This window comes from Aquilutibacter rugosus, from assembly GCF_036541335.1.
In the GTDB taxonomy this organism is placed as follows: domain Bacteria; phylum Pseudomonadota; class Gammaproteobacteria; order Xanthomonadales; family Xanthomonadaceae; genus Aquilutibacter; species Aquilutibacter rugosus.
The window spans coordinates 586015-642599 of record NZ_JAZHBO010000001.1 but is presented as its reverse complement, the minus strand read 5'-3'; the positions used below and the strand labels follow the sequence as shown (position 1 = coordinate 642599).

At 61.3% G+C, this 56585-nt stretch carries 57 protein-coding genes and 1 pseudogene (1 of these 58 running past the window's edge); 26 read left to right on the top strand and 32 right to left on the bottom strand.

The window, feature by feature from the left end:
* The 10 genes and pseudogenes from V3390_RS03070 to V3390_RS03025 form a co-directional block, all read left to right on the top strand.
* Positions 1-830, top strand: partial view of a type II toxin-antitoxin system HipA family toxin gene (locus tag V3390_RS03070; RefSeq protein WP_331703304.1) — the 3' portion only. 406 nt of this gene lie to the left of the window's left edge; only the last 830 of its 1236 coding nucleotides appear in the window; the start codon falls outside the window, past its left edge; the stop codon is at positions 828-830.
* A 411-nt stretch (positions 831-1241) separates the two neighbouring features.
* A complete protein-coding gene (locus tag V3390_RS03065; protein WP_331703303.1) occupies positions 1242-1874 on the top strand; it encodes an HD domain-containing protein in 633 nt (210 codons plus the stop codon).
* Between the two features lie 42 nt (positions 1875-1916).
* Positions 1917-2237, top strand: a complete 321-nt coding sequence (locus tag V3390_RS03060) for a hypothetical protein (protein ID WP_331703302.1) — start codon at positions 1917-1919, stop codon at positions 2235-2237.
* Positions 2238-2400: 163 nt separating this feature from the next.
* Positions 2401-3303: pseudogene (locus V3390_RS03055) on the top strand (PQQ-dependent sugar dehydrogenase); the annotation flags it as partial.
* A gap of 232 nt (positions 3304-3535) precedes the next feature.
* Positions 3536-3817: a DoxX family protein gene (locus V3390_RS03050; protein WP_331703631.1), complete on the top strand. Its 282-nt coding sequence runs from the start codon at positions 3536-3538 to the stop codon at positions 3815-3817.
* 78 nt (positions 3818-3895) lie between these two features.
* Positions 3896-4675 (top strand): dioxygenase family protein, encoded by a 780-nt coding sequence (locus tag V3390_RS03045; protein ID WP_331703301.1) that lies wholly within the window; start codon positions 3896-3898, stop codon positions 4673-4675.
* Between the two features lie 66 nt (positions 4676-4741).
* A complete protein-coding gene (locus V3390_RS03040; RefSeq protein WP_331703300.1) occupies positions 4742-5041 on the top strand; it encodes a hypothetical protein in 300 nt (99 codons plus the stop codon).
* 16 nt (positions 5042-5057) lie between these two features.
* Entirely contained in the window at positions 5058-5360 is a 303-nt protein-coding gene (locus V3390_RS03035) for a helix-turn-helix transcriptional regulator (RefSeq protein WP_331703299.1), read from the top strand.
* A gap of 58 nt (positions 5361-5418) precedes the next feature.
* The gene (locus V3390_RS03030; RefSeq protein WP_331703298.1) at positions 5419-7203 is read left to right on the top strand and encodes an autotransporter assembly complex protein TamA; all 1785 of its coding nucleotides are present in this window, start codon (positions 5419-5421) and stop codon (positions 7201-7203) included.
* A 3-nt stretch (positions 7204-7206) separates the two neighbouring features.
* Entirely contained in the window at positions 7207-11058 is a 3852-nt protein-coding gene (locus V3390_RS03025) for a translocation/assembly module TamB domain-containing protein (protein ID WP_331703297.1), read from the top strand.
* Here the strand turns inward: V3390_RS03025 and mnmG are convergent.
* The 7 genes from mnmG to bioB form a co-directional block, all read right to left on the bottom strand.
* On the bottom strand, positions 11055-12965 hold the full coding sequence (mnmG, locus tag V3390_RS03020; RefSeq protein ID WP_331703296.1) for a tRNA uridine-5-carboxymethylaminomethyl(34) synthesis enzyme MnmG: 1911 nt from the start codon (positions 12963-12965) through the stop codon (positions 11055-11057). The two genes, V3390_RS03025 and mnmG, sit on opposite strands and share 4 nt — an antisense overlap.
* 83 nt (positions 12966-13048) lie before the next feature.
* A complete protein-coding gene (locus tag V3390_RS03015; protein WP_331703295.1) occupies positions 13049-13552 on the bottom strand; it encodes a hypothetical protein in 504 nt (167 codons plus the stop codon).
* A gap of 175 nt (positions 13553-13727) precedes the next feature.
* Positions 13728-14126: an HU family DNA-binding protein gene (locus V3390_RS03010; protein WP_331689355.1), complete on the bottom strand. Its 399-nt coding sequence runs from the start codon at positions 14124-14126 to the stop codon at positions 13728-13730.
* Between the two features lie 124 nt (positions 14127-14250).
* Positions 14251-15192: a malonyl-ACP O-methyltransferase BioC gene (gene bioC, locus V3390_RS03005; protein WP_331703294.1), complete on the bottom strand. Its 942-nt coding sequence runs from the start codon at positions 15190-15192 to the stop codon at positions 14251-14253.
* Positions 15173-15964, bottom strand: coding sequence for a pimeloyl-ACP methyl ester esterase BioH (bioH, locus tag V3390_RS03000; protein ID WP_331689353.1), 792 nt, complete (start codon positions 15962-15964; stop codon positions 15173-15175). Before bioH ends, bioC begins: the two co-directional genes overlap by 20 nt.
* Positions 15961-17082 carry an aminotransferase class I/II-fold pyridoxal phosphate-dependent enzyme gene (locus tag V3390_RS02995; protein WP_331703293.1) on the bottom strand — a complete coding sequence of 374 codons (1122 nt, stop codon included), beginning with the start codon at positions 17080-17082 and terminating at the stop codon, positions 15961-15963. Before V3390_RS02995 ends, bioH begins: the two co-directional genes overlap by 4 nt.
* A complete protein-coding gene (gene bioB, locus V3390_RS02990; protein WP_425492989.1) occupies positions 17082-18110 on the bottom strand; it encodes a biotin synthase BioB in 1029 nt (342 codons plus the stop codon). Before bioB ends, V3390_RS02995 begins: the two co-directional genes overlap by 1 nt.
* 257 nt (positions 18111-18367) lie before the next feature.
* Between bioB and V3390_RS02985 the strand changes: the two genes are divergently transcribed.
* Both V3390_RS02985 and V3390_RS02980 read left to right on the top strand, forming a co-directional pair.
* Entirely contained in the window at positions 18368-18964 is a 597-nt protein-coding gene (locus V3390_RS02985; protein WP_331703292.1) for a ComF family protein, read from the top strand.
* A 44-nt stretch (positions 18965-19008) separates the two neighbouring features.
* Positions 19009-19974, top strand: coding sequence for an energy transducer TonB (locus V3390_RS02980; protein WP_331703291.1), 966 nt, complete (start codon positions 19009-19011; stop codon positions 19972-19974).
* A gap of 59 nt (positions 19975-20033) precedes the next feature.
* Here the strand turns inward: V3390_RS02980 and V3390_RS02975 are convergent, their stop codons facing one another.
* From V3390_RS02975 to V3390_RS02960, 4 genes are all read right to left on the bottom strand, one after another.
* Positions 20034-21221, bottom strand: a complete 1188-nt coding sequence (locus V3390_RS02975; RefSeq protein WP_331689349.1) for an ABC transporter permease — start codon at positions 21219-21221, stop codon at positions 20034-20036.
* The gene (locus V3390_RS02970) at positions 21218-21964 is read right to left on the bottom strand and encodes an ABC transporter ATP-binding protein (RefSeq protein WP_331689348.1); all 747 of its coding nucleotides are present in this window, start codon (positions 21962-21964) and stop codon (positions 21218-21220) included. Before V3390_RS02970 ends, V3390_RS02975 begins: the two co-directional genes overlap by 4 nt.
* Positions 21965-21975: 11 nt before the next feature.
* The gene (locus tag V3390_RS02965) at positions 21976-23496 is read right to left on the bottom strand and encodes an alpha/beta hydrolase (RefSeq protein WP_331689347.1); all 1521 of its coding nucleotides are present in this window, start codon (positions 23494-23496) and stop codon (positions 21976-21978) included.
* A 158-nt stretch (positions 23497-23654) separates the two neighbouring features.
* On the bottom strand, positions 23655-24410 hold the full coding sequence (locus tag V3390_RS02960) for an FAD-binding oxidoreductase (RefSeq protein WP_331703290.1): 756 nt from the start codon (positions 24408-24410) through the stop codon (positions 23655-23657).
* Positions 24411-24453: 43 nt separating this feature from the next.
* On the opposite strand from V3390_RS02960, the gene V3390_RS02955 reads away from it, so the two are divergent.
* The 3 genes from V3390_RS02955 (at position 24454) to V3390_RS02945 (ending at position 27002) form a co-directional block, all read left to right on the top strand.
* Positions 24454-25410: an ABC transporter ATP-binding protein gene (locus V3390_RS02955; protein ID WP_331703289.1), complete on the top strand. Its 957-nt coding sequence runs from the start codon at positions 24454-24456 to the stop codon at positions 25408-25410.
* A complete protein-coding gene (locus tag V3390_RS02950; protein ID WP_331689344.1) occupies positions 25407-26210 on the top strand; it encodes an ABC transporter permease in 804 nt (267 codons plus the stop codon). The genes V3390_RS02955 and V3390_RS02950 overlap by 4 nt, the downstream gene beginning before the upstream one ends.
* A 135-nt stretch (positions 26211-26345) precedes the next feature.
* On the top strand, positions 26346-27002 hold the full coding sequence (locus V3390_RS02945; protein WP_331703288.1) for an NADPH-dependent FMN reductase: 657 nt from the start codon (positions 26346-26348) through the stop codon (positions 27000-27002).
* Positions 27003-27088: 86 nt separating this feature from the next.
* On the opposite strand, the gene V3390_RS02940 is transcribed toward V3390_RS02945, so the two are convergent.
* Both V3390_RS02940 and V3390_RS02935 read right to left on the bottom strand, forming a co-directional pair.
* The gene (locus tag V3390_RS02940; RefSeq protein WP_331703287.1) at positions 27089-27667 is read right to left on the bottom strand and encodes a DUF2239 family protein; all 579 of its coding nucleotides are present in this window, start codon (positions 27665-27667) and stop codon (positions 27089-27091) included.
* A gap of 52 nt (positions 27668-27719) precedes the next feature.
* Positions 27720-28505: a TatD family hydrolase gene (locus V3390_RS02935; RefSeq protein WP_331703286.1), complete on the bottom strand. Its 786-nt coding sequence runs from the start codon at positions 28503-28505 to the stop codon at positions 27720-27722.
* A 30-nt stretch (positions 28506-28535) separates the two neighbouring features.
* Between V3390_RS02935 and hrpB the strand changes: the two genes are divergently transcribed.
* Together hrpB and V3390_RS02925 are read left to right on the top strand one after the other, a co-directional pair.
* On the top strand, positions 28536-31013 hold the full coding sequence (gene hrpB / locus V3390_RS02930; protein WP_331703285.1) for an ATP-dependent helicase HrpB: 2478 nt from the start codon (positions 28536-28538) through the stop codon (positions 31011-31013).
* Positions 31014-31133: 120 nt separating this feature from the next.
* On the top strand, positions 31134-31496 hold the full coding sequence (locus V3390_RS02925; protein ID WP_331703284.1) for a hypothetical protein: 363 nt from the start codon (positions 31134-31136) through the stop codon (positions 31494-31496).
* An 81-nt stretch (positions 31497-31577) separates the two neighbouring features.
* Here the strand turns inward: V3390_RS02925 and V3390_RS02920 are convergent, their stop codons facing one another.
* The 8 genes from V3390_RS02920 to queF all read right to left on the bottom strand — a co-directional run bounded on the left by V3390_RS02920 (position 31578) and on the right by queF (position 36978).
* Positions 31578-32681: a hybrid sensor histidine kinase/response regulator gene (locus tag V3390_RS02920; protein ID WP_331703283.1), complete on the bottom strand. Its 1104-nt coding sequence runs from the start codon at positions 32679-32681 to the stop codon at positions 31578-31580.
* Between the two features lie 100 nt (positions 32682-32781).
* On the bottom strand, positions 32782-33153 hold the full coding sequence (crcB, locus tag V3390_RS02915; protein ID WP_331703282.1) for a fluoride efflux transporter CrcB: 372 nt from the start codon (positions 33151-33153) through the stop codon (positions 32782-32784).
* Between the two features lie 7 nt (positions 33154-33160).
* Positions 33161-33700 (bottom strand): pseudouridine synthase, encoded by a 540-nt coding sequence (locus tag V3390_RS02910; protein WP_331703281.1) that lies wholly within the window; start codon positions 33698-33700, stop codon positions 33161-33163.
* 9 nt (positions 33701-33709) lie between these two features.
* The gene (locus tag V3390_RS02905; protein WP_331703280.1) at positions 33710-34471 is read right to left on the bottom strand and encodes a glycosyltransferase family protein; all 762 of its coding nucleotides are present in this window, start codon (positions 34469-34471) and stop codon (positions 33710-33712) included.
* The gene (locus V3390_RS02900) at positions 34468-35106 is read right to left on the bottom strand and encodes a UPF0149 family protein (protein ID WP_331703279.1); all 639 of its coding nucleotides are present in this window, start codon (positions 35104-35106) and stop codon (positions 34468-34470) included. Before V3390_RS02900 ends, V3390_RS02905 begins: the two co-directional genes overlap by 4 nt.
* Before the next feature lie 138 nt (positions 35107-35244).
* Positions 35245-35706, bottom strand: a complete 462-nt coding sequence (locus V3390_RS02895; protein ID WP_331703278.1) for a hypothetical protein — start codon at positions 35704-35706, stop codon at positions 35245-35247.
* 44 nt (positions 35707-35750) lie between these two features.
* Complete coding sequence (locus V3390_RS02890; protein ID WP_331703277.1) at positions 35751-36020, bottom strand: LysM peptidoglycan-binding domain-containing protein; 270 nt, start codon at positions 36018-36020, stop codon at positions 35751-35753.
* Positions 36021-36117: 97 nt separating this feature from the next.
* Positions 36118-36978 carry an NADPH-dependent 7-cyano-7-deazaguanine reductase QueF gene (gene queF, locus V3390_RS02885; protein ID WP_331703276.1) on the bottom strand — a complete coding sequence of 287 codons (861 nt, stop codon included), beginning with the start codon at positions 36976-36978 and terminating at the stop codon, positions 36118-36120.
* Between the two features lie 16 nt (positions 36979-36994).
* Between queF and V3390_RS02880 the strand changes: the two genes are divergently transcribed.
* Positions 36995-38320 carry an APC family permease gene (locus V3390_RS02880; RefSeq protein WP_331703275.1) on the top strand — a complete coding sequence of 442 codons (1326 nt, stop codon included), beginning with the start codon at positions 36995-36997 and terminating at the stop codon, positions 38318-38320.
* Positions 38321-38337: 17 nt separating this feature from the next.
* Here V3390_RS02880 and zapE read toward each other — a convergent pair whose 3' ends face one another.
* The 6 genes from zapE to tatA form a co-directional block, all read right to left on the bottom strand.
* The gene (gene zapE, locus V3390_RS02875) at positions 38338-39432 is read right to left on the bottom strand and encodes a cell division protein ZapE (protein ID WP_331703274.1); all 1095 of its coding nucleotides are present in this window, start codon (positions 39430-39432) and stop codon (positions 38338-38340) included.
* Positions 39429-40082 (bottom strand): alpha/beta hydrolase, encoded by a 654-nt coding sequence (locus V3390_RS02870; protein WP_331703273.1) that lies wholly within the window; start codon positions 40080-40082, stop codon positions 39429-39431. The genes zapE and V3390_RS02870 overlap by 4 nt, the downstream gene beginning before the upstream one ends.
* Positions 40083-40094: 12 nt before the next feature.
* Complete coding sequence (locus V3390_RS02865) at positions 40095-40604, bottom strand: c-type cytochrome (RefSeq protein WP_331703272.1); 510 nt, start codon at positions 40602-40604, stop codon at positions 40095-40097.
* A 116-nt stretch (positions 40605-40720) separates the two neighbouring features.
* On the bottom strand, positions 40721-41473 hold the full coding sequence (gene tatC, locus V3390_RS02860; protein ID WP_331703271.1) for a twin-arginine translocase subunit TatC: 753 nt from the start codon (positions 41471-41473) through the stop codon (positions 40721-40723).
* Positions 41463-41750, bottom strand: a complete 288-nt coding sequence (tatB, locus tag V3390_RS02855) for a Sec-independent protein translocase protein TatB (protein ID WP_331689325.1) — start codon at positions 41748-41750, stop codon at positions 41463-41465. Before tatB ends, tatC begins: the two co-directional genes overlap by 11 nt.
* 62 nt (positions 41751-41812) lie before the next feature.
* Positions 41813-42064: a Sec-independent protein translocase subunit TatA gene (gene tatA, locus V3390_RS02850; RefSeq protein WP_331689324.1), complete on the bottom strand. Its 252-nt coding sequence runs from the start codon at positions 42062-42064 to the stop codon at positions 41813-41815.
* Between the two features lie 64 nt (positions 42065-42128).
* Between tatA and hemH the strand changes: the two genes are divergently transcribed.
* Together hemH and V3390_RS02840 are read left to right on the top strand one after the other, a co-directional pair.
* Complete coding sequence (gene hemH / locus V3390_RS02845; RefSeq protein WP_331703270.1) at positions 42129-43088, top strand: ferrochelatase; 960 nt, start codon at positions 42129-42131, stop codon at positions 43086-43088.
* Positions 43081-43944, top strand: a complete 864-nt coding sequence (locus V3390_RS02840; RefSeq protein ID WP_331703269.1) for an alpha/beta fold hydrolase — start codon at positions 43081-43083, stop codon at positions 43942-43944. The genes hemH and V3390_RS02840 overlap by 8 nt, the downstream gene beginning before the upstream one ends.
* Here the strand turns inward: V3390_RS02840 and V3390_RS02835 are convergent.
* From V3390_RS02835 to ttcA, 3 genes are read right to left on the bottom strand one after another with little or no spacing between them, the layout of a single operon-like run.
* On the bottom strand, positions 43941-44780 hold the full coding sequence (locus V3390_RS02835) for a M48 family metallopeptidase (protein WP_331703268.1): 840 nt from the start codon (positions 44778-44780) through the stop codon (positions 43941-43943). The two genes, V3390_RS02840 and V3390_RS02835, sit on opposite strands and share 4 nt — an antisense overlap.
* Positions 44777-45679 (bottom strand): recombination-associated protein RdgC, encoded by a 903-nt coding sequence (locus V3390_RS02830; RefSeq protein WP_331703267.1) that lies wholly within the window; start codon positions 45677-45679, stop codon positions 44777-44779. Before V3390_RS02830 ends, V3390_RS02835 begins: the two co-directional genes overlap by 4 nt.
* A gap of 58 nt (positions 45680-45737) precedes the next feature.
* Positions 45738-46652 (bottom strand): tRNA 2-thiocytidine(32) synthetase TtcA, encoded by a 915-nt coding sequence (gene ttcA, locus V3390_RS02825; RefSeq protein ID WP_425492986.1) that lies wholly within the window; start codon positions 46650-46652, stop codon positions 45738-45740.
* 25 nt (positions 46653-46677) lie between these two features.
* Here ttcA and V3390_RS02820 point away from each other — a divergent pair, with 25 nt between their 5' ends.
* Positions 46678-46884: a YdcH family protein gene (locus V3390_RS02820; protein ID WP_331689319.1), complete on the top strand. Its 207-nt coding sequence runs from the start codon at positions 46678-46680 to the stop codon at positions 46882-46884.
* On the opposite strand, the gene V3390_RS02815 is transcribed toward V3390_RS02820, so the two are convergent.
* Both V3390_RS02815 and folE read right to left on the bottom strand, forming a co-directional pair.
* The gene (locus V3390_RS02815) at positions 46881-48128 is read right to left on the bottom strand and encodes a TCR/Tet family MFS transporter (protein WP_331703266.1); all 1248 of its coding nucleotides are present in this window, start codon (positions 48126-48128) and stop codon (positions 46881-46883) included. The two genes, V3390_RS02820 and V3390_RS02815, sit on opposite strands and share 4 nt — an antisense overlap.
* A gap of 56 nt (positions 48129-48184) precedes the next feature.
* On the bottom strand, positions 48185-48781 hold the full coding sequence (gene folE, locus V3390_RS02810) for a GTP cyclohydrolase I FolE (RefSeq protein ID WP_331689317.1): 597 nt from the start codon (positions 48779-48781) through the stop codon (positions 48185-48187).
* Between the two features lie 135 nt (positions 48782-48916).
* Between folE and dnaA the strand changes: the two genes are divergently transcribed.
* The 5 genes from dnaA to V3390_RS02785 all read left to right on the top strand — a co-directional run bounded on the left by dnaA (position 48917) and on the right by V3390_RS02785 (position 56553).
* Complete coding sequence (gene dnaA / locus V3390_RS02805; protein ID WP_331689316.1) at positions 48917-50299, top strand: chromosomal replication initiator protein DnaA; 1383 nt, start codon at positions 48917-48919, stop codon at positions 50297-50299.
* 258 nt (positions 50300-50557) lie between these two features.
* The gene (dnaN, locus tag V3390_RS02800; RefSeq protein ID WP_331689315.1) at positions 50558-51658 is read left to right on the top strand and encodes a DNA polymerase III subunit beta; all 1101 of its coding nucleotides are present in this window, start codon (positions 50558-50560) and stop codon (positions 51656-51658) included.
* A 168-nt stretch (positions 51659-51826) separates the two neighbouring features.
* Positions 51827-52933 carry a DNA replication/repair protein RecF gene (recF, locus tag V3390_RS02795; protein WP_331703265.1) on the top strand — a complete coding sequence of 369 codons (1107 nt, stop codon included), beginning with the start codon at positions 51827-51829 and terminating at the stop codon, positions 52931-52933.
* Positions 52934-53061: 128 nt separating this feature from the next.
* Entirely contained in the window at positions 53062-55503 is a 2442-nt protein-coding gene (gyrB, locus tag V3390_RS02790; protein WP_331703264.1) for a DNA topoisomerase (ATP-hydrolyzing) subunit B, read from the top strand.
* 243 nt (positions 55504-55746) lie between these two features.
* Positions 55747-56553 carry a M48 family metallopeptidase gene (locus V3390_RS02785; RefSeq protein ID WP_425493010.1) on the top strand — a complete coding sequence of 269 codons (807 nt, stop codon included), beginning with the start codon at positions 55747-55749 and terminating at the stop codon, positions 56551-56553.
* Positions 56554-56585: the final 32 nt, after the last annotated feature.

The following is a 56585-nucleotide window of genomic DNA, read 5'->3' as shown; positions in this document are numbered from 1 at the left end:
CTCTCCGACCCAGCGCCCCACCGGCTCCGTCATTGCGGGAATTGGAGGAAGCGGCCCGAATGGTTGAACAAGGCACCGGAGAACTTCTCGATAAACAGATTCGGCAATTGCTGGTGCCTGGCGGCTCACTTGGTGGCGCGCGGCCCAAGGCCAGTTTCGTCGATGAGCAAGGCCAGTTCTGGCTGGCCAAGTTCCCCTCCGCCGAAGACCGGATCGATGTCGGCCTGTGGGAGTTCGTGACCCATCAGTTGTCCCTCGCAGCGGGCATCGACGTGCCTGAGGCCCGGATGCTGTCGCTGTCCGACCGAGGTCATACCTACGCGGCCAAGCGTTTCGACCGCGAGGGCATACATCGGCGGATGTACGCATCAGCCAAGACCCTACTCGATCTGGAGAGTGAAGGTGCCAGTTACTTGGATCTGGCCATGGCAGTGCAAGACAACGGGGCGGCAGAAAGCGTGCAGTCTGGACTGAAAGAGCTGTTCCGCCGAGCGGTCTTCAACGTGCTGGTCGGCAACCGAGACGACCACTTGCGTAACCACGGTTTCCTCCGTGCACCAACCGGATGGACGCTGGCTCCTGCATTCGATGTCAATCCGAACCCGGACAAGGATGTGCATGTGTTGGCATTGAACGAAGCCGATCCGACACCCGACACTTCAATCTTGATCGCGCAACACGCTTATTTCCGACTAAGCGCCGACGCGGCCCAAGCCATCGTCGAAGATATTCGCGCGGCAATACGCAACTGGCCGGACTTGGCAAAGCGGCTGGGCGCCCAACGCCACGAAGTCTCCCTCATGCATGCCGTCATCGATCCTGACCGCTGACGGAATTTGCATCCCCGCTGCCCCGCACCTAACGCATATGTGATCAGAGCAAATACTCACTCCCGGCGCACCCTGGCAACCTATCCGCGGTATAATGATTACGTCGGCCACAAAGCCCGCACCGCCGGAATCCGCAACGGTTTCCGCGCAAGGTCTGGAACGATTTAGACCGCTTTCCTCCAGCACACCCATCGCAGAGCATCACCGCGATCAGGCAGCTGCCGGAGTTGAACAAAATCCCCACCCCTAGCTTTAAAAGATGACCACCGGTCATGCGCTGCATGGCCCAACGTTTTACCGAATACCCTGGCTCGCCTGCGAGCCCGGAGACCGCCGAGTGTGGCGGTCACACGAATCGCGAACGCGATGCAGTACCACCAGCTGTCCCTCAAACTTTGAAGGAGATACAACATGACTCAAGTAACCAAGCGCTTCTCGGAAGCCGTCGAATACGCCCGCGCCGCGCATGATGGCCAAATACGCACGGGCACGAACATTCCCTACCTGTATCACCTGCTCGGTGTTGCCGGTTATGTGCTGGAATACGGCGGCACCGAGGATCAGGCCATCGCCGGACTTCTGCACGACGTGCTCGAGGACTGCGGTGAAGAACACGAGGCGATCATTCGCGAACGTTTTGGTGACACGGTAGCCGCCATCGTCAGTGACTGTACCGACGGCACCGCAGCAGCAAAGGCCAGCCACGCCAGCCCCGAAGCCAAGCGGGCCGACTGGCTGCACCGAAAACTCACCTACCTCGACCACCTCAAGATCGCACCGGAGATCTCCTTGCTGGTCAGCGGCTGCGACAAACTCCACAATGCGCGATCCATCGTGCAGGATCTGGAATCGCCATCGGTTGGCACTAAGGTGTTTCAACGCTTCACCGCCAAGCGCGATGGCACTTTGCAGTACTACGAATCCCTTGCACGCATCTTTACGGATCGGCAAATACCCATGGCGGCCGCGCTCGGTGCGACCGTGCAACGCATGCACGACCTGGCCGATGTCAGCGAACGGCGCACACTTGAACTTACTGACTGACGAGCTAAGTTGAAAGATTCGCAATTCACCGAGAAAGACGCCATGAACGCTGCGTACCGGGACCGTCCGATGCTGCATCCACTACAGGCCTACGCGTTGTCCGCGGTGGCACCGTTTTTCGCCGCTGCCACTCTGAGTGACTGGCAATACTTCACGTCGGCCCAAATCCAGTGGCTGAACTTTGCGGCCTGGTTGCTGGTGGCAGCACTCCTGTTCACCGCGGTGGCGGGCTTTTGGGCCCTGGGACAGGGCATCGTCCAAGCGAAATCCCGCAGCACGCGATTTTGGCTGTTCTTTGTGACCTTGCTGGCCACGGCGATTACCGGCACGGTCAATTCCTTTGTCCATGCACGCGACGCCTAGGGCACCATGCCCACCGGCCTCACACTGTCGCTCGTGACGCTGATTCTGGCGATCGCCGCGACGTGGCTGGGCCTGACCTCGAGCAACAAAGGAGACCACGCATGAGCACCTCATTCAGAACGCTCCGTCCTACCTTGATGGCATTGGCTGTCGCTGCGACGCTGGCGGCCACGCACCCAAACTCCGGCCCAAGGACTTCATCGCCGGCACGCTCAAGGCCAAAGGCAACACCTCGGTCAAGAGCGGCAACCGCATCACCCTGCCGCGCGATACCAAGGGCGACGGCAGCTATGCCTTCCGCATTGTCTTTGCCGACAATCTCGATGCCCCTTACGGCCTGGCGCTAATCGGCAACACGCTGTTCGTGGCCAACCAAGGTGCGCTGGTGAAATTCACGTATTCCGATGGCCAGACCAAGGCGGCCGATAAACCGGTGACGGTGACGGAGCTACCTTCGCGCATCAATCACCACTGGACCAAGGCGCTGACAGCCAGCGCCGATGGCAAACACCTCTATGTCGGGATCGGCTCCAACAGCAACATCACCGAACGCGGTCTCGACGCCGAGGAGAACCGCGCCATGGTCTGGGAAGTGGATGCGGCGACCGGCGCCCACCGTGCCTTCGCCACGGGTTTACGCAATCCGACGGCACTGGCCATTCAACCGGGCACGGGCATGCTGTGGGCGGTGGCCAACGAACGCGACGAACTCGGTCCGAACCTGGTGCCGGACTATCTGACCTCAGTACGCGAAGGGGCGTTCTACGGCTGGCCGTATAGCTACTTCGGCCAAAATGTAGATACCCGCGTGCAACCGCAGGATCCGGACAAGGTGGTGTTTGTGCAGTTTCGCGATGGCAAGCCGGTCGGTGAACCGATCGATTTTGCGTCCGGATTCCCGTATGGCAAGGGCGGTACTATGGGACGCCCGGTGGGCGTAGCCGTGGATCCGCGTGGTGCCTTGCTGATTGCCGATGACCTGGCCAACACCATTTGGCGCGTCGCGCCGAAAGCACCGACTTCGGCCGCGCCGGCAGTTACCGGGAGCGTCGCTACCCCTTGTTGATCGTTTCACTAATGCAACAATATGTAGCAATTGCGACAGTTTATTATGAACTGTTGCATGTATATAGTAGTGCTCATGGCTAGGAACAACGGCTACCCAACTGTCATAAGGACTCGAAAACATGAACAACGCATTGAACCTGGCAGGCCGTATTCTGCTCTCCCTAATCTTCATTCTCTCCGGGTGGAGCAAGATCGGCGGCTACGAAGCGACCCAAGGCTAATTGGCCTCGATGGGTGTCCCGGGGCAGCTGCTGCCGCTGGTCGTCGCGCTGGAACTGCTGGGCGGCCTCGCCATTGCCTTTGGCCTGTTCACCCGCTGGATCGCTCTTGCACTGGCCGGCTTCTCGGTGGTCGCTGCACTGATTTTCCACAACCAGTTGGGCGATCAAGCCCAGTTCATCAACTTCTTCAAGAACTTCGCGATGGCCGGTGGCTTCCTGATTCTGGCCGCTAACGGCCCGGGCGCCCTGAGCCTGGATACCTGGTTGGCCAACCGCCGCACCAAGGCCTGACCGACGGGCGGTCACTGACCGCATTCGGACCAAGGGGAGTGCGGCCACGCACTCCCCTTTTTTTAGGATTTTTTGATCATGAAGCGTCTTCCGACTCTGTTTGTTTCCCACGGCTCGCCGATGTTCGCCATCGAACCGGGCGTGTCCGGCCCTAATCTGCGAGCCCTCGGCGAGAGATTGACTCCCGACGTGCGCGCCATTGTCGTGGTCTCGCCGCACTGGCAGACCATCGGCATCAAGGTCGGCGCCACGCCGCAGCCCGAAACCATCCACGACTTTGGCGGCTTCCCGCCGGTGCTCTACACGCTGCAATACAACCCGCCGGGCGAACCCGCTCTGGCGCAACGCGTGGTGCAGATGCTGCAAGCTGCCGGCCTGGACGCCAAGGCGGATCCTTCGCGCGGGCTCGATCACGGCGCCTGGGTGCCACTGCGCTACCTGCGCCCGCAGGCCGAGTTGCCGGTGATCCAAGTCTCGATGCCGCACAATCTCAACGCCCAAACCGCCTATGAGCTGGGCCGCGCCCTGCAACCGCTCCGTGACGAAGGCATTCTGGTCGTCGGATCGGGCAGCCTGACCCACAATCTGTACGAGCTGGGCCAGGACGTTCGCGACCCCGAATACGCCCAGGCCTTCGCGGACTGGGCACGCAACGCCGTGGAAACCGGCAATGCTCAGGCCCTGATCGATTACCGCGGACTTGCACCCTACGCCGAACGCGCCCACCCGACCGATGAACACTACCTGCCGCTGGTCGTGGCGATGGGTGCCGCCGGCTCCCAAACCAACGGCACCCTGATCGAGGGCGGTATGACCTACCGCACCTTATCCATGGACTCGTTCCTGTTCGACGCCTAAGGGGTATGTTCAGGTACTGATTCAGGTCGAATTTGTACTGCGTGACGTCAGTCACAGGGAGGGGTTGTGGGGCATCCCCAGTTATCGCATCAGCTGGCTGAAACGTTTCTGTCCGCGCCGTTTGAAGAGAACGGGTGGGAGACGGCGCTTGGCGCCCTGGCTAAACCGACGCATTCGACGCAGGGTAAACTCATTACGGTTGGCGATGAATCGCTGATCAGGCTCAACCTGACCACCGACATGGATCCGCGCTTTGAGCAGGACTTTGTCGCGATCACCGGGGGTTCTGCGTCAGGCACTGCTGGCGCCCCCTGCTGCTCCCGTTTCCGCACTGCTTTGGATCCGCAGCGGCGCGCAACCGCATGAAGGCGCGGCCGTCGAAGTGTTTACGCTGCCCACACGGGAGTGGAAGCTCGGCTTTGGCCCGCGGGTGCTGGTCGCCGTGCACGCTGCGGAGCCCCTGGATGTGGAGCGTGCGCATCTGCTCGAGGCCGCGTTGCGCCTGTCACCGGCCGAGGCCACCGTCGCCATGCTCCTGGCGCAGGGCAAATCGCGTGAGCTGATTGCAGGTGAGCGCCATGCTTCGACCCAGACTGTCAATGCACAGATCAAGAGCATTTTCCGTAAGGCCGATGTAAACCGCGAGGCGGAATTGGTGTCGTTGATTAATGATCTGCTGCGATAAATCCCGGCCCTGACTTAACCGTCACACTTTTTCACGGCGCTCCCGATATCATGTCGGGATGTCTGTCCGCGCCCCTCTGACCTTGGCCATTGCGTTGGCCCTCTGCTCACCTGCTGTCGCCCACGCGGCCAAAATCACCGATGTCCGCATCGAGGGTCTCGACGTTTCCATGACGGAAAATGTGCAGCTGGCCCTCAGTGCGATGGACTCGCTCAATAAGGACGTATCCGATCGGCGCTATGCCTATCTGATCAAGCAGGCCGAGCCCGAGGCGCGCGAGGCACTGGAGCCGTTCGGTTATTACTCACCGGTTGTAACGGTCGAGCAGCAGAATTCGGCGGCCGGCACGGTGCTGGTGATTCGCGTGGACAAGGGCGAACCGACTCGAGTGCGTGAATCGCGCGTCGTCATTCAGGGCGAAGGCTCCGATGACTTTTATCTGGATCAGGAGCTCGAGGCGTTCTTTCCGCAGGTCGGCGATATCTTCGACCAGGAGATCTACGAACAGTCCAAGTCGCGGATCACACGACGCCTGGCAGAGCGTGGCTATTTTGACGCGGATTTTCTGACACGTCGGGTCGAAGTGACACGTGCCCTGCGCGCCGCCGATATTGATCTTTCATGGGAAAGCGGCAACCGTTACGACATGGGCGCCACTACGATCACGCAGGAGCCGCGCACGATTATTCGGCCGGAGATCCTGAAACAGTACATTTACTGGAACGAAGGCGACTATTACCACCAAGGTCGTCTCGATCGCCTACGCGACTCCTTGTCCAAACTCGATTATTTCAGCGGCATTGAGATCGAACCGCATCCTGAGGAAGCGGTCGATTTCCGCGTCCCGGTGACGGTGAAACTGACGCCCGCCAAACGTAGTGTCTATACCGCCGGCTTGAGCTACGGCACCTTTAGCGGACCCGGTGTCCGCGGCTCCATTGAAAAGCGATATCTCAACGATCGCGGTCACAAAGCGCTAGCCGATCTGGACTGGGCCCGCCGCCGCAAGACCTTGACCTTGCAGTACCGCATTCCCGCGTTGCGCTGGCGCGATGGCTGGTACACGTTCTCGTTGCAGGGCTTCGATGAGCAGACCGACTACATCAACAATCGCCGTCTGACCTTTGTGGCCAGCCGCAGCGGCAACATCACGCAGAACCTAAGTGCCATCGTGGCGATGAACGGTATTCGCGAACGCTGGTATTTCACGGCCGAAGACGATGGCAATCCGGACACCCCGATTCCGTTTCATTACGCCAATGCGTTTTATCCCTCGTTCTCCGTGCATTACACACGCTCCGACGATCCGATCTTTCCGCGCGATGCGTTCGGTGCCAATGCCGAATTGCGCGGTGGTGTGGCCGATGATGGCGACAACCGCACCACCTTTGCGCAACTCTCGGGCTCGGCACGCTATTACCGCGGAGTCGGCGTTAATGACCGCCTGATCACACGCGGTGAGTTCGGCTATTCGCGCACGGATATTCAGTTTCTGCCGCCGGCATTGCGTTTCTATGCCGGCGGTGACCGCAGCATTCGCGGCTACGGTTGGCGCGAAGTCGGACCGCGCATCGGCACCGGCGATGACAAGTTCCCGATCGGGGCCACCAAGATGCTGACCGGCAGTGTCGAGTACGAGCATTACTTCAACAAGTCCTGGGGCATGGCCGCATTTGTCGATTCGGGCTCGGCCTGGGACGACAAGCCCGAGTGGCAGACCGGTGTCGGTGTCGGCTTGCGCTGGCGCTCGCCGGTGGGCCCGCTGCGAGTGGATATTGCGCGTGGGCTCAATCACCCCGATAGCCCCTTCCAGCTGTACTTGAATATCGGATCGGATCTGTAAGGCATGGCAACCTGGCGACGCGGACCCAAGCACGATCCGAACCTGACTCCCGAAGAGCGCGAGGAACGCATCCGCGAGTTGCGCGATCGCCGCCGTCGCCGCATGCGCTGGTTGGCGATTCGCTCGGCCATTGGTCTGGGCGCGCTGCTGATTGCGGTCGCGGCCTTGCTGTACTGGTTGCTGACGACTTTCGGTGGTCGCGATGTGCTGCTGGCGCAGATCGTGGCGCGGCTGCCGGCCGATGCCACGCTCACATGGGAACGTGCCGAAGGCCCGGCCAAGGGTCCGCTGATTCTCTACGGCGTCAAGTTTGACTACAGGAACACGCACTTCACCGCCAAGCGCGTCATGCTCGACCCGGACTTGCAGCCGTTCCTTGGCCGCCAGATGCGCATGGATCGCATTGAGATCAGTGATGCGACCTTGACTGTGCCCAAGGACGACAAGCCCTTCGAACTGCCGTCGTGGCCGGAGTCGCTGCCGCAGATCAATCCGCCTTTGAACGTGCAGTTCGACAGCGTGGATATCCGCCGCCTTGACGTCAGTCAGACCAACACGCACTGGGCCACCATCCGTCAGGCCAATTTGTCACTGGCAGCCAAGAAGGGTTTCCTGCGGATTGATAACCTGCGCGCCGATACCGATCGCGGTTTGTTCAAACTCGACGGCGAATACGAGCCCGCCGATGACTATCGGATGGATATTGTCGGAAGCGCCTACATGCCCAACGCCGCCGGTGCAGCACCCGGCCATTTGGGAATCGCCGCCAAGGGCGATCTGAGCCGCATGGACATCGTGGCACGCGGTGCCGCTCCGCATCCGCTGTTTGCTGCCGTTAAAGTCGTCGGCAAGGAAACCCCGCGCTGGCAACTGGTTGCAAACACCAAGGGCTTTGATCTGGGCGCCATTACCGGTGCGGCCGAAGGCATCCCCATGGTGCTCGATGTGGCCGCAGGCGGTTACAAAGGCAATGCCGATATCCGTCGCGGGTATTTTGAGCGCGGGGAGATCAAGGTCAACGTGTTGCCTTCGAAGATTTCACTCAATGAAAAGGTGCTGACGGCTAAGCCTCTGGTGGTGGAAACCTTAGGCGGTCGCGCCACGCTCAACGGCACCGGCGATTTCAGCGACCCGCAGAACGGCAAGATCGATTTCCTTGTCAATGCGCGCAATTTTAAGTGGGGCGGCGGCGCCGGTCAGCCGGCCGTGCATGCCGATGGCGATTTCCGCATTGCCGGCACCACCGGCAAGTGGGTTGCCAAGGGCAACGCCAAACTGTTGCGCGGAGCGCAGCGTGCCAACGTCGATTTCGACGGCACCGGTAACACCAAATCCGCACACATCCGTTCGCTGACGGCGCGCATGCCCGAAGGCACCTTGCTCGCCCGCGGCGATGTGGCCTGGGATCCCAAGCTGTCCTGGAAACTCGACACGCAACTGCGCGGGTTTGATCCCTCGTACTTTGCTCCGGGTTGGAAGGGCTCTCTGCAAGGCATCGTCGCCACGGCCGGCGGCGTACGTGCCGATGGCGGCTTGAACGCTTCGTTCGTCGCGCCTTCGTTGGGTGGCACTTTGCGCGGCCGTCGTTTGGCCGGTCGTGCCACGGTGGTCTATCGCGGTGCCGCCAACGCCAATCAGATCGCGCAATGGAGTGGTGACGTCAACGTGACCTCGGGCGCTTCGCACCTGATTGCTAAGGGTGTGATCGGATCGCAGCTCAATGTGGATGCGCAGTTCAATCCGGTCGATCTGAATGATTTTCTGCCATCGGCTAACGGACGACTGCAGGGCACGCTGAATCTGCGCGGTCCGCTGAAAACGCCCAATATCAAGGCCAATTTGAGCGGCAGCAATCTTCGCTACGGCCAGTGGACGGCAGCCACTTTGCGCGCAAATGGCGAGTTGCCGTGGCGCGGCAGCAACGGTGTGCTCCATCTCGAAGGCACCGGCCTGAATGTCGGTATGCCGTTGCGATCGGCCCGCATTGATGCCCGCGGCGCCCTCGAAAATCTGAGCTTTGATGGCGACGGCACCGGCGATTTCGGTGCAGTGGCCCTGCGCGGTACGGCAGTACGGAACGGCAACGCCTGGTCGGGTGGCTTGAATGCGTTCCGACTCAATCCGCCCAAGGGTGCAGCCTGGACCTTGAACGCACCTACGCGTTGGGTGTGGGATGGCGCAGCGGGTGGCCTGACCAACGCCTGCCTGTCGTCGTCGGCCGGCGGCTCGCTGTGTGCCACCGGCAACTGGCCGCGTAGCGGTTTCAATATCGCCGGCCGCAATCTGCCGCTGACTTTGTTACTGCCTTATCTGCCTAAGCGTGCCGACGGCACTTCGTACGATTTCCATGGCCTGATTGATATCAACGGCAACGTGCGACCCGTCGCGGGTTCGTGGCGCGGCACGGCTCACATCACCTCCGCCAACGGTGGCATTCGCTTAAATGCCGGCGACTCGCGCGACACCGTGTTCTACAACAACCTGGTGCTGGACGGCACGTTCGATCCGGACGGCTTCAACGCCACCTTGGCCACGCGCTTGAACAATCAGGGCGATGTCCGCGGCCAGCTCAAGTCGGGCTGGAGCACGATCTCGCCGATGAGCGGCAACATCGCGGTCAACACCAACGATCTGACGTTACTGGAACTGTTCTCGCCCGACATCGTTGATCCGCGCGGCAGTCTCAACGGCAATATCCTGCTCGGCGGTTCGATGAACTCCCCGCGCATCGGTGGCAATGCGGTACTCAGCAACTTCTCGTTTGAATTGCCGTCGCTGGCCACCGCCGTGACCAATGGCGATCTGCGCCTGATCGGTAACGCCGACGGAACCGCTCGCCTAACGGGTTCTGCACGCATGGGCGACGGCACGCTCAACGTCAACGGCACGTTTGGCTGGAGCAATCTCAACTCACCGATCGTGGTCAACGTCACCGGCAAGAATCTGCTGATCTCGGACACGCGCGACCTGTATGCAGTCGCCGATCCGAATGTCGAAGTGAAGATCCAGCCCGGGCAGCCGATGAGCGTGACCGGCCGCATCTTCGTGCCCGATGCACGCATTGACCTGGAGCGCCTAGACCGCGGCTACAGCGCGTCCGATGACGTCGTGATCCTCGATCCCGCCGATCCTGAGTATAAGCGCGGCAATCCCCTCGATATGAATCTCGAAGTGGCGCTCGGCGACAACGTCAATCTACAGGGCTTTGGCCTCAAGGGCGTGGTTGATGGCTCCCTGCGCGTTCGAGCACGCCCGGGACGGGAAATGACCGGCACCGGCAGGTTGAATATTGATGGCACCTACACGGTCTACGGGCAAAAACTCGACATCACGCGCGGTCGTCTGATGTGGTCGGGCAACTCCATTGCCTCGCCGTCCCTGGATATCCGCGCGCAGCGTGAAGTGGGCAACGTCACCGCCGGCGTGGACATTACCGGCCGTGCCACCGCGCCCAAGGCCACTATCTGGAGCAATCCGGCTACGTCGCAATCCGAGGCGCTGGCCTATTTGGCGCTGGGCCATTCGCTGTCGTCGGCATCGCGTTCCGACATCCGTCAGTTGAATTCGGCGTCGGCGGCACTGTCTGCGGGCGGTTCGCTGCTGGCATCGCAACTGGGTGCGCGCATCGGTCTGGATAGTGCCGGCGTCACCGACAACCGCACGCTCGGCTCGGCCGTGTTCGGCATCGGCAAGTATCTGTCGCCGCGACTGTATGTGTCGTACGGTGTGTCGCTGCTCGGCACCGGTCAGGTGCTGACGCTTAAGTACCTGATCCGTCAGGGCATTTCGGTCGAGATCGAGCAGTCGAATATCGAGACCAAGGCCTCGGCCAACTGGCGCTGGGAACGCGACTAAACTCGCGACTGGACGGCCGTCGTCACCGGCTCGCGCGCCTGGCGGGCCAAATGCACCAGCAATAGCGAGATACCGGCGGGCGTCATGCCCGGAATGCGCTGTGCCTGGCCGATGCTGGCCGGACGCACGGATTCGAGCTTCTGCAGCAACTCAGCGGACAGACCGGTGACCGCGCGGTAATCAAATGCCGCCGGGATGCTGCGCGACTCGTTGCGCTTTTGCTTTTCGATGGATTCGGCTTGGCGATCGAGATAACCCGAGTACTTGATGCCGATCTCCACCTGCTCGGCGGCCGCCGGATCCGTCAGTGCAGGACCAAAGCCCGGCACCGTCATCAGCGTGGCGTAGTCCATCTCCGGACGCTTGAGCAAATCGGCAGCGCTGTTCTCACGCGTCAAGGTCAGACCGGCGTGTTCGGTCAGCGCCTTGCCCAACGTATTGCGTGGACCGGCCCACAGACCTTGCAGACGCGCGGCTTCTGTTTCGACGAGTTCACGCTTGGCGCTAAACGCCGACCAGCGGGCGTCGTCGACGAGACCGAGTTCGCGACCGGTCGGGGTGAGACGGAGGTCGGCATTGTCTTCGCGCAGTTGCAGACGGTATTCCGCGCGCGAGGTGAACATGCGGTACGGCTCGTTGGTGCCGTGGGTGATCAGGTCATCGACGAGCACACCGATATAGGCCTCGTCACGACGCGGAGTCCAGCCCGGCAAATCCTGCACGGCACGCGCTGCATTGACGCCAGCCAGCAGACCTTGGGCCGCCGCTTCTTCGTAGCCGGTGGTGCCGTTGATCTGACCCGCAAAATACAGGCCTTGGATGCCCTTGGTCTCTAACGTGGGCTGCAAGCCGCGCGGATCAAAGAAGTCGTATTCGATAGCGTAACCGGCACGGGTAATGTGCGCATTCTCAAAGCCGATGATGGAGCGGACCAGGTCCAGCTGCACATCAAACGGCAACGAGGTGCTGATCCCGTTCGGATAGATTTCGTTGACGTCCAGGCCTTCGGGCTCGACAAAGATCTGATGCGATGCCTTTTCGGCAAAACGCACCACCTTGTCCTCGATGCTGGGGCAATAACGCGGGCCGATGCCCTCGATCTGGCCGGTATACAGCGGCGAGCGATCGAGCGCGTTGCGAATGATCTCGTGGGTCCGCTCGGTAGTGGCCGTGATCCAGCACGAGACCTGCTGCGGATGATCGGCGGTGCTGCCCATGAACGACATCACCGGGCGCGGGTCGTCGCCGCGCTGCTCTTCCATCAGGGCGTAATTGAGCGTACGGCCGTCAATGCGCGGAGGCGTGCCGGTCTTGAGCCGGTCAATGACGAAGGGACCGTCGCGCAGCTTTTCTGCCAGAGCGATCGAGGCCGGATCGCCGGCGCGACCCGCCGTATAAGTGGTCTGACCGATGTGCACCTTGCCCGCCAGGAACGTACCGGCCGTCAGCACCACTGCCGGCGCGTTGAACCGCAGCCCGGTATTGGTGACCACACCTGCGGCCCGTCCGTTTTCAAAAACGATGTCATCGCAGGCGGCTTGAAATACCGTCAGATTGGGTTGGTTCTCGACCGCCATGCGCACAAATCGGCGATACAGATTGCGATCGGCCTGACAGCGCGTCGCCCGCACTGCCGGACCTTTGGATGCATTCAGTCGGCGCCATTGGATGCCGGCCGCATCGGCCGCGCGGCCCATGATGCCGCCCATGGCGTCAATTTCCTTGACCAGATGGCCCTTGCCGATACCACCGATGGCCGGGTTGCACGACATGGCGCCCACGGTCTCAACGTTGTGCGTCAGCAGCAGCGTGCGCGCACCGGCCCGCGCCGAAGCCAAAGCGGCCTCGGTCCCGGCATGACCACCGCCGACAACGATGACCTGGAACTGATAAAAGGAATTGGACATTTGGCCTTATTTTACAACGACTTAGGCGCACTGAACGCAAAAGGCCCGGCGTTAGCCGGGCCCCTTGTCGAACCGAGTACCGATTACGGCTCCTGCGGTATGCGCTTTTTGCTGCCCTCGACGGCACGGCGAGTGACGCCCGAGTACGCTCCACGCGGTGGCGAGCTACGCTCAACGCGTTGTGGCGTTGCGGCACTTTGCACGCGACCGCCGGTACGCGGGCCCTGCGCATCGCGGCGGATCTGATCCAGATCCCGCCAGCCCGGCTTGCGGTTTGGCGTGCGGTCGACTTGGCCATCGGGACGCGGACGCGGACGGACCGGATAGCGCGGATAGCCATACGACGGATAACCGTAGCCGTATGAGGACGGGTAGCCATAGCCGCTGTAATAGCCGTTCGGATAGCCGTAGCCATAGGACGGGTAACCGTAATAACCGCTACCGACACTGACGCCGACGCTCGAAGAGCTCGGGTAGCCATAGTAGTAATTACCGCGGCCATTGCCGTAGGCGGTCTCGCCATAGGTGGCGCAGCCGGTCAGTGCAGCGACCGACAGTGCGCCGACAATTGCAAATTTACGAATCATGGTGGTAACCCCTTGGGTGGATGTCTCTGAGCCTGCGGCCAGGGCATTGAATCGCAGCTTAATTCTGCCGGGAGCACAAAAAAGGCACACCTGCCGTTCAGCAATGTGTGCCTTCCTGGCCCCGATGCCAACCGGCACCAGGTACGGACAATCCGTTGTGACTAAGCCCTAAGGCTTAGGCAGCAGCGTCCTTCAACTTCTTGAGCGGGCGAACCTTGACCTTAACCGAAGCCGGCTTGGCCTTGAACATTTGCTCTTCACCCGTGAACGGGTTGATACCCTTGCGAGCCTTCTTGGCCGGCACTTGGACGGCACTGATCTTCAGCAGGCCCGGCAGGGTGAATGCACCGGCACCCTTCTTGCTGACCGAAGCGGCAACCGTTGCTTCGAGGCAAGCCAGCACGGCGCGAACGTCTTTTGCGGCAACGCCGGTGGTGTCGGCGATATGGGCAGCCAGACCGGACTTGGTCAGCGCCTCTTTAATCGGCTTCATGGTCTTGGCGGCAGCTTTAGGAGCAGCCTTGGTGACGGCCTTTTTAGCGACGGCCTTTTTTGCGGTTTTCTTGGTTGCCATTTGAATCCCCGGGGGACAAAAGTTGAAAGAACAATTCGGACTCGGTCGGAACGCATCGAGTTCTTGCAATCTAGAACAAAAAAACCTTGAATTCCAGTCCTTTCCCGAAAATTTTTTATTACTGTCATTCGGGATCGCGACGACGCACCTTCAATGACGAAACGGGAACGCGGACTTCGTCCATGCCGGCATGGCGAATCGGTGCATCGATTGGCGGTGCCCATGCCAGTGCACGAATGACTTCCCAGGATGCAGGGAGCTCATCGGACACGCCGTCCGTCCATTGCGCATAGGCCTGTGCAGCGCGCGCAAATCTCGACTTGCCGGTGAGCGAACGCCGCCGCTCGCTCATCGCATTGGTGGCGCCAATCGTTTTCAGTGAACGCAAAAGTGCCTGAAAACTAGGGTGTTTTTCAATAATCAGGTCACGGTCCAGCACCGGATTGCGGAATCCTGCGGCGACCAGCGCATCGCCCCATTGCTGGATATCGGCAAACGGACTGACGTGCGGGGCGTCGTCATCGGCCTGTGCAAAGGACATGCGCAGCTCGTGCAGAGTCATCGGACCGAAGGTCGAGAACAGCAGCATGCCGCCCGGTTTGAGGACGCGACGGAAGCCGTTGAGGACGGCAGGCAAGTCTTCGATCCACTGCAGACACAGGTTCGAATGGATCAGGTCCACGCTGTGATCGGCGACGGGCAAGGCACGCGCATCGGCAAGAATCGGTAGCGGTTCGCGCGTTTTGCGCAGACGATTGCGCAAACTTTGCAGCATGCCCGCAGGTGGATGGGCCTGTCGCAACATGCCGATGGCAAGGTCAAGCGACAGCACGGTGGCTTGCGGAAAATGATTCTGCAGCCAGCGTGAGCCGGCGCCGGTACCGCTGCCGAGATCCAGAATCACCTCGACAGGTTCGGGGTGAAAGATCGGATCCTCGATGTAGTCGATCGACTCCAGGAGTTCCTCGCCAATGCGGCGCTGCAATGCGGCACCGGTGTCATATTGCGTAGCGGCACGCGAGAACGCGTGACTCACTTGGCGGCGATCAAATCCTGACATTGCCATCGATCCAGTTACGTAGAGCGGAATTAAAACGATCGGGTGTACTTAAGAAGGCCGCGTGGCCGGCACCCGCCAGTATGTGTGACTCGCCGCGGGCTGCCATGGCGGCGGCTGCCGTGAGCGTATCGGGCGAGACCAGGCGATCGCGCGCACCACCGATCCACAGTTGCGGAACGTTTAGTCGGCTGACACGGGCGCGCATATCGCAATGCTCCAGCAGATCCAGGCCCTGCTCGAGTGCGTGCGCCTGCGGCATACCGTGGCCGAACGCGAGCTGCTCGAGATCCTGCAGAGCCGGATGAGCGCGGGTCACGCCCAGCACTTCGAGACGCAGAAAGTCCGTGACGGTGCGACGCGCATCGGTGGCAACCGCCTGCCGCATGCCGGTCAGAACCGAGGGACGCAGGCCGTGGGGCCAGCCTTCGCGCTCGGCAAAAGAAGGAGTGGATGACAGCATTACCAGACCGCGAGCCTGCGATCTCTGTGCAGCGGCTAAGGCGAACAGGCCGCCCATGGACCAGCCGATCCACAGGGCATCGGGCCCGATGCGCTCACCCAGTTGCGCGGTGACGGCGCCGTCAGGGTCAAGCGGCAGGTCGCAGTCGCGCGAGCGGCCGTGGCCCGGCAAGTCGACGCAATGCACGGTGGCGATGTCGCTTAGAGCTTGCGCGGTGGCTTCCATCAGGCCGGAATTCATGGCCCAGCCGTGGATCATCACCACCGGCAACGGACCGCTGCCATGCGTGACGATGGCAATCTCGGTGTTCGAGCTCATACGGCCAAGGCCTCCAGTAAGGTGTCCATGTCAGCTTGCGTGTGGGCGGCACTGACCGTGATGCGCAGGCGCGCCGTGCCTTCGGGAACCGTGGGCGGACGAATTGCACTGACCCAAACGCCCCGCTCCCATAGTTGCTGCGAGCGGGCCAGGGCATCGGCATCGCTGCCAATCGGCAAGACGAAGATGGCGCTATCGCCACCTTGTAGTGGCACGCCCAGCGCATCGGCGCGTTGTCGTAAGTAGGCGCGATTGGATGTCAGTCGTGCCACTGCATCGCCGCTTTGAACCGTGCGGATGTGCTGCGTGGTACGTGCTGCCAATACCGGCGGCAAGGCGGTGGTAAAAATGCTCGGGCGCGCGGTCTGACGCAGATGCGCAATCAGTGCGGCCGAGCCGAGCAGCGCCGCCCCACCGGTGCCAAGCGCTTTGCCGAATGTCACCAGACGCAGATGCGCGTGCTCGCGGCCAATGCCTTCGCCATTTGGACCCAGTACGCCGATGCTATGCGCTTCGTCGAGGTAGAGCAGGGCGTCCGGGTCGGCGGCGCGCAGGGCGGCCGGGTCGGCCTGATCGCCATCCATGCTGAACACGGCATCGCTGGCAATCAGTTTGAGCCCGCTGACCGGCGTTTGCAGTTGGCGCTGCAGACCGTCCATATCCAAGTGCGGATAGCGACGGCGCACGCAGCCGGCCAGTTGCGCGGCATCAAGCAAGGAAGCGTGGTTGAGTTTGTCCTGTACGCACAGATCATCGGGGCCGCACAAACCGGTAATGGCGGCCAAGTTGGCCTGATAGCCGCTGCTCAACAGCAAGGCGGACTCGGCGCCCAGCCACGCGCACAGGGTGCGTTCCAGCTCGACGTGTTCGACGGTGTGACCGCTGACCAGATGCGCGGAACCACTGCCCGCCGCGCCCTTCCACGCGTAGTTCGAAGTGCGTGCAGCCAGCCCCAGGTAATCATTGCTGCAAAAATCCAGCAGCTCGCTGCCGTCAACGCGCACGCGCATGCCTTCGCGCTGCTCAACGGTGCGATAGGTACGCTGCCGCGAACGCGACTGCAATAAGGCGGAGGTGGCCTGTAGCCGCGCCGTCCAGCCCGAAGGTATCGACGCCATCAGGCGGCGCAGGAATCCTCGGCAATGTCCGCGTGCACGGTGCCCGAGGTTTCGCAGTGGGGCATAGGCTCAATACCCAGGCGCCGGAACAGTTGCATGTCGGCATCGGCCTCCGGATTGGCCGTGGTCAGCAGCTTTTCGCCGTAGAAGATGGAATTGGCACCGGCCAGGAAGCACAGGGCCTGCAATTCATCGCTCATGGTTTCGCGGCCGGCGCTCAGTCGCACCATGGACTTGGGCATCAGCAGACGCGCCACGGCAATGGTGCGGACGAACTCGAACGGATCCAGCTCGGACTGTTCGGCCAAGGGGGTGCCTTCGACACGGACTAAGCGGTTGATTGGCACGCTGTCGGGATGGGCCGGCAAGTTAGCCAGCGCCCGCAGGAAATCGGCGCGCTGATGGCGGGTCTCGCCCATGCCGACAATGCCGCCGCAGCAGGTTTTCATGCCGACGTCGCGGACGTGTTCCAAGGTGTCCAGGCGGTCCTGGAACTCGCGCGTGTGGATGATGTCGCCGTACATCTCAGGCGAGGTATCAATATTGTGGTTGTAGTAGTCGAGGCCGGCCTCGCGCAGATCGCGGGCCTGATCGGCACTGAGCATGCCGAGCGTGGCGCAGGTCTCCAGACCCATGGCTTTGACGCCTTGGATCATGGCCGCCACTTTCGGGATGTCACGGTCTTTGGGCGAACGCCAGGCGGCACCCATGCAGAATCGCGTCGCACCGTTGGCCTTGGCTTGGCGGGCCTTTTCGAGCACTTGCTCGGTGTCCATCAGCTTGGTGGCCTCGACGCCGGTGTGATAGCGCTGCGCTTGCGGGCAATAAGCGCAATCCTCGGGACAGCCGCCGGTCTTGATGCTCAGCAGCGTGCTGACTTGCACCTGATTGGCGTCGAAGTGTTGGCGGTGGGCCTGTTGTGCCCGCTGCATCAGGTCGGCAAAGGGCAGGTCGAGGAGGGCCCGGACCTCGTCGCGGCGCCAGTCATGGCGAACCGTAGCGGCGGGGGCTTGGCTGACAACGGACATCGGAATTCTCTGATCGTAATGAAACGGGCAATTCACCAGTCTGTTGGCGATGGCCATTTCTGTCAACTCAACACGCCCGGGTATGCATGTTTCCCCCTAGCCGTTCGCCTTCGCGTCGGTGGCTCGAAACCTGGCTCCCGACCCGCTGCTGCCTGTGTCAGGCGCCCTGTCCGGCGGGGCCTGCGGTGTGTCGGGCGTGCCGGTTGCGCCTTCCCTATATAGAGGCGGATGCGGTGTGCCGTTTCTGCGCTCGGCCCTTGGCGCCGGATGTGGAGGCCGTCTTCAGCGGCCTGCCGCCGCGTCAGTTTGACCGCACCGCCTGCGCACTGTGCGACTACGAGCGACCACCCATCGACGGCTTGCGCGCCCTGTTCCGATACCAGTCGCCGGTAGATGCCTGGATTCCGCAGCTCAAATTTCACGGCGGCCTGGCCACCGCGCGGCTTCTGGGCGAGCTGTTCGTCGCCCGGGCGAAGGCATTGCAGTGGCCGATGCCCGACCGGATTCTGCCCCTACCCTTGCACACCACCCGGCTGGGCGAGCGCGGTTTCGAGCAACCCTTGGAGCTGGCGCGGCCCTTGGCGCGCGGCCTGGGTCTGCCGCTGGATGGCGAATCTCTGCGCCGTGTGCGCCAGACTCGTCGCCAGTCGGAGATGGATATGGAACAGCGCCAAAGCAATCTGGAATGGGCATTTTCGGCGTCGTTCGCCACCATTAAAGGTAACTTGCCGTCCTTTGTTGCCATTATCGACGATGTTTTCACCACCGGCGCGACCGTCGGCGAGGCAGCGCTGGCCGTGCGGTCGGCGGGGGTGCCGCGGGTCGAGGCCTGGGTCATGGCCGTCACCGAATAGCGGTAACGCTTGCGCTCGGCGCGGGCATTGGCGACTATCAGCGAATGAAGACACTTGCGCATGTCACCTTTACGGCCGGTCTCGCTCTGGTCCTGGTCAGTTGCAGCCGCGAACCGACGGCCAATGCCGACACCTCGGCCACCACGGGCACCACCACTCCCGCACCCGCAGATGCCGGCCTCAGCGCGCTGTCTGTCGACGAACTACGGGCCAGCCTGAGCAAGGCGCAAGCTCAGACGCGCCTGTATGCGCCGGCGGGAGACAATGCCTTCGAGTACTTGCTGGCTCTGCGCGATAAGTTGCCGGGCGATGTCGGCGTGACCTCGCAGCTGATTGATGCGACGCCGATGCTGATCGCCGCCACCGAGCAGTCCCTGCACGTGGCCGACGGACTCGAGTATCAGCGGCTGATGGCGCTACTGCGGCGGGCCGACAGTGCCAACCCGGCGATTGCACGGTTGATGAGCGAGCGGGAGCAGGCGGTCGCACTGGCGGCGCGGCAGCAGGCGGCGGCGCAGGCCGAACGGGCTCGCGAGTTGACGCGGCAACAGGCGGCCAAGGCGATAGCGCGCGAACGGGTGCAGGCCCAGGCCCAGGCGGCGGCACAGACATCCACCGCGCCGGTCAGCGGCTCCGGTAGCGCCTCGCCGCGGGACCCGGCCACGTCTTCAGCGAGCACGCCTGCACCGGCCACGCCAACCGGTGAGTCGCGCGCCGATCAGCCTCCGGCTGCGGCGGCAACTTCACGCGCATCGCAGCAGGAGTTGTCCGCCCCCGAGCCGAAGTATCCGCGGGCGGCACTCGCCGGCGGCATTAGCGGCGAGGTCACCGTAGAGCTCACCGTCGGCCGCGACGGTCACGTCATCAGCGCGCGCGTCGTGCAAGCGACACCGCGTGGCGTGTTCGACCGCGCGGCCCTCGATGCCGTCAAACAATGGAAGTACCCCGCGCAACCGGCGCCGCTGACGTTACGTCGCACCTTTGCCTTCGCACCTGCAGGCGCGCAATAAAAAACCGGCGGTCAGCACGTAGGCCCACCGCCGGTTGAACGCTTTATAGCGCTAGCGCATTAGCCGGAGATGGCCAGGCGCTCATCGTTATAGCGCAGCACGGCCAGCACCCAGAACACCGCGGCCACGCCAAACGCGCCGGCAAAGTAGGTGGCCCACACTTGCGGCGAGATCCATTCCTCGCGCAGTAGTTTTTGGATCAGCTGGTTCTGCGACAGGAACGGCACGGCAAAATGCCACAGCTTTTCCTTGATCGGATTAATCATCAGCAGCACACCGGGAATCATCGGCATCAGCATCAGGATGACGATCAGCGACTGTGCCTCCTTCATGGTCTTGGCGCGCGCGGCCAGCCAAGTCAACAGGGCGGCACCCAGCACCACCAGCGGCAGCAGAATAAAGACCAGAGAGATGATGGTGACGAAAGGTACGTCCATCATCTTGGCCGACTCGCCCCCGATCAGTGCGCCGAGCTTAAAGCCCAGCAAGGTCAGCACAATCGAAAGAATGCCGATGACCGTGGCCGCGCCCATTTTGCCCGACACGATCGAGCCCCGCTTGGAAGCGGTCGTCAGCAGGGGCTCCATGGACTGATGTTCGCGTTCGCCGGCAGTCGCTTCGAACAGCAAGGCCGCACCACCCAGGAACGCCGTCAGCATCAGCAGGTACGGCAGCATAAAGGCCAGAAAGCCGTTCTTTTTGGCCGCCGCAGGCGCCAGATCGCGCGTACCCACGTTGACCGGCTTGACCAGCAGCGGACTGACGCCACGCACGGTCAGGCGCAGACTGCCGACCTGGTTGTTGTACACGTCCAGGGCATCACGCAGTCGGCCCACCAGGGTATCGGCATTACGCCGGGTGCTGTCGGTCATGATTTCGACGGTAGCCGGTTCACCGGTACGGAAATTCTCGGGGTATTCCTCGTCCACAACCAGGGCCATATCCAGACGCTGATCGCGGATCTGAGCCTCGACATCCTTGGGTGCGTCGGTTGCGTTGATTCCTGCAGCCTTCAGGAAGTTCATCAGGTTCGGGGCCGCTTCGCGATTCACAACCGCCAGCGTGATGGGCTGTTGCAGCTGAGTCTCGGTGCGGTCCTTAGCCACCTTGCCCATGCCGATCAGAAGCAGGGGATACAGCAGCGGCGACACCAGCAGCAGATTGATCATGGTGCGACGGTCACGGAAGGTGTCCATCAGCTCCTTGCGAAGCACCGTCACGAAACTAAGGAAAGCGGTCGTCTTCATGCGTGCAGGCCCTCCTCGGTTCCGATCAGCTTGACGAAGGCATCCTCAAGGTTGTCATTGCCCGCCAGCGCACGCAGCTCGTCGGGGGTCCCCGCCGCCATCACCCGGCCCTTGGCAATAATGATGATGCGATCGCATAGCGCTGCGACTTCCTGCATGATGTGCGACGAGAAGATCACGCAACGGCCTTCGCGCCGCATCTGCATCAGAAACTCGCGCATGGCACGGGTGGTCATGACATCGAGACCGTTGGTGGGCTCATCGAGAATCACGTTGCGCGGATCGTGCACCAGCGCCCGCGCGATGGCGGTCTTGGTGCGTTGACCTTGCGAGAAGCCCTCGGTCCGGCGATCCAGAATGTCACGCATCTCCAGCGAATCGGCCAGCGTTTCGATGCGGGCACGGATCGTGGCGTCGTTCATGCCGTTGAGACGACCGTAGTATTCGATGTTCTCGCGCGCCGTCAGGCGCTTGTAGATGCCACGCGCGTCGGGCAACACGCCCAAACGTTCACGTGCCTCGATCGGATTGGCAATCGCATCAATACCGTCAATAGTGACCGTGCCGCTGGTGGGACGCATCAGCGTGTAGAGCATGCGCATGGTGGTGGTCTTACCGGCGCCGTTGGGACCCAGCAGGCCGGTGATCTGACCATCGGGCGCTTCGAGTGAGACGCCATTCACGGCGTTGACGAGTTCTTTTTTGACCTTGAAACTTTTATGCAAATCGTTGGCGATGATCATGTCCGCTCTCCTTAAGGTTCCCAGCCATTGAAGCCGGTAAACGGCGGAATAAAGCCCAGAGAATCCAGGCACTTGGCATCGAGCGATTTGGCATCGCCGCGATCAATAAACTGCGCCGTGAGGCGCGCAGTACAACCGCGCATCATCGAACCGTGACCCGAGCCCTTGAGTGTCAGCTGACGACCATTGGGATAGAACTTGGCGATCTCGGCTGCATACGCAGGCGGCGTCACCGGATCGAGCTCACCCGACAGCATCAGCGTGGGTATTTGCCTAACCGGCGTGTCAGAGAAATCTTTAGGCGCCGTACCCGATGGCCAGTACTTGCAGGCCTCTGCATATTCCGTGCGGAAATCACGGCCGAGCAGTGAGTTCTGATCACCGGCAGCCGTCTGCGCGCTCCAGCGCGGCAGATCTTCGGCACAAACCACCGACATGAACAGGCCGGCCTCGATACCGTAACTGTTATCGGAGGTGGCGTTGATCAGTGAACCCAGCGGCTGATAATCGCCCTGTTCGGCACGCTTGATCAGCAAGGGCAAGATGGACATGGCCTCGGGTGAGTACGCCAGTTTCTGTACTAGCGCCGTGAGACGAGTGCCATCAATCGTGAGCGTGTTGAGATCATTGGTGGCGTTATCGCGTACCTGCACCGAAGCCGGCGCCGCATTGAGGCGGATACGCAGATCACGCAGGCGCTGGGAGAGATTGCCGCCGTACTCAGCCTTGCAGGCTTTGTCCTTGGCGCAGTAAGCATCTTGAGCCTTCAGCGCGTTGTCGAGCTGGCGCGCAAACTCGCCGCCGACCACCAGACGATTCGGCACCACGCCATCGAGCACCATGCTACGAACGTTAGCGGGATGTGCCTGCGCATACTTTTGCGCAACGCGCGTGCCGTAGGAGATGCCAACCAGATTGTATTGCGGCACCTTTAAGCGTTGTCGCACGGTTTCGAGATCACGAACAAAATCCGTAGTCGTGTAGAAGCGCGTGTCGGCTTTGGTTGCCACCTCGGCCTGACAGACCTTCATGGCCTCGAGTTGCTGTGCAGGCGTCAGCTGCACATCTTCGAGTTCAAACCGCGCCTCGGCCTTAGGGCAGGACAGCACATTGGATTCGCCCGTGCCGCGCTGATCGATCAGCAGCAGATCCCGATTGCGATTGGCCTGCGCCAGAATGGCACGCGCATAGCTGGCGTAATCCACCGCGGCCTGGCCGGGACCGCCGGCAAGAAACACAATGGGATCTTTAAGCGAACCGTTCTCCGAAGGAATCCAGGCCAGATTCAGTTCAATCTGTCGACTCTTGGGATTGGCTGCATCTTCGGCCACTTTGGTCTTGGCGCAATAGGCTTTTGATGCATCGAGACCTTGCTTGCTCGCCAGCGCGCAGGGCTCAAACGTAATGTCGCCCCATTTGCGCGCCGATTCGCTGCCTTCGGCTGCGGGCTTGGGCGAACAACCGCCGAGCGCAAACAGCGCTGCCGTGCTCAGCCCAATGGCGGCGGGTCGCATCCAACTAACTTTCGTCATACTTACTCAGGTCCTTATAGATCCTTGAAACAGTCGAACGGTCAGCATGGCCATCGACCGACGAATGCGCGATTGATCCCTGCCATAATGCCGAACTGGCAGATTTTTGCGTATGCCATTAGTAACGAAGGCCGGACGGCGCTCCGTCACTTAAGGCATTACACGTTGCTGACGTACTTTTCTCGGCGGATATAACGGGTGGAGAGGCCGCGATCCTTGAGGTCGGTGAAACACGCGTCGACCATGTTCGGATTGCCGCACAGATAGGCGATATCCGTTGCCGCGTCGGGTTTGATCGCATCCAGGGCCTGCTGCACATAGCCGTGGATCGGCGTCACATTGGGCGCGGTGAACTCCGTGGTCTCACGAGAGAGGCACGGATGATAGTGGAACAATGGGTTTGCGGCGGCAAATGCGGTGAACTCATCGGCATACAGCAGCTCGGCGCCGGTGCGCGCACCCTGCAGCAGGTGAACTTGGACACCGCGCTCGGCCATCAGCGCCGCCAGTTGCGGCAACATGGACCGATAAGGTGTGATGCCGGTGCCGGTACCGATCAGCAGATACCGCGCGTTGCGATCGGTCGCGTCCAGTACAAAGCGGCCATACGGGCCGCTGCAAAACACGGTGTCACCCACCGCGAGATTCTCGAATAGTGCGGTGGCCCGGCCACCGGGAACAAAGGAAACAGCAAACTCGACTGCCTCGCCGGGTCCGAGCGCGTGATCGTGCTGCGTGGCCAGGGAGTAGCTGCGTTTGGCCGCCGTGCCATCGGCATATTCAAAATGGAGCTGGATAAACTGCCCCGGCACAAAATCCAGAGCATCGCCATCGGACCGTTCAAACACGTAGTGGTAGACCGTCGGTGCCAACGGACGGGCACTGAGCAGACGAATCGGGAATTGCGGATGCATGAAGCCTATAATAACCGTTTGCCCTCTTTGGCCTGTGTTCGAGATGTCTGATTCCTCTACTTTGGCCCTGCGCGTTCGTGATTTGCGCAAGACTTATGACAACGATGTCACCGCTCTCAAGGGCGTCACCCTCGATGTGGAACCTGGTGATTTCTTCGCCTTGCTGGGTCCTAACGGTGCCGGCAAGTCCACTCTGATCGGGATCATTTCATCGCTGGTGAACTTGAGCTCCGGTTCGGTCGAGATTTTCGGCATTGATCTGGTGCGTGAGCGCTCGCGTGCGATGCGTGAGATCGGCCTGGTCCCGCAGGAAATCAACATGAATATGTTTGAGACTCCGCGCGACATTCTGGTCAACTACGCCGGTTTTTACGGCGTGCCACGCGCCGAGGCCTTAGTCAGAGCTGATCAGGAACTCGAACGCGCGCATCTGACCGCCAAGGCCAATGTCATGGTCCGCACCCTGTCAGGTGGCATGAAGCGTCGTCTGATGATTGCCCGCGCCATGATGACGCGCCCGCGTCTGCTGATTCTTGATGAGCCCACCGCCGGTGTTGACATCGAGATCCGCCGCGACATGTGGACGAACCTGCGCGAGATCAATCGCGCCGGCACCACCATCATCCTGACTACGCACTACTTAGAAGAGGCGGAGTCGCTGTGCCGCAATCTGGCCATCATCAATCGTGGCGAGATTATTGAGCACGGCAGCATGCGAACCCTGCTCGCCAAACTCGATGTCGAGGGCTTCCTGCTCGATGTCGAAGGCGACATCCCTGCAACCCTGCCGGCCATCGAAGGCACGGTGCTCAAGCGCGAAGACGATCACACGCTGGCGCTAGAAATGCCGCGGGCTATGGATCTCAACAGCGTCTTTAATGCACTGAGTGACCATGGCATCCGGGTGCGCTCCATGCGCACGCAATCCAACCGACTCGAAGAGCTGTTCGTCCGCCTGACCGCCGGTGGTTCCATGAACACTCTGGGGGCTTCCGCATGAATTCCGTAACGACAACCACCACGCCTTCACCAGCTAGCGCCAACCTCACGGCGCTGTTCACCATTGCCCGCCGCGAAGTGGCGCGCATTATGCGCATCTGGGGCCAGACCCTGGTGCCGCCCGCCATCACCATGACACTGTACTTCCTGATCTTCGGCAAGCTGATCGGCTCGCAAGTGCGCGATATGGGCGGCGTGTCGTACATGTCGTTTATCGTGCCAGGCTTGGTCATGATGTCTGTGATCCAGAATGCATACGGCAATATCTCCTCCTCGTTCTTCGGCGCCAAATTTGGCCGTCATATCGAGGAACTGCTGGTCTCGCCCATGCCCAACTGGGTCATCCTGCTCGGCTACGTCAGCGGCGGCCTGCTGCGCGGCCTGATGGTCGGCGCCATCGTACTGGTCATCTCCATGTTCTTTACGGACCTGTCCGTGCCGCATCCGCTGATCACGCTGCTGACCGTGCTGCTCGGTGCCACAATTTTCTCGCTAGCCGGCTTTATCAACGCGGTCTATGCCAGAAAGTTCGATGACATTGCCATCGTCCCGACCTTTATCCTGACCCCGCTGACCTATCTGGGTGGCGTGTTCTATTCGACGGAGATGCTGCCCGACTGGGCGCGCACGCTGACCCATTTCAATCCGGTGTTCTACATCGTCAACGCATTCCGCTACGGCTTGCTGGATAAGACCGATGTGCCGATGTGGACTTCGTTCGGTCTGATGTTTGCATTCGTGATCGGCTTGGGCGCGCTGGCGCTGTTCCTGCTCAAGCGCGGCACCGGTCTGCGTTCCTGATCCCGTAGCGCTTTGCGCAAAGTGGCGAGTTTTTGACCACTCACCTCCACGAAAGCCGGAATCAGCGGTCAAGGCAATTTGTGAGATGCTGAACGAGTGAGCACAGCTCGAACGCTAGATCTCAAGACCAAATAAATGAAGGCTCTCGTATTTCTCGCTTCACGCCGCAAGTCATCACCACCGCTTCCGGCAAGACTGGGTGAGCGTGTCTGCGCGTTCCTGATGTCGCAGCTTGCCGGCCGCTTTGAAGCAACGCTTATTGATCCGTTGGACTACCCGGCCACTGATACGTTCAAGCCTGCATTCTCCTACTCCGATAACGCGAAGCCCTCGCATCTATCCGGTTTGGAGAGTCTCATAGCGCAGGCGGATGCATATGTCATGGTCAGCCCCGAATACAACCACTCAATGAGTCCTGCGCTGTCCGACCTGCTGAACCAGTTTCCCAGCTCCGTCTTTTCATTCAAGCCAAGCTTGATTGCCACGTACTCAAGCGGCCAGTGGGGCGGCACGCGCGCGGCGGTGGGCATGCGCCCATTCTTGTCAGAGTTGGGCTGTATTCCTGTTTCTGCGATGTTGCACTTTCCGCGGGCGGATAAAGTGTTTCAAGCAGACGGAACGCTGGCTCCAGGCCAAGAGGAAGGCCGTTGGGCAAGCTACGCCAATCGCGGCACCGAGCAGCTTCATTGGTGGGCGGCTGCAGCCGCGCATCAGCGCGCGGTCTTGGACCCTTTCGCAGCATCCCCGCCCTTCAGACGTGCCCCTCCCGAGCGTGATGCACCTGGCGTCTAATACCTAACTCAAGAATTTGGTTGTTTTGGCTTTCACCCATTGTTGGGTAGTGTCACGCGCTTCGCATCGCGACGTAAAATAAAATGTCAGACTACGACGCCCAGGGCAAAGCCCGCCAATTTGCGGGCATGCTTGCGGACATCGCGCGGCCACTTGCGGGTGGCCTTGGCAAACTTGTTGGCATCTTTAGCGAACAGCGCACGGGTTGCTTCCTCGTAGCCCGGCGCATTGCTGGCCATGGCAGTCATAAAGCGATAGGCCGACTCCAGACTCGCCTGAGAGTTGGCGGCGTTCGGCTCGGCCTTCATGGCCAGTTCGACCAGCTTGCGCAGCGTGACCGATGCCCCGCCGCTTTGGCCCTGCAGCCACTCCCAGTGACGCGGCAATAAAGTGATTTCCTTGCTCACTACGCCCAGACGCGGACGGCCCCGACCGCGTTTCAGCATGGCGGCGGTGGCCTGCTGCGCGGCGAGAATGCGGGCGCTCACGTCCTCGGCAGTGCCGCGCAAATCGAGCTCGACCGGTTCGCTACTGACCGCGTCGAAGGCCAGAATCGTCACGGTTGGATCGGTCAGCAGTTGAGCATGGGCGGCCAGTGCGACTTCGAGCGGCTCGCCCTTTGCGATGCGATCCGAGCCGGCAAAGGCTAACCACTGACTGGACATTTCGAACGACTCCGGGTTGTTGAGCTATCAATTTACCCAGATTAAATTATTTTTACAAGGTAAAAAATCGCCGCGTGTTCTCGGTGGCGAGATCTGCTGTGGTCTCGGGGGACTCGCCACGGTCGCTCGCCAGCTCTTCAAGGATGTGGGGCAGGTACTTGGGCTCGTTGCGGCGGTCCTTGGGCATCGGCTTGAGAGTGCGCGGCAGCAGGTAGGGCGCGTCGGTCTCGATCATCAGCCGATTGGTGGGGATATCGCGGACCAGTTCGCGCAGATGCTGGCCACGACGCTCGTCGCAGAGCCAGCCGGTGATGCCGATATACCAGTCCCGATCTAGGTAGTCGTACAGCTCCTCGCGGGTGCCGGTAAAGCAGTGGACCACGGCGGGGCCGAGACGGCCTTCGAAATTGGCCATCATGGCGAGAAAGTCGGCGTGCGCATCGCGCTGGTGCAGGAACAGCGGCTTGCCGATCTCAGTCGCGGTCTGGAGCTGCATCTCAAAAGCGCGGCGCTGAGCGGGTCGCGGCGAGAAATCGCGGAAATAGTCGAGACCGCACTCACCGACGGCGACCACCTCGGGGTGGGCGAGTAGGGCGCGCATCTCGGCATCGCACTCGGCCGTGTATTCGGTGGCGTGGTGGGGGTGCACACCGGCGGTGGCGTAACAGACACCCGGATACTCGCGGGCCAGCTCCAGCGCCATGGGCGAGTGCTCACGCGAGGCCCCGGTCACAATGAATTGCTCCACGCCGACGGCCTGCGCATCGGCAATGACCTGCGCCCGATCGCGGTCAAAACTGTCGTGGGTGAGGTTGGCGCCGATGTCGATCAATTTCATCCGTGCGATTTTACTTTAGACTGCCCCGTAATGACTGATGCCGCGCTACCCATCGATGCCGTCCTGCCCGAGTTGCTGGACACGCTGCGCACGCATCCGCGGGTGATCCTGCAGGCCGAGCCCGGTGCCGGCAAAACGACGCGCGTGCCGCTGGCCGTGCTGGAGTCAGGCCTGGTCGAAGGCACCATCCTCATGCTGGAGCCGCGCCGCGTGGCCGCCCGCAACGCCGCCACCTTCATGGCCGCCCAGCTCGGCGAGCCGGTCGGGGAGACGGTGGGTTATCGCATCCGTTTCGAGAACCGCATCTCCGCCCGCACCCGCATCGAGGTCCTGACCCAAGGCCTGCTGACCCGTCGTTTGCAGGATGACCCGGAGCTGGCCGGCGTCGGCATGATCATCTTCGATGAGTTCCACGAGCGCCAACTGGCCTCGGATCTGGGGCTGGCCCTGGCGCTGGATGTGCAGGATGGCCTGCGCGACGATCTGAAACTGCTGGTGATGTCCGCCACCTTGGAGCTGCAGTCTCTGGGCGCTTTTCTGGATGCGCCGGTGGTCGAGAGCGAAGGCCGTGGCTACCCCGTGACTGTCGAGCACGTGGCCGGCGGTCGCGACGAGCGAACGGAACAGCTAGTGGTGCGAACCGTGCGCCAAGCGTCAACAAAACACCCGGGCGATATTCTGGTGTTTCTGCCCGGCACGGGTTTGATCCGCCGCCTGCAGCAGTCTCTCAGCGACCTTCATACCGTGGCGCTGCACGGGGATCTCCCTGTCGATGCCCAATCGGCCGTCCTAAATCCCCCCGAGGACACGCCCCAGCGCATCATTTTGGCCACCAATGTCGCCGAATCCAGCGTCACGATCCCCCGTGTGCGCACAGTGATTGATACCGGCCTGGCCAATGAGCCGCGCTTTGAGCCGACCACTGGCCTCTCCGCGCTACGGACCGTGCCGATCTCGCAGGCCAGCGCTACTCAACGCAGCGGTCGTGCCGGCCGCACGGCGCCGGGTCACGCCTACCGCCTGTGGCCCTCGTCGCAGCGCCTGGAGCCGCAACGCCGGGCGGAAATTACCCAAGTCGATTTATCCAGCCTGGCCTTGGAGCTCGCCGCCTGGGGCAGCACCGACCTGCGCTTTTTGGATTCGCCGTCCCAGCCCATGCTGGCCGCAGCCCGCGAGCAGCTTCGCGGCCTCGGCTTTCTCGACGCGCACGACCACCTGACCGACGACGGGCGCCGTGCCCTGCAGCTCGGCCTTCCACCCCGCCAAGCGCGGCTGGTGCTGAATGCCGACCGCCATGCCGACATTGCCTCGGTGCTGGCCCTGCTCGAATCGCGCACCGCACGCCACAGCGACGACCTGGTCCGCCTCTATCGTGAGTGGCTGGCCAACCCCAAGGGCCGCGACTGGGCTGCGGCCGCCCGCCTGCGTGAGCAATGGCAGCGCCGCCTGCCTAGCCGTGGCGCCCCCAACCCCGACAATCTCGCCCTGACCCTGGTCGAAGGCTATCTCGATCGCGTGGCGCACCGCAGCGACCGCGACCCGTTGCGCTACCAGCTGTTCAATGGCCAGACCGCGGTGCTGCACCCGGAAACCGACTTGCGCGGCCACGAATGGCTGGTCGTCGCCGAGCTGGAGCACGACCGCCCCCACGCCCGCATCCGTGCGGCAGCGCCCATCACCGAATCCATATTGCGCGAACGTTTTGCCGACCACTGGCGCCGCGAGACGGTGGCCGAGTTCGACCCCCGCACCGAAGCGATGCATGCCTATCAGGTCGAGCGCTTCGGTCGGATCGAAACCGAGCGCAAGTCCGCCGGTGCCGCCGATCCGGAGCAGACTGCACAAGCCCTGGTCCGCTACGTGCAAGCGCAGGGCATGGCGAGCCTGCCGCTGGCCGACCGCACGCAAGAATGGCTGACGCGGGTGCGCTGCGCCCGACACTGGCTGCCGGAACGCACGGCCGATTGGCCATCCATGGACAGCGCCGCCCTGTTGGCCGACCCCGGCTGGCTGCTGCCCGTGGTCCGTGGCAAGTCCCGCCTGCGCAATATCGACCCCGAGGCCATCGACAATGCGCTGCGCAACTTGTTGCCCTGGGATGCCCGGCGCCAGCTCGACGAATGGTGTCCGCGCCGGATCACGGTGCCCTCGGGCATGGAGCGCGGTATCGAGTACGCCTTTGACGAACAGTGGCGCAATGCCGAAGGCGAGACCGTCACCCACGCCCACCCGCCGGTGCTGGCCGTCAAGTTGCAGGAACTGTTCGGACTCAAGGAAACGCCGCGGATTGCCGATGGCCGCATCCCGCTGACCTTGCATCTGCTGTCGCCCGGCGGCAAACCCTTGCAAGTCACCACCGATTTGCGCAGCTTCTGGAGCCAGACCTACCCCGAGGTGCGGAGGGAAATGAAGGGTCGCTACCCGCGGCATCCTTGGCCGGACGACCCCGACAGTTTTGAGCCCACCCACAAGACCACGCGCCGACTGCAGGAATCGCGCAAGTCCTGAGCCCGCGGCGGCCCAACGGCAGTTGAACAGGGTTCAGCCACGGGGGCCAAAAATCACAATTTTCCAACACGCCGTGCGTATGCTGGAGCCATGGATTTTGGCCAAATGGGAGGCCCTACAATGAGCAAGAACCAACTCGCCGACATCTTTGATGCGGTTAGCAAGCAACTGCGCAATGCCGATAGCGATACCGCTCTCAAGTGGTTCAACCAAGGTCGCGCTGCCGCCAAGGACTTTGTAAAGGCCGGCTCCGAAACCGTGGTGGATCGCGCCGGCGACGCCAAGGAAAAGACCGTTGACTTCCTCAAGTCCAACGACCAGGTCCAGGCCGTCCGCAAAGGCGCTGTCGTGGCTGGCCGCAAGGCCAAGGAAAACCCGCTGCTGACGGCCGCTGCCGTGGCGGCGGTCGCTGCTGCTGCGTACCAGATCAACAAGAAGATCAAGGAACGCGATGCCGACCGGATCTTTGATCACGATCGCTAAGCGTTTGCGCCGGTTCGTAACACCCGTTTAGCAAAAACCCCGCCATCGGCGGGGTTTTTGTTTTTGGTAAGGGGTGCTTGCTTACGCCGCACCCGCTTCGATCACGAACGAGGAGCCGCCATCGCTACCGCGCTCGTACCACATCTGTCCGCCGTGCGATTCGATGGTGCGCTTGGCCAGCGACAGTCCGAGGCCACTGGATAGGCGCTCGTCGTTGCTGCCTTGGCGCTGGGAGTGCAGTCGAACAAAGGGTTTGAACAGTTGGCGTTGCTGCGATTCGGTCAGGCCGGGGCCATGGTCCGTGACACGCAGGCGCCAGTAACCGGGCGCGCCCGCATGCACGGCAACTTCGACCGGTGCGTTAGGCGCATATTTGAGGGCATTGGTGATCAGGTTTTCGCCGACCTGCCGCAGAACCTGCTCGGCAATGGACACGGTCACCGGCTCCGGCGGCTTGATCACGGTCAAAGGCATGCCGGTCTGTTCCAGGCGCTCGCGATAACGCCGATCAATCCATTCGGCCACCGCGGTCAAGTTGGCTCTGCCGGCTTGCGGCACGGCTTGTGTCTGCGCCGCACGCTGCTCGAGATAATCGTGGATGTAGCCAACGGCATCGTTGCCGGCATCCTGGATGATCTCGTAATAGCGACCGATACGCTCAGGCGCGACACTGCCATCGCGCAACATCTGCGTAGCAAACAGGATGGAGCTCAGGGGATTCTTGAGATCGTGCGCCACCAGATTGACCACCTCCTCGCGCTCACGGGCCGTGCGTTGCAGTCGATCGTTGGTCTGTTTGAGCCGCAGATGCGCATTCACTCGCGCACGCAATTCGTTGCGACGATACGGCCGCGCCACAAAATCCACCACGCCCAGATCAAAGGCGCGCTCCAGGGTCATGTCATCGTAGGCGGCCGTGACAAACAGCACCGGAATCCGCTGGGTCAGCTGCTGCTCGCGCAACTCGCGCAGTACGTCAAAGCCATCCATGCCGGGCATCATCATATCCAGCAGAATCAGATCGGGCTTGAACTCGGGGATGGCATCCAGGCCCTGCCGGCCCGACACCTCGCAGCGGACGAGATAGCCTTCGGCCTCCAGTAGCATTCTGGCCGTGTCGAGATTGGCTTGCTGATCGTCAATGACGAGAACCCGCCCGGGCTCCTTGACGTACTGGAACAGCATTATGTTGACCCTAACGCCTGAAAATGGCGCCCATTATTGGGCAAATTATACCGCCGAACCCGCAACGTCCGTGATGAGACCGTCGGCGGGCACCGTTCCCTCAAAGCCAGCGTTCTACGAAGGCCGCGCCGGCCGCCGCCAGCAACAGCCCGCCCAGCATGCTCGCAATCATATAGCCCAAGGCCATCGCGGGCTGGCCGTGGCGCCAGATCAGCAGGGACTCCAGACCGAAGGCGGAGAAGGTGGTAAAGCCACCCAACACGCCCACCATCAGCAGCGGACGCACTACCGGCGACAGCGTCGCGGAGCGCTCGCAGTATGCCCACAGTATGCCAATCAGCAGACAGCCCAAGGTATTGATCCCGAAGGTTGCCCACGGCCATTGGCCTTGCATGATCGGGAACCGCAAGCCAAGCGCGTAACGCAGCACGCTTCCCAGCGCTCCGCCCAACGCCACCCAGAGAAAATTCATGGACACCTCACACCACCTCGCGCCATTGGCCTGGTTGCAGATCGCCGAGCGTCACCGAATCCATCTGTACCCGAATCAGCCGCAAGGTCGGCAGCCCGACGGCGGCTGTCATGCGTCGCACTTGCCGATTGCGGCCTTCGCGAATGGTTACTTCTAACCAGGCATCGGGAACGGACTTGCGAACGCGGATCGGCGGTTCGCGCGGCGGCACCACCGGTGCGGGATCGAGCACGCCCACTTGGGCGGGCAGACACGGCCCATCGCTCAGCACCACGCCATCGGACAGCTGGCGCAAGGCCTCGACATCCGGAGTGCCTTCGACTTGGACCCAGTAGGTTTTGCGTTTGCCGTGCCGCGGATCGGTCAGGCGATTGGCTAAGCGGCCGTCATCGGTGAGTAGCAGCAGGCCCTCGGAGTCGTAATCGAGGCGGCCCGCGGGATACACATCCTCGGGCAGGCCGAATTCGGCCAAGGTACGACGCGGCGGCTCACTGCGGTCCGTGAACTGCGTCAGCACCTGAAACGGTTTGTAGAAGGCAATCAGCAACGGCTTAATTTACCGCCAGTAATCACGCACCCACGGCGTGGGGCGAATCTTGCGATACCACTTGCTGCCTTTACCGGCCAGCGCATCCTCGGGCTTGGGATCGCCGTGGAACACGATGACCTTGGCACCCTCGGGGATCTTAGGCGTGGTGATGTAACTCAGTGGACCCAGCGCTACGCAATCGTGCTTGAACGAAGGGCACCAGGTATCCGGCCAGTGTTGCCAGCGACCACGCGAATGAAACCAGTGCGACAGGAACTCCTGCTCGTTACGGTAGATGGCCTTGTCGCCATCCCATGCCGCGATGAAATCCTCGAGCACCTGCGGATCCTCGCCGGCGTTGAACCGCAGCACCGAGGTGTTGCCGACGAAGTCATCGCCACGCACACGAATCATGCGGTAATCACGCACCACGCAGATCTCGCCGGGCTTGTACTCGAACAGCGGATCGAGACGGTCAACGATCACCACATCAAGATCAAGAAACAGCGTCATGCCCTTAAGATCGCCGAGCGGGCTGGCGAACATGGCCAGCTTGCGCCAACCGTGAGCGAAGTTGGTATCGGCCGGACCCGCCGACGGAATCGGCAGCGATTCGATGCCGGGATTGAAACCCTCGGCATTATCGGTAATGCAGATAAAGCGGTGCGGACGTGCCAGGTAGCGCTGCACCATGTTGTGCAGAATGTTGACGTACTCGGGGCCGAACTTGGTGCCCCATTTCATGCAGATTACATTGACGACATCCTGTCGTGGCTGCATGGATGTCATTGCAGCACCTTAGCGGCGGCCTCTTTGTCGCGCAGCTGCGCCAAGTCACGCAACATGGTCGGCAAGGCGGCGATGATTTCCATGCGCTCCTTAAAGGACACCGGCGTACCGGCAGCCACGGGATTGTCCATGTCCATGACCTCACCGCTCTCGAGCTGGTCCATGTACAGGAAAATCTCTTCGACAAAGTCATAGCTCTCGAGCCATGCATCCCACTGCGTTTCGCGCAGGCCGATACCGGTAAAGAATCCGCGCGCCCAATCGCCGCCGGCCTCAATGCTGTCGGCCTCGGCGTTGTTGAAATCCTCTTCGTCGGGGAGCCACATCAGCGGCGTGAGTTCCTCGGGGATGGACTCGGCATCGTGCGCGACGCGCTCGCGGACCGACTCCAGGTGCAGCGTCAGCAAATCCTGCGCCTGACGACGCACATCGGCGTCGACATTGGCTGCGTTCTCGCCCCAGATGATGGGCTCCCATTCCTCGAACGGAACGGGTTCGGGCGACAGAACCAGCGCGGTCATGTAGCCGTCGAGCGCTTCCAGGTTCATGCCCATATGGTTGATGGCATGCTCATCGAGCCAATTGGACAGACGGTCTACCTGCTCATCGGACAGGGCGGTGAATTCAGTGGTCATGATGGGCTCTGCAAATTCAGTTCAGTTCCCAGTGTAACGACTTGCGCGCCGGCAAACAAAAACCCCGCAAACGCGTGATGCGTTGCGGGGCGTAGGCACCACTAAGAAGTGGTGCTCGGATCGAAGTCGCGTAAGGGGTTACTTGACTTCGAATTCCTTGGAGGACACCACAGCGCCGTTCAGGCTGATGTCGACCTTGTACTTGCCGGCCGGCATGCCGGTGGCGTTGCTCAAATCGAACGCCGTGTTACCGGTGCCGTTAAAGTTGATTTGGCTTTCCTTGGCGGTGTTGGGGATTTCGGTGGTGCCGAAATACCACTTGGCGCCCAGGGTGCCCGGAACGGTTGCGGCCATGTCCGAGGTGCTGGTGCTCACCGAAACGTAGACCTTGTCGATCGGCTTAAAGGTGGTGCCGGTGGCCGAGACCTTGCTGTCGGCGCCGATGGCGTTACCCAGGTCGACCGACGTCACGGAGACGGTAGCGGCCGGTGCGGTGACCGGAGCGACCGGTGCGGTTTCTTCTTTCTTCTTGCAGCCGACCATGGCGGCCGTAGCCAGCACGGCGGCAGCGGCAACAACGTAAATGCGATTAGCCTTCATTGTCTGATCCCTTAAATACAGTCTTAATTGTCTAGAACGGTAGATTATTCGGCGCGGGCCGGAATCTTGAGCACTTGGCCCGGGAAAATCTTGTCCGGGTTTTCGAGCTGGTCGGTATTGGCTTCGAAAATATCGCGCCAATGATTGGCCGAACCATAGAACTGCTTGGAGATACCCGACAGGGTGTCGCCCTTTTCAACAGTGTAGGTTTGTTCGCCGGCACCGCCGCCGGCACCGGAGCCGCCGGTGATTTCTTCGGTAGATTGAACGCCCGATTGGAAGCCGCTCAGGTCAGGGGTTTCGGTGTTGCTCATTGCTCGTCTCCTAGTGCAAAGGTGAAACACGCCTTTACTCTGGCATGACGATCGTTAAGGAATCATTGTGATCTTGGCAAAATCGCTGAACGCCGAATTACTGCCGTTCGTCGCGATACGCCCGCGGGATCGGATGGGCCGGGGTGGCGCGCCATGGGTTGATGTCCAGACCGCCGCGGCGGGTATACCGCGCATCGACGCTCAATGTTTTAAGACGCAGCCGCATCAGGTCGCAGTAGATCCGCTCAACGCACTGCTCGTGGAACTCGCAGTGATCACGGAAACTGACGATGTATCGCAACAGCGACTCGCGATCGATCTGGGGTCCGGTATAGGCGATTCGCAGGCTGGCCCAGTCGGGTTGCGACGTCACCGGGCAGTTGGACTTGAGCAGCTGCGAGGTCAGCACCTCCTGCACCACCGTACCCGCATCCGCATTCAGGAGGCTCGAGTCCGGCGGACCGTAATGGCTGATCTCAACATCGAGCGTATCCAAGTCGAAGACCGGATCCTTACGCCCATCCCACCAGCGCTCCTGGGTTCCCGCGAACTCGGGCAGGCCGACCTGCACTTCGACATCGGCGCCGGCGACAGCCGACAGATCGTTGTCGATACGATCCAGCAAGGTCCCGATGTTGTCGAGACGGGCGGAGTTGAACGAGTTGAGATACAGCTTGAGCGACTTGGATTCGATCAGGAATGGCGAATAGCCCGGCACCGTCAGGGTCAGCGTGGTGACCTGCGGCTTGCCTTTGGCATTGAGCCAGCTGACCTCGTACGCATGCCAGCGATCGTGCCCGATGAAGGGCATGAACTCCTCGCCGGTGGACTCGCGTCCGTCGGCGCTGATCAGGCCGCGGCGGCCATGGGCACGCGGAATCGGAAACAGCAGTCCGGGATCGTACTGCGCGGGATATTCGACACTGCGGCCAAGAGTTGAGTCGTGCGGGTGATTCATGCCTTAATTCTATTCCATGGATACCAAACTCAGCGGCCGCGCAGCAGAACGGCAACTCGTGCAAGCTCTCGGTCCGTTCGGACTGGCGGCAGTGATCGTCAACATCATCGTGGGTGCCGGTATCTTTGCCATGCCATCGCGCCTGTTTGAGCGGCTCGGGCCCTCGGCACCGTTGGCGTTTGTGCTCGGCGCCCTGGCAATCATTCCCATCTCGATGTGTTTTGCGGCCGCCGGATCGCGTGCTGCCACGACGGGTGGTCCCTACACCTATGGCCGCGCCGCCTTTGGTCCTTTGATCGGTTTTGTTGCCGGCTCTCTGATGTGGATCTGCAACGTCGCATCCAGCGGCGGTGTGGCCGCAGCGCTGATGGATCAGCTGCAGGCCTTTATTCCGGTCGTGGGTACGGAGACGGGTCGCCGCGTGGCCATCGTGCTGGTGTATGTGTTGCTGCTTGCGCTCAATCTGTTTGGCATCAAGCTCGGTTCGCGTGCCATCAACGTGTTGGCAGGTCTCAAGCTCACGCCCCTGTTTGTGCTGGCGATTATCGGCATGGCTTTTGTGGACTGGTCGCAGGTGAGCTTTACCCGGTGGCCGGCCTGGGCCGCAATGGGACCGGCCATGATCTTAGTGATCTTTGCCTACTCCGGTATTGAGACTGCGCTAATTCCCTCGGGCGAGGTGCAGGATCCGTCGCGGAATGTGCCACGCGCCACGCTCATCGGTACGTTGCTGGTCGTCATCTTGTATGTGTCGTTGCAGATTGTGACGCAAGGTCTGCTCAAGGCCGATCTGGCCGGCACCAGGACGCCGATTGCAGATGCGGCGGGTGTGCTGTTGCCGATCGCACGCACTGCCTTGCTGCTAACCGCCTGTGTATCCATGCTCGGCTTTCTGATGGGCAACTTGCTCGCCTCGTCACGTCTGCTGTTTGCATTGGGACGTGATGGTTACTTGCCCAAAGCACTGGGCTCGTTGGATTCGCGTTACCACGTACCGCGCACCGCGTTGATTCTGCATGCCATAGGCGGTACTTTGCTCGCGCTCGGCGGTAACTTCGAATCGCTCGCCACCATGAGCGGCGGCGCCAACTGTATGGTCTATGCCTTGGTCTGCGCAGCGGCTTGGAAACTGCAAGCATCCAATGTGCAGGAACACGGCACGCCATTCCGCTTGCCGCTCGGACCGCTGGTTCCGCTGATTTCGATTGGCATCATGGCCGCCATCCTGCTGACCTTGCCACTCACCGAATGGAAAGCCATCGCCACTTGGTTAGCAGCGCTGATCGTTCTGTACTTTGGTTTGCACATGGCACGCCGCTCAACGCGCACGCCCGTCAACTGATCGCAATGCGTTAAGGATCAGGCGTCAGGCGTAGAGGCCAGGTAGTCGGCCGACTGCATTTCAATCAGGCGCGATGCGGTCCGTTCAAACGGCATCGCGAGTTTGGCGCTGGTGCACAGCGAGACCGGATCGGCTGCAGCGGTGCACACCAGATTGATGCGGCGATCATAGAGCTCATCGATCAGATACACGAAGCGCCGACCGGCATCGTCATTGCTGCCGTCGAACGCAGGAATCCCGCCGACGAGCACCGTGTGGAACTCGGTCGCGATCTCGATATAGTCCGATGGCGAGCGCGGGCCCTCGCACAATGCAGCGAAATCAAACCGGGCCACACCATCGGCCACGCCGCGCACGGCGATCTCGCGATCGTTGATTTCCAGCGGCGTCACGCTCGCGTGATGCCCATGTGTCAGTTCCGCAAAGCGGCCGGCGATCCAGGCATTGCTTTGCGCATCGAGCGGCGCGCGATACACCGGCGATTGCGTCAACGCCCGCAGGCGATAGTCGGTGGCGCTGTCCATGTGCAGCACCTCGCAATGCGATTTTAGCGCCGCGATGGCCGGCAGGAATCCGGCGCGCTGCAGACCGTCCTTGTACAGCCCGTCGGGTTCGATGTTCGATGTCGTCACCAGGGTAACGCCCTGTGCGAACAGCGCATCGAGCAGACGGCCGAGCACCATCGCATCGCCAATGTCATTGACAAAAAATTCGTCCAGCACCAGCAGGCGCGCGGTGGCGGCCAGTTCTGCCGCAATCTGCACTAGCGGATCGCGTTCGCCCTGGTGGGTCCGCAGACGCGCATGCAACTCGCGCATAAACCGGTGGAAGTGTGTGCGGCGCTTGGGGATGCCTTCGACCGCATCGAACAGCAGATCGACCAGAAAGGTCTTGCCGCGACCGACACCGCCATACAGATACAGGCCCTGTACCGCAGACGACGCAGCGGAGCCGCCACCGAACAGGCGACCTAGCAGCGACGAGGAGCGTGCGGGTGCCGTCTGCAGCGCGGTATGGATGCGGTCCAGCGATTGCAGGACCCGCAGTTGCGCAGGATCCGATTGCCACTCGCCCGCAGTGATCCCTTGGGCATAACGCGCCGACGGCTTCATGCGCCGGGCAAGTAACGTTTGATGGAGTGCTTGATCACACCCCGCAGATCCATCAGGCGGCGATGAAAGAAGTGGGTGGTCTCCGGCACTTTGACCAGTTCCGGCGGCTCGGCGAGACCTTGGAGCGACTCGACCCAGTCATACACTTTGGTCGGGTCCACGATCTCATCGGCACCACCCTGGATGATCAGCCACGGACACTGCGGCAGTTCGAGTGCCTTGAAGTCCCAGCTACGACCGACCGGCGGTGCGATGCTGATCAGGTATTTGGCGTCCAGCCGGCGTGCATTGCGGATGGCCACATAGGCACCGAAACTGAAACCGGCCAGCCACAGCTCGTAGCCCGGAAAGCGCCGGCGGGCTTCGGCCACGACGGCGGCCAGATCGTCGGATTCGCCTTCGCCATGGTCAAACGAGCCGACCGAGGCACCGACCGAACGGAAGTTGAAACGGACGGTAGCCACTCCGCTCTCGCGCAGTGCGCGGGCGGTCATGGTCACGACCTTATTATGCAAAGACCCGCCCTCGGTAGAGAGCGGGTGACAGATGACCGCAACTACGGGTTGCGCAACGGCGTCGGTCTCAGGGCCCTCGAAGATGGCTTCGAGTGGCCCGATGGGGCCGTCAACGCGAACCGAATCGGCGCTCATGCCGGCTCCGGATTACTGAGCGAGCATCCACTCAACGGTGGCTTTGATTTGTTCATCGCTCACGGACGGGTTACCGCCACGGGCAGGCATCACGCCGGCAGCGCCGGTGAAGCCTTCAATTGCGTGCTTGATCAGGGTTTCTTCGCCCTTGGCCAGGCGAGCCTTGAACTGACCGCCGGCCAGCGTCGGTGCGCCGCCCGAACCGGACTTGTGGCAAGCGCCACACAGGCCGTCATAGATGACCTTGCCATCGAGCGTGCCACCAAAGGCGACATTGGCCTTGGCGCGAGCCAGCGCGGCATCGGCGGCGGCTTGCTTGCGCAGATCACCCTCGGCACCGGCGTAGACCGAACCGGTCGGCGCAATGCGGTTGACCGTTTGCTGTTGAGCGCTCTTGCTGACCTCGGGCGGGATGGACTTGCCGAGGTGAATACCTGCAAAAATCAGGGCCACCATGACCGCGAGAAGGAACAGGATCACCAGCGAGAAGCGTTTCAGGAATTCAAGGTCGTAATTACGCACAAGTGCACCTTAAGGGTCAGTTCGAGACCGGAACGCATGGTATGTGCGTCCGACCGCAGAGGACAATATCAACAAGCCAGCCCCAGGAAGGCCCAGCAAAACGGGATTAGTTTAACTCAAGCATCCGCCACTGGCGAGTTTTTTGCCTTTACCCAGCCGCCGGCGACGATGCCGAGCTCGTACAGTGCCATCATGGGCAGTGCCAACAGCAGCTGCGACAGAATGTCCGGCGGCGTCAGAATAGCGGCAATGATAAAGATCACCACCACCGCATAGCCGCGCCACTCACGCAACTGCGAAGGCGTGACCGCACCCAGCGCGACCGCCACCACCAGCGCCACCGGCAGCTCAAACGACAGCCCGAACGCCAGAAAGATCACCAGCACAAAGTCGAGATAGTGCGTGATGTCCGTCATCATGGCCACGCCCGTGGGGGTAGTCTTGGCCAGAAACCCGAACACGGTGGGCAACACCAGAAAGTAGGCGAAGGCGCAGCCGATATAGAACAGCAACACCGCAGAGACGAGCAAGGGCCGGGCGAGGCGCTTTTCACGCTGATAGAGACCGGGCGCCACGAACGACCACAACTGGTACAGCGCCCACGGCGCACTGAGCACCATGGCCACCACCAGCGCCAGCTTTAGCGGCGTAAAGAACGGAGCCGCCACATCAATGGCGATGAGCTGCCCGCCGGCGGGCAGTTTGTCGAGCAGAGGTTTGGCCAGCCAGCCGTACAGTTTGTTGGCAAACGGCAGCAACGCCAGCAGGACCAGCAACCAGCCGGCAACCGCCTTGAGCAAACGCGAGCGCAGTTCTAATAGGTGATCAATAAGGCGCTCAGGTGGCGCAGCGCTCTGCTCAGCGCTCATCGCGATGCTCCGTAACCTCGCGTTGGACCGAGTCGGCGCCGCGACGAATCTCGTCCTCGGCATCCCGCAGGGCCTGCTGCGTTTCGCGCAGGGAGCGCTTGAGATCCTCGGCCGCCAGCTCCTGCTCGAATTCTGCCTTGACGGCGAACCATTGGGCCCGCGCCTTGCGCACCATGAGACCCACGTAGCGGGCCGCCGTCGGCAACCGACGGGGGCCCAGGACGACCAAGGCTACCAATAAGGTGAGCAGGATCTCACTGAATCCGACGTCAAACACGGGTCAAGGTTCCATCCGGTCCGAACGACGGCCACTCAGAGCGCCGCCGCACATCGGTTGGATTAAGGCGTCCGATCGCCGTTGGAGTCGGTGCCGGTGCGGGTGGTGTCCGCCGTGCTGTCTTGGGTGTCCGCGTTGGGACGATGCTCGAGCGGGGGACGCGGAGCGTTAGGATCTTCATCGCGCATGCCTTGCTTGAAGCCCTTAACGGCCTCGCCCAGATCCTGGCCGACGTTGCGCAGACGCTTGGTGCCGAACACGATCACCACGATCGCCAACACGACCAACCAATGCCAAATGCTAAAACTGCCCATGATTTGTCAGGCCACCGAAACCGTTTGGATAGTCCTTAAGAATAGCGCAAAATAGGGACGCCCTATGAATTCATATATTGCTCCCGCTGCCGGCAAGCCGCACGTCCTTCTGGTCAATCTCGGCACGCCCGATGCGCCCACGCCCACGGCGGTACGGCGCTATCTCCGGCAATTTCTGTCGGATGAGCGCGTCGTCGACTTGCCGCGCTGGAAGTGGCTGCCGATCCTCAATCTGGTGATCCTGCCGTTGCGCAGCGGCCCGGTGTCGCGCAAATACCGCGAGATCTGGACTGCGCAAGGCTCGCCGCTGGCTGTGGAGACGGCCGCACTGGCCGCCCGGCTCGGCGAACTCCGGCCCGACTGGGAGGTTGCTGCTGCAATGCGCTACGGCAATCCGGACATGGCGGCCACGCTGCGCGCCTGGGTTGCCGCCGGCGTCAAGGACGTCCGTGTCTTGCCGCTGTATCCGCAATACTCGATCACTACAGTCGCCTCGGTGCAGGATGTGGTCGATGCCGTTGCCCCCGGTGCAAACGTCGTTCCGCCCTATTTTGCGCATCCGGCCTGGCTCGACGCGGTCGCTGACAGCATTCGTCGCAGCTGGGAGCAACATGGCCGCGGCGAGCATCTGCTGTTTTCGTTCCACGGAATCCCGCAACGTCTGGCCGACGCCGGCGATCCGTACCCCGAGCAAAATGCCTTCGCCGCTGCTGAAATTGCGCGCCGACTGGGCTTGACGCTAGAGGACTGGACTCTGACTCACCAGTCACGGTTCGGACGGGAGCCGTGGCTTTTGCCCGACACGCAATCCACTGCCGTGCAGCTCACGCTCGAGGGCACGCGCACGATTGATATCGTGACTCCCGGTTTTGCCGTCGATTGTCTGGAGACGCTCGAGGAACTGCAGATCGGTGTTGCCGCCAAGGTGCAGGCTGCCGGTGGTCGCGCGCGCGTTATTCCCTGCCTCAACGGCGCTCCGGAACATGCCGCCGCGCTGGCGAATTGGGTTGATCGACATGCGTGAGCGCCAACGCTTCGAAGTGCAGACTGTGTTCGGTCACATTCGTGGTTGGCGTTTCGAAGCACCCTCGGCCACCGCTCCGCGCGTGCTGGCCTTGCATGGCTGGCTGGACAACAGCGCCAGTTTTTTGCCGGTGGCACCATGGCTGGAACAGTGCGAACTGGTTGCCATTGATCAGATCGGTCATGGTGAAAGTGATCATCTGCCGATCTCGTCCGATTACACCGCGCTGACCTTAACGCGTTGCGGTCTTGCTGTAGTCGATGCCTTGGGCTGGCACCGTTTCAGTCTGCTGGGTCACTCGCTCGGCTCGGTCGTGTGCAGTCTGATCGCGGCGGCGGTGCCTTCGCGCGTTGATCGCTTTGTTGCGATTGAAGCACTGGGCGCACTGACGCATCCGGCCGAGCAAACCGCCGAACGCTTTCGCGAAGCGCTCGAAGCCGCGGCCCGTCCGCGTCGGCCGTTGCGGGTGTTTCAGTCTCTGGACGAGGCCATCGCGCTGCGCATGCAAGTGAATCACCTGAGCGAGCCGGTCGCACGTCTACTGGTAGAGCGCGGCGTGGATGCGTTTGAAGACGGCTTTGTGTGGTCCTCGGATCAGCGATTGACGCAACCCACCGCGTTTCGTCTGACGGAGCCGCAGGCACTCGATCTGATCCGCGGTATTGCTTGCCCCACTCGCGTGATTCTGGCCGATCCGCCGCAGTCTTATTTTCCCGATGCCATGCGCCGCCATCGTGTGACGCAACTGCAGAGCGCCGGTCTGCACATCGTTGACGGGACGCACCATCTGCACATGGAAGACCCGGACACGATCGGTCCGCTGGTTGCCGAATTTCTTGAGCGTGCCGCCAACTAACGGCGGTCGGTAGCGGCCAAATAAAGTTGCGGAGTCATCAGTCGCGCTGCATTGAGTCGCAACAAGGGGCCATTGTTGCTCAACCATTGTTCCGCACGGCGATAGTCGGGTAGACGCAAACCCACCTCATGCCAGAACGCACGGTCGTGCGCCATGTGCAGCAGATGGCACAGCTCATGCACCACCAGATAATCAAAGACGTAATCGGGCGCTAACGCGAGCGAACGTTCCAAGGTCATGGATCCCGTCGATGACATCGAGCCCCACAGACTGTCCACATTTTTAAACACAAGTCGCGAAGGCAATCGCGGCATCCCCTCGCCCCAAGTTTGCAGAGCGACATGTGCGCGCGTGCGAGCCTGTGCTTCGTAGAACTGTCGCAGTGCCGCGCCAAACCGATGCGTTGCGACAGCAGCCGGCGGAGCCTGCGCGATGATGCGGCCTTCGCGCAGTTGTAGAACGAGTGAGCGTCCGTGTTGCCACTCCAGCGGTACGGACTCGCCCCATAGCGGCACCGCTGACGTGATCTGCACTTGCGGCAACGGCACGGCGTGCGCAATTAAACGTCCCCATTGCTCGCGGATCCACGGTGTGAACTCATGCAGGACCGATGCGGGGGCTTTGTATTGGCGCGGTGGCAGGCTCACGGTAAAACCGTGGCCGCGAAACTTGCAGCGCGCTGCACGAGCGCGCGGTTCACGACGCAAGCGCACCGGAATGAACTCGTCACCGTGACGCAACTGCAGATGATCGCCTTCGAGATGCGTCCACTCCGCGTCCGAAGGCGTAGCGGGCGCCGCCGACAACAACTGCCGTAGGCGCTCGGTCAGTGTCATTGCACCGGGGTAAACCGGAATTCAGCTGCGAGCACCCGGAACAGCTCGGCCAACTCGCCATGCATCAGGGCCAGCAATGCATCGCGTTCGGCGCGGGCATCGTCGGCATCACCGGTATCCAGATTTTCAGTTGCGGCCTCGAGCAGTTTGATCTTGCGCACGACCAGATCGTCGCCAAAGGTCAGACCGACGCGATCGTTATAGATCAGCGCCAGTCGCACGACCTGGAAACCGGCTTCGATATGTTGCCGCAGTTCTTCGCTGGCCAGATCCATGCGGGCCACTTTGATCGTGGCGCCCTGCTCGGCCGGATCCTGCAGTTCGGCCTCGAGCCCGAGCACCAGGCCCTCGGGCATGTCACCACCCATCAGCCACGAAGTCAGGATCTGACGCGGCGACTGTTCGGCATTCAACGGCAAGGCCGGGAACGAACTCATGGCCCGACGAATTTCGCTGACAACATTTTCCGCTTGCTTGCGCGATGCCGTATCAACGGCAATCCAACCTTTGGCCGTGTCCAGGATCGCGGTGGTGCGTGCGGATTTAATGAAGGCCTTGGGCAGCATCTCGAGAATCAAGTCGCTCTTGATCTGCGCGCGCTTCTTGGAACCGGGACGACGGCCATCGGCCTTTTCGATCTCACGCAGTTTCTTCTGCAGCGCTTCGTTGACGACAGCACCGGGCAGCAAGCGTTCCTGTTGTGCGCTATGTACTGCCAGCACCGGACCCTGTTCCATCTTCAGTACTTCGGAGTCTTCGCCATAGGGCGACACGAATCCGCGCGATACCAGTTCGAGACCTTGCACCGGCTTGAGTTCGCAGTCCTGCAGCTGCTCATCGAAATGGCTCCATTCCAAGGTCGGAGAAAACAGAAAAAACGTAGCGTTCTTAAACAACATGGATCAATAACTCTCTAACGGCACGCGTCGTCGCGAACCGCAATCAATGCAAATGAAATTACGAAGGGTTCCGCTCGCTGCCGAGCCAATTGCTGACGGTGTTGCCTTCGGCCGGCAACGAAGAACCTAACGAACGGAAATCAAACAGCGACGGATCGGACAATTGCGAAGGCCGGATGTCGCCCAGCGCGTTCGCCATGGACTCGAGACGCCCCGGATGCTCACGCTCCCACTGCTTGAGCATCAAACCCACTTGCTTGCGTTGCAGATTTTCCTGCGAGCCGCACAAGTTGCACGGAATGATCGGGAAGGCTTTAGCCGTCGCGTACTCGACGATGTCGCTTTCCTGCACATAGGCCAGCGGACGAATCACGATGTGCTTGCCGTTGTCGCTTTGCAGCTTGGGCGGCATGCCGCTGATCTTGGCGTGATGGAACAGATTGAGGAAGAACGTGGCCAGCAAGTCATCGCGATGATGACCCAATGCAATCTTGTTGTAGCCATGTTCCTCGGCGTAGGTGTACAACGCACCACGACGCAGACGCGAACACAGCGAGCACATCGTCTTGCCCTCGGGCACCACGCGCGTCACAACCGAGTACGTATCCTGCTCAATGATGTGGAAGGGCACGCCGATCGCCTGCAGATACTCAGGCAGAATGTGTTCCGGGAAATCGGGCTGCTTCTGATCCAGGTTGACCGCCAGGATCTCAAAGTTCACCGGCGCCTTTTGCTGAAGCTGCAGCAGGATGTCGAGCATCGTGTAACTGTCTTTGCCGCCCGACAGACAGACCATGACCCGATCGCCCTCTTCGATCATGTTGAAGTCGGCGATGGCTCGGCCCACCTGGTGGCGCAAGCGCTTGGCCAGCCGTTGCTGCTCGTGCGCGTGCTTGCGCGAACGGAGCACGGGCGCGGCCAACGGCAGCACGGCGGGATCGGCGGCCGGATGCATGGGGAGATTTGTAGTCATCAGCCCGACATTATAAGCTGGCCGCATGGATGACCTCGACTCGAGCAAAGCGGCAATGTGGCTGGTTCAGCTGCGCCAGGAACACCGCGATCTGGATGCGGCGATCGGATCGTTGCAGGCCTCTGTCCGCCGCGACGAGCTGGCCATCACACGCCTGAAAAAGCGCAAGCTGCAGCTAAAAGACGCCATTACCCGGCTCGAGTCGGAACTGATTCCCGACGAACCCGCTTAATCGGCCGACGACGGCTCCACCCGGGCGTATTGCACGGCGATCAGCACCGCTACCGCCAGCAAGATGGCCGCCAGATACCAGGGCGCTCCCGGCATCGGAGTCGCCACGTCTTGGCTGATAAAGGCACTAAAGACGCCCGAGAACAGCAAAGGTCCGCCAATGCCGGCAAGCGATACCAGCGACGACAGCGAGCCCTGAATACGGCCCTGCACGTCCTTGCCGACGCTGCGAGTAATGATGGCCTGCGCCGCCGGACCACTGAGCGCCCACAGCGCACTGATCGGAATCCCCAGCCAGAAAATCCAGCCCTGAGTAGCCAGCCCGTAGAGCGCAAATCCCAGCGCACCGGCAGTCAGACCCAGCACCATGGCCCGTCGTTCGCCGAGACGACGCGTGATTCTGCCGACGGCAAAACCGTTGACCACCACACTGGAGACACCAACGGCGACTAATACCGCTGCGACTTGCTGCGGACCCCAGCCGTAACGATAGTCGGCATACAGCACGAAGATGGTCGGATAAATGTAGTGGGCCAAATTGGCGATCAGGATGATCGCGGCCAGGGGCCAGATCGCCCGATATTGTCCTAACAGTGCGAACGAGCCGATCGGATTGGCCTTGCCCCATTGAATGTTCTTGCTGCGATGCTCCGGCGCCAGCGATTCGGGCAGTATAAACAGGCCGTAAAGCCCGTTGAGGAGAGCCAGACCGGCCGCAAACCAGAACGGCCAGTGCAGATTGTGTGCGCCCAAGGTGCCGCCAATGGCCGGGCCCAGGATAAATCCGATTCCGAAGGCCGCGCCGATCATGCCGAACGACTTGGCGCGCTGCTCGGGCTCGGTCACATCGGCAATATACGCATTGGCTGTAGTGAACGAAGCGGAAGTCACTGCCGAAATACAGCGACCCACCAGCAACCACGTCAGATTGGGGGCCAGCGCCATCAGGATGAAGTCGAGTCCCAGTCCCAGGCAGGACAGCAGAATCACCGGGCGACGCCCGTAGCGATCGGACAGTGCGCCCTGAATCGGTGCACTGACGAACTGGATGGCGGCAAACAGCGTGCCGAAAATGCCAATCCAGTGCGAGGCGGTGGCATCACTGCCGCCGACAAAATCCTTAATCAACTGTGGCAGCACCGGAATGATGACGCCAAACGCAATGACGTCAATCAGTACGGTGATGAAGATAAAGATCAGCGCGGCCTGCCGGCGCGAACCGGTGATGGGTGACAGGGCAGTCATCGGAAAAGGTCCCGGGGGGGCAGAGGGCCGCGCTGGGGCGCGCCGGCGCTTAGCGGTTAGCGCCGGTCAACACCGACAAACTGCAGGAATTCAGCGCGGGTGTGCGGATCGTCGCGGAACTGGCCGAGCAGGGTCGAGGTGATCATGCCGACGCCGCGTTTGTGCACGCCACGGGTGGTCATGCATTCGTGCGAGCCTTCGATCACGACGCCGACGCCCAGCGGTTGCAGCACTTCCTGGATCACGTGCGCAATTTGCGAGGTCATTTTTTCCTGGACCTGCAGGCGCTTGGCGTAGGCCTCGAGCACGCGGGCGAGCTTGCTAATGCCAACCACGCGGCCGTTGGGCAGGTAACCGATATGGGCCTTGCCGATAATCGGCGCGAGATGGTGCTCGCAATGCGACTCGTAGGGGATGTCACGCAGCACGATCATCTCGTCGTAGCCCTCGACCTCTTCGAAGGTGCGCTTGAGGTACTCGGAGGGATCCATGAGGTAACCGGCAAACCATTCTTCGTAGGCCTTGACCACGCGTTTTGGGGTGTCAATGAGGCCCTCGCGGCTCGGATCGTCACCGGCCCAGCTCAGTAGGGTGCGGACGGCCGCCTCGGCCTGATCGCGCGTGGGCTTGGAATTGACGGGCGCATCGCTCATGAAGAATCTCTAAGGAACTACGGATAGAGTCATAGTTTAGCGGGTTGCACCCGTGACGATGACATTTTGATCGGCGGCAAACGGGCTGGGGTGTTAGTCTATTCGGTCTGGTATTAGGGTGAATCGACGGGTTTGATGGACGCTTGGCAGCGCTGCTTGGAACGGCTTGAGGCCGAATATCCCATTGGAGACGTGCAGATGTACGTCGCCTCGCTGCAGCCGTTGATGCGTGGCGATGCCTTCGTGCTGCTGGCACCCAATGCGTACGCGCTCGAGCAGGTTCGCAGCGATTTTCTGCCGCGCATTCGCGAGCTGGTCCGTCATTTCATGCAAGTCGAGGATGTCCAGCTCGAAGTGGGCTCCCTGCCCTCCAGCAAACCGCTATTGCCGGCCACTTCTGCTGCTGTGGGCAGTGCGCCGACCCGCGTGACTGGCCCTTCGACCTTGTTTGACCCGTCCGAAAGCAACGGTGACGATGAGCTCGCCGGCGATTTTCACGGCTACATGGACAGTCAGTTCACCTTTGACAACTTTGTCGAAGGCCGCAGCAACATGATGGCGCGCGCCGCTGCTCTGCAGGCTGCCGAGAATCCCGGTCAACGCACCAACAACCCGCTGTTACTGTTCGGCGGCACCGGTGTGGGTAAGACCCACCTGATGTTTGCGGCCGGCAACGAGATCAAACGCCGCAACCCCAAGGCGCGCGTTCTGTACCTGAGCTCGCAGCAGTACCTCAACGGGTTCCGCCGCGCCGTACTGAACCAGAGGCAGGAAGAATTCAAGCGCCAATTCCGGCAAATCGACTGTCTGCTGGTCGATGACGTGCAGTTCCTGGCGCGTGGTGAAGCCACGCAAGAGGAGTTCTTCTACACGTTCAACACCTTATTTGACGGTCAGAAACAGCTGATTTTGACCTGCGACCGGTACCCGAAAGAGGTCGACGGGCTGCATTCGCGACTCAAATCGCGGCTGGCGTCGGGTCATGCGGTGGCAGTCGATCCGCCGGATTTTGAGACCCGCGCCAATATCGTGGCCCGCAAAGCGATGGATCGCGGCCATTTCATCCCCGATGACGTGGCCATGCTGCTGGCCAAACGCATCCAGTCCAACGTGCGTGAGCTCGAAGGCGCCCTCAATACCCTGATTGCCAACGCTAATTTCACCGGCCAGGCGATTACGGTCGAGTTTGCGCAGGAAACGCTCAAGCACCTGTTCCAGTCGCAGCGCCAGTCGCTTTCGATTCCTAACATCATCAAAGTCGTGGCAGACTATTACGGCTTGCAGATCAAAGATCTGTTGGGACCGGGACGACGCGCTACTGTGGTATTGCCACGGCATATGGCCATGGCGCTCGCCAAGGAACTGACTGACGAAAGTTTGCCGGGAATTGGCGATGCCTTTAGCGGGCGCGACCATACCACGGTGTTGCACGCCTGCCGTCGCATCCAGGAAAAGATCCGGACCGACGGCAAGGTGCATCAGGACTGGGAGAAATTGATCCGCAAATTGTCCGAATAAGCTGTGTACGGACGCGGGCACAAGATGTGCAGCAATTGGTGACAACCTGTGGATAACTCAAGGTCACCAATCAAGCGGCAAAGTTTTCCACAAGTTGTACCCAAGGCTTCAACCCTGTTTTACCAGAGTTATCCTTGCCAGAAAATCGTTGTAAATCAAATAGTTATGCATGGTTTCCAACGGTTTTTAGGCACACTACTACCACTACCGTTTTGATTTATACACAAGAGTGTATAGAGCTTACCAAAGGACCCTTCCGTGCGTTTTACCCTCCAACGCGAAGTCTTTCTCAAAGCCCTGACGCAGGTCATCAACGTCGTCGAACGCCGGCACACGCTTCCGGTTCTGAGCAACCTGCTGGTCCAAATTCAAGATGGGCGCATGTCGTTGACGGCTACGGACATGGAGGTGGAGATGATTTCCCGCATCGCGGTCGAAGACTCCGAGAACGGCGAGATCACGATTCCGGCCCGCAAGATGTACGATCTGGTCCGCGCGTTGCCCGACGGCAGCCGTATCACGGTCAAGGTCAACCAGGAACGCGTCACGATCACATCGGGCAAGTCCAAGTTCGCACTTTCCACCTTGCCGAGCCTGGATTTCCCTTCGATTGATGAAATTGATGCAACCGAATCGCTGGAGATTCCGGAGTCGGCTCTGCGTGAAATGATTGATCGCACCGCCTTTGCGATGGCCAATCAGGACGTCCGTTTTTATCTGAACGGCCTGCTGTTCGATCTGCGCACCAACTCGTTGCGTTGTGTGGCCACCGACGGTCACCGTCTGGCCCTGTGCGAGCATCAGCTGGATACCCCGCAAGCCACGCCGCGCCAGATCATTCTGCCGCGCAAGGGTGTGCAGGAGCTGCAACGCCTGCTCGAAGGCGGTGATCGCGTGCTGAAAATGCAAATCGGCCGGGGCCACATCCGCGTCGAACGCGAGGACCTGTGCTTTACCTCCAAGCTGATCGACGGCAAATTCCCCGATTACGAGGGCGTGATGGCCATTGGCGCGGATCAGAGCATCCGTGCCGACCGCGAAGTGCTGCGCTCGGCGCTGCAACGTGCCGCGATCGTCGCCAACGACAAGTACAAGGGCGTGCGCCTGGAAATCAATGACGGCAAGGTCCACATTTCGTCCAATAACCCCGATCAGGACGAAGCCAACGAAGAACTCGAAGCCGAAACCACGATCAATGGCCTGGAAATGGGTTTTAACGTGGTCTATTTGCTTGATGCACTGACTTCGCTGCGCGACGACCAGATCGTCATCAAGGTCAAGGATGCCAATTCCTCGGCGCTGGTGCAGGAAGCCTCGAACGAACGTTGCCGCCACGTGGTCATGCCGCTGCGTCTGTGACGGTTAGTTGTCTCCGGTTTCACCGCAAAGCGCCCACCCAGTGGGCGTTTTGCTTATGTTTCACGTGAAACATTGCTGTCCAACGGGATCTGGCGTGCTGCAGGCCCCGCCTATGCCCGTAGAATCCTTACTTCCCTTCTCTTTGCCGCGCTGCTCCTGTAACCACTCGTGTACCTGACCTCTCTCACCATTCGTCGCTTGCGCCGCTTTGAAACGGTGCAGCTCGTCCCTGTGCGAGGCCGCAACTTACTGGTAGGTGACAACGGGGCCGGCAAGACTAGCGTGTTGGAGGCCCTGCACCTGCTCGCTTACGGCCGTAGCTTCCGTGGAAGGCCCGGCGATGGCCTGATTCAGGCCGGTGCGGCCGATCTAGAGGTGGTGGCCGAGTGGCAGGAGCCGGGTCTGGCCGGGGAGCGGCGTCGTCGGGCTGGCCTTCGGCATGCCGGGCGGGATTGGACGGCTAGGCTGGACGGCGAGGACGTGGCCGCATTGGGCGATCTGTGCGCCGCCGTTGCAGTGGTCACGTTTGAACCGGGTTCTCATCACTTGGTGATGGGGGCGGCGGAACATCGGCGGCGGTTTTTGGATTGGGGATTGTTTCACGTGGAACAGTCGTTCACTCCGGCGTGGCGACGTTACAACCGGGCGCTCAAGCAGCGCAACGCACTGCTCAAGCAACATGCGCCGGTCAGCCAGCTGGTGGCCTGGGACCAGGAGCTGGTGGCGGCCGGAGAACGCGTTACCGACGCGCGAGTGGGCTATTTGGCTGAGCTGGAGCTGGAGATTGCGCGAGTGGCTTCGGAGTTGGCGCCAAGCCTGCGGTTTCAGGGCCTAACTTATCTGCCGGGCTGGCGGGCGGATCAGATGCCATTGGCGGATGCGCTGCTGAATGCCCGCGAACGCGACCGACTGGCCGGATTTACCTCCGTTGGGCCCCATCGGGCTGACTGGACTGCGGAGCTGGTAGGGTTTGCGGGGAGGGAGCACCTGTCGCGCGGACAAGCCAAGCTGCTGGCGCTGGCCTGCCTGCTGGGCCAGGCGCAGCAGTTAGCCCAACGGCTCGGGCACTGGCCAATTATTGCCTTGGACGATCTGGCCTCGGAATTGGATGCGGATCACCAGGCCAAAGTTCTGAGTTGGCTGGAGCGTAGCGGCGCCCAGACCTTTATCACCGGCACAGCGATACCCGCGGGACTGACCGGCACTCACGACGCCGAGACCCGAATGTTCCACGTGGAACACGGTCAAATCAGGGTCACGGAACCCTATCGCTAAGTTGCGGAATTTTCTCGAGATTTATAGAGGTTTCCGCGATTTTATCGCCTGTGGAAAACTTGGAAATATGCTAAAATAACCTGTTCATTCGGCGGTCCCCTAGCCGCCAACTACAGGATTCCAATCGCATGGCTCAAAACCCGTCCGAGACCCCCCAAACCAACAATTACACGGCCGACAACATCTCGGTCCTTGAGGGACTCGATGCGGTACGCAAACGGCCGGGTATGTACATCGGCGATGTGCACGACGGCACCGGCCTCCACCACATGGTGTTCGAGGTGGTCGACAACTCCATCGACGAGGCGCTGGCCGGTCATGCCAACGAGGTCACCATTACCCTGCACCAGGATGGCTCGTGCTCGGTGATTGATAACGGCCGCGGTATCCCTGTTGATATGCACAAAAAAGAGGGTCGCTCCGCAGCCGAGGTGATCCTGACCATCCTGCACGCAGGTGGCAAGTTCGACGACAACAGCTACAAGGTCTCCGGCGGTCTGCACGGCGTCGGTGTCAGTGTGGTCAACGCCCTGTCCGAGCACCTGTGGCTCGATATCTGGCGCGATGGCCACCATTACCACCAGGAATACCGCCACGGCGTGCCGGTGGCCCCGCTGGAGCGACAGGAGGCCAGTGATCGCCGTGGTACCCGTATCCGCTTCCTGCCGGCAGAATCCACCTTTAGCAGTATCGATTTCCACTACGAAGTGCTGGCCAGCCGCCTGCGGGAGCTGTCGTTCCTGAATTCGGGCGTCAAGATCTCCCTGATCGATGAACGCGGCGAAGGCAAGCAGGATGTGTTCCAGTTCGCCGGTGGTATTGCCTCGTTTGTCGAGCATTTGGCCAAAACGCGTACGCCCCTGCACCCCAATGTCATCTCGGTGACCGGTGAGCAGAACGGCATTGTGGTCGATGTGGCCATGCAATGGACAGACTCGTACAACGAGACCATGTTCTGCTTCACCAACAACATTCCGCAGCGCGATGGCGGTACCCACCTTAAGGGCTTCCGCGCCGCTCTGACCGACACGCTCAAGCGCTACATCGACCAGAACGGCATCGCCAAACAGGCCAAGCTGGATCTGACCGGTGATGACATGCGCGAAGGCATGATCGCCGTTCTGTCGGTCAAAGTGCCCGACCCGAGCTTCTCCAGCCAGACCAAAGACAAACTGGTCAGTTCTGACGTAGAGCCTGCAGTTCGCAGCACGTTCGGTGCACGTTTGGAGCATTTCCTGCAGGAACACCCCAACGAGGCCCGTGCCATCGCATCCAAGATTGTCGATGCGGCGCGTGCCCGTGAGGCGGCCCGCAAGGCTCGCGACATGACCCGCCGCAAGGGTGCGCTCGATATCGCCGGCCTGCCCGGCAAGCTGGCTGACTGCCAGGAAAAGGATCCCGCCAAGTCCGAACTGTTCCTGGTCGAGGGTGACTCCGCAGGCGGTTCGGCCAAGCAAGGCCGCAACCGCAAGACGCAAGCCATCCTGCCGCTCAAGGGTAAGATCCTCAACGTCGAGCGCGCCCGCTTTGACCGTATGCTCAACAGCCCGGAAGTGGGCACGCTGATTACGGCGCTCGGCACCGGCATCGGCAAGGACGAATATAACCCGGATAAATTGCGCTACCACCACATCATTCTGATGACCGACGCCGACGTCGACGGTTCGCACATCCGCACGCTGCTGCTGACGTTCTTCTACCGGCAGATGCCGGAGCTGATCGAGCGCGGTCATATCTACATCGGCCTGCCGCCGCTGTACAAGATTAAACAGGGCAAAAACGAGCTGTACATCAAGGATGACGCGGCGCTGGATCGCTACTTGGCCAGCAACGCCATCGAGGGCGCCGAATTGCACCCTGGTGAAAATGCACCACCGATCCGCGGTGAAGCACTCGAGCAGCTGCTGCTGGTGTTCGCCGGTGCCCGCGAGGCCATCGTGCGTCTGTCCAACCGCTACGATGCCCGTCTGCTCGAGGCACTGATTGATTTCACGCCGCTCGATGCCGCTTCGCTCAGTGCCAGTACTGACGAGGGTGCCGAACTGGCCGCCCTTGAAAAGCGCCTCAATCGCGGCGTTTTGGGCGAACCGGTCTACCGTCTTGAACTGCGCGCGCCCACGGAGAACAACCCGGGCGCGCTGGTCCTGCATCGCAGTCACATGGGCGAAGAGACCTTGCAGATCCTACCAATGACGGTGTTTGAGGGCGGCGAGCTGCGTCCCATCCGCGAGGCGGCAGCGGCCCTGCATGGCCTGATTGGTGAGGGAGCTCGGATCGTGCGCGGTTCGCGTAGCGAGAGCGTCCACAGCTTCGCGGCGGCCCACACCTGGTTGCTCGACGAGGCCAAGAAAGGCCGCCAGATCCAGCGCTTTAAGGGCTTGGGTGAAATGAACCCCGACCAGCTCTGGGACACCACGGTGAACCCGGAAACGCGTCGCCTGCTGCAAGTCCGTATCGAAGACGCTGTCGCTGCCGATCAGATCTTCAGCACGCTGATGGGCGATGTCGTCGAGCCGCGCCGCGAATTCATCGAAGAGAACGCCCTCAAGGTCGCCAACCTCGACATCTAGGGCTTAAGCCCTACGATGTCGAGTGGTAACTGGTAAATGGGATTTGGTAATTGGTAAAAGCAACAGCAACAGCAACAACTGTTGACTGTTGGGAGTGGGGCCGCCGCTCTTGCTTTTACCAGTCTCCAACTCCCATTTACCATTTTCCATTCTCCATTTACCATCTACCGGCTCCTCCACCTCCCGTTAAGGGTCCGCGTCGGACACTATGGTCATCCACCACCATCAGGGACTTTGGAGATGATCAAGACTGCAATTTTGGGTGCGGCGCTCGTTACCGCGCTGGCCGGCTGTGCCACCACCACCTCGCCCACCGGACGTAACCAGTACGCCGCGGTGTCCGATGCCGAGCTCAATCAGCTGGGTGCGCAAGCCTTCGCCGAGTACAAGGCCAAGCTGCCGCAATCGACCAACACCACACAAACCCGCTACGTCCAGTGCGTGGTGAACAGCATCGTCAACCAGCTGCCGACGCAATACCGCAACACCGGCTGGGAGACGGCCCTGTTCCAGGACAATCAGACCAACGCCTTTGCCCTGCCCGGCGGCAAAGTCGGCATCTACACCGGCATCTTCAAGGTCGCAACGACCCAGGACCAGCTGGCAGCCGTAGTGGCCCATGAAATCGGCCACGTGGTCTCCCGTCACCACAACGAACGCGTCAGCCGTCAAATGGCCTCACAGCAGCTTGTAAACGTGCTGGGTGCCGTAGTGGGCTCGCGCTATGGCGAAGGCGCCGGCCAGGTCGCACAGGTGCTTGGTGGCGTCGGTACGCAGGGCCTGTTCGTGCTGCCCAATAGCCGCAAGCAGGAAACCGAGGCCGACGTGGTCGGTCAGCAGCTGATGGCCAAGGCCGGTTTTGATCCGCGCCAGGCTGTGAACCTGTGGCAGAACATGATCTCTTCGCAAAGCTCGAGCCGCGGTCCTGAGTGGATGTCCACTCACCCGGACCCCGCCAACCGGATTAGCGAACTGCGCTCGCGTGCCGATGGCCTGGTGTCCACCTATCAGGCGGCCCAAAAGGCCGGTATCCGTCCGCGTTGCGGCTAGATCCTGCCTGACCACTACCAGGCACATTAAGC

Excerpts from the sequence above, each read along its gene's own strand:
- V3390_RS03065 (WP_331703303.1), top strand. The coding sequence starts at position 1,242 with ATGACTCAAGTAACCAAGCGCTTCTCGGAAGCCGTCGAATACGCCCGC.
- V3390_RS03060 (WP_331703302.1), top strand. The coding sequence starts at position 1,917 with ATGAACGCTGCGTACCGGGACCGTCCGATGCTGCATCCACTACAGGCC.
- V3390_RS03050 (WP_331703631.1), top strand. The coding sequence starts at position 3,536 with ATGGGTGTCCCGGGGCAGCTGCTGCCGCTGGTCGTCGCGCTGGAACTG.
- V3390_RS03045 (WP_331703301.1), top strand. The coding sequence starts at position 3,896 with ATGAAGCGTCTTCCGACTCTGTTTGTTTCCCACGGCTCGCCGATGTTC.
- V3390_RS03030 (WP_331703298.1), top strand. The coding sequence starts at position 5,419 with ATGTCTGTCCGCGCCCCTCTGACCTTGGCCATTGCGTTGGCCCTCTGC.
- V3390_RS03025 (WP_331703297.1), top strand. The coding sequence starts at position 7,207 with ATGGCAACCTGGCGACGCGGACCCAAGCACGATCCGAACCTGACTCCC.
- mnmG (WP_331703296.1), bottom strand. The coding sequence starts at position 12,965 with ATGTCCAATTCCTTTTATCAGTTCCAGGTCATCGTTGTCGGCGGTGGT.
- V3390_RS03015 (WP_331703295.1), bottom strand. The coding sequence starts at position 13,552 with ATGATTCGTAAATTTGCAATTGTCGGCGCACTGTCGGTCGCTGCACTG.
- V3390_RS03010 (WP_331689355.1), bottom strand. The coding sequence starts at position 14,126 with ATGGCAACCAAGAAAACCGCAAAAAAGGCCGTCGCTAAAAAGGCCGTC.
- bioC (WP_331703294.1), bottom strand. The coding sequence starts at position 15,192 with ATGGCAATGTCAGGATTTGATCGCCGCCAAGTGAGTCACGCGTTCTCG.
- bioH (WP_331689353.1), bottom strand. The coding sequence starts at position 15,964 with ATGAGCTCGAACACCGAGATTGCCATCGTCACGCATGGCAGCGGTCCG.
- V3390_RS02995 (WP_331703293.1), bottom strand. The coding sequence starts at position 17,082 with ATGGCGTCGATACCTTCGGGCTGGACGGCGCGGCTACAGGCCACCTCC.
- bioB (WP_425492989.1), bottom strand. The coding sequence starts at position 18,110 with ATGTCCGTTGTCAGCCAAGCCCCCGCCGCTACGGTTCGCCATGACTGG.
- V3390_RS02980 (WP_331703291.1), top strand. The coding sequence starts at position 19,009 with ATGAAGACACTTGCGCATGTCACCTTTACGGCCGGTCTCGCTCTGGTC.
- V3390_RS02975 (WP_331689349.1), bottom strand. The coding sequence starts at position 21,221 with ATGAAGACGACCGCTTTCCTTAGTTTCGTGACGGTGCTTCGCAAGGAG.
- V3390_RS02970 (WP_331689348.1), bottom strand. The coding sequence starts at position 21,964 with ATGATCATCGCCAACGATTTGCATAAAAGTTTCAAGGTCAAAAAAGAA.
- V3390_RS02965 (WP_331689347.1), bottom strand. The coding sequence starts at position 23,496 with ATGACGAAAGTTAGTTGGATGCGACCCGCCGCCATTGGGCTGAGCACG.
- V3390_RS02960 (WP_331703290.1), bottom strand. The coding sequence starts at position 24,410 with ATGCATCCGCAATTCCCGATTCGTCTGCTCAGTGCCCGTCCGTTGGCA.
- V3390_RS02955 (WP_331703289.1), top strand. The coding sequence starts at position 24,454 with ATGTCTGATTCCTCTACTTTGGCCCTGCGCGTTCGTGATTTGCGCAAG.
- V3390_RS02950 (WP_331689344.1), top strand. The coding sequence starts at position 25,407 with ATGAATTCCGTAACGACAACCACCACGCCTTCACCAGCTAGCGCCAAC.
- V3390_RS02945 (WP_331703288.1), top strand. The coding sequence starts at position 26,346 with ATGAAGGCTCTCGTATTTCTCGCTTCACGCCGCAAGTCATCACCACCG.
- V3390_RS02940 (WP_331703287.1), bottom strand. The coding sequence starts at position 27,667 with ATGTCCAGTCAGTGGTTAGCCTTTGCCGGCTCGGATCGCATCGCAAAG.
- V3390_RS02935 (WP_331703286.1), bottom strand. The coding sequence starts at position 28,505 with ATGAAATTGATCGACATCGGCGCCAACCTCACCCACGACAGTTTTGAC.
- hrpB (WP_331703285.1), top strand. The coding sequence starts at position 28,536 with ATGACTGATGCCGCGCTACCCATCGATGCCGTCCTGCCCGAGTTGCTG.
- V3390_RS02925 (WP_331703284.1), top strand. The coding sequence starts at position 31,134 with ATGAGCAAGAACCAACTCGCCGACATCTTTGATGCGGTTAGCAAGCAA.
- V3390_RS02920 (WP_331703283.1), bottom strand. The coding sequence starts at position 32,681 with ATGCTGTTCCAGTACGTCAAGGAGCCCGGGCGGGTTCTCGTCATTGAC.
- crcB (WP_331703282.1), bottom strand. The coding sequence starts at position 33,153 with ATGAATTTTCTCTGGGTGGCGTTGGGCGGAGCGCTGGGAAGCGTGCTG.
- V3390_RS02905 (WP_331703280.1), bottom strand. The coding sequence starts at position 34,471 with ATGACATCCATGCAGCCACGACAGGATGTCGTCAATGTAATCTGCATG.
- V3390_RS02900 (WP_331703279.1), bottom strand. The coding sequence starts at position 35,106 with ATGACCACTGAATTCACCGCCCTGTCCGATGAGCAGGTAGACCGTCTG.
- V3390_RS02895 (WP_331703278.1), bottom strand. The coding sequence starts at position 35,706 with ATGAAGGCTAATCGCATTTACGTTGTTGCCGCTGCCGCCGTGCTGGCT.
- V3390_RS02890 (WP_331703277.1), bottom strand. The coding sequence starts at position 36,020 with ATGAGCAACACCGAAACCCCTGACCTGAGCGGCTTCCAATCGGGCGTT.
- queF (WP_331703276.1), bottom strand. The coding sequence starts at position 36,978 with ATGAATCACCCGCACGACTCAACTCTTGGCCGCAGTGTCGAATATCCC.
- V3390_RS02880 (WP_331703275.1), top strand. The coding sequence starts at position 36,995 with ATGGATACCAAACTCAGCGGCCGCGCAGCAGAACGGCAACTCGTGCAA.
- zapE (WP_331703274.1), bottom strand. The coding sequence starts at position 39,432 with ATGAAGCCGTCGGCGCGTTATGCCCAAGGGATCACTGCGGGCGAGTGG.
- V3390_RS02870 (WP_331703273.1), bottom strand. The coding sequence starts at position 40,082 with ATGAGCGCCGATTCGGTTCGCGTTGACGGCCCCATCGGGCCACTCGAA.
- tatC (WP_331703271.1), bottom strand. The coding sequence starts at position 41,473 with ATGAGCGCTGAGCAGAGCGCTGCGCCACCTGAGCGCCTTATTGATCAC.
- tatA (WP_331689324.1), bottom strand. The coding sequence starts at position 42,064 with ATGGGCAGTTTTAGCATTTGGCATTGGTTGGTCGTGTTGGCGATCGTG.
- hemH (WP_331703270.1), top strand. The coding sequence starts at position 42,129 with ATGAATTCATATATTGCTCCCGCTGCCGGCAAGCCGCACGTCCTTCTG.
- V3390_RS02840 (WP_331703269.1), top strand. The coding sequence starts at position 43,081 with ATGCGTGAGCGCCAACGCTTCGAAGTGCAGACTGTGTTCGGTCACATT.
- V3390_RS02835 (WP_331703268.1), bottom strand. The coding sequence starts at position 44,780 with ATGACACTGACCGAGCGCCTACGGCAGTTGTTGTCGGCGGCGCCCGCT.
- V3390_RS02830 (WP_331703267.1), bottom strand. The coding sequence starts at position 45,679 with ATGTTGTTTAAGAACGCTACGTTTTTTCTGTTTTCTCCGACCTTGGAA.
- ttcA (WP_425492986.1), bottom strand. The coding sequence starts at position 46,652 with ATGACTACAAATCTCCCCATGCATCCGGCCGCCGATCCCGCCGTGCTG.
- V3390_RS02820 (WP_331689319.1), top strand. The coding sequence starts at position 46,678 with ATGGATGACCTCGACTCGAGCAAAGCGGCAATGTGGCTGGTTCAGCTG.
- V3390_RS02815 (WP_331703266.1), bottom strand. The coding sequence starts at position 48,128 with ATGACTGCCCTGTCACCCATCACCGGTTCGCGCCGGCAGGCCGCGCTG.
- folE (WP_331689317.1), bottom strand. The coding sequence starts at position 48,781 with ATGAGCGATGCGCCCGTCAATTCCAAGCCCACGCGCGATCAGGCCGAG.
- dnaA (WP_331689316.1), top strand. The coding sequence starts at position 48,917 with ATGGACGCTTGGCAGCGCTGCTTGGAACGGCTTGAGGCCGAATATCCC.
- gyrB (WP_331703264.1), top strand. The coding sequence starts at position 53,062 with ATGGCTCAAAACCCGTCCGAGACCCCCCAAACCAACAATTACACGGCC.